This is a genomic window from Paludibacterium purpuratum (assembly GCF_004363805.1).
Taxonomy (GTDB): Bacteria; Pseudomonadota; Gammaproteobacteria; order Burkholderiales; family Chromobacteriaceae; genus Paludibacterium; species Paludibacterium purpuratum.
Genome location: NZ_SNZP01000003.1, coordinates 113516 through 169849 on the forward strand (window position 1 = coordinate 113516; position 56334 = coordinate 169849).

The window sequence follows — 56334 nt, forward strand, 5'->3', positions numbered from 1 at the left end:
TTGCACCGGACACACGAAGCGTTGGGCGTGCTCAAATCGGCTGCGGCATCGATGATGTCTTACGGGCCGGACGGTGCGCAGGCGGAAGTGCCGATCGGCGGCCGGCACTTGGGATCGGCCTGAGGCGTGATCGTCCGGTGGTAGTTGTGGTATCTTCCTATTGGGCCTGGACAACCATTCAAAAACAATGACCCTGCTATCACTGATTTTCGCACTGGGGCTCGAGCAAATCCGCCCGCTCGGCAATCGCAACCGTGTCTGGCTGCTGTTCATTCGTTACGCCAATCATCTCGAGCGCAATCTGAATGCCGGCTCCAACCGTCACGGCGTGTTCGCCTGGTTGATCGCCATCCTGCCGCCGATGCTGCTATCCGTGGCCGTCTACTACGGCCTGCGTGCTCTCAGCCCGGTGCTGGCGCTGCTATGGAATGTGTTCGTGCTGTACCTGACCATGGGGTTCCGCCATTTCTCCAGCGCGTTTTCCGAGATTTCGCTCGCCTTGGCGGAAGGGCGTGAACTGGATGCTCGTCAGGCACTGTCGCGCTGGACCGGTCAACCGAGCAGCGAACTGTCCGTCAACGAGATCGCGCGCCTTGCCATCGAGCAGGGTGTGATGGACAGCTACCGTTTCGTGTTCGGCACCATGTTCTGGTTCGTCCTGTTGCCGGGGCCGTCCGGTGCCCTGTTGTACCGGCTGAGCCAGATGTTGTATCAGAAATGGGGCAGTCGCCCGCTGACCGAAGACCGTTTCGGCCAGTTCGCCGACCGCGCGGCCACTTGGCTTGATTGGCTGCCGGTTCGTTTGACCGCTGCAAGCTTCGCCGTGATGGGCGACTTCGAAGATGCGGTGTATTGCTGGCGTTCCCAGGCGCGGGCCTGGGGCGATTACGCCAACGGCATCCTGCTGGCTTCGGCCGCCGGTGCGCTCGGCATCCGTCTGGGCGACCCGCTGAAGCAGGACTATACCGTCAAGTTCCGACCAGAGCTCGGTCTTGGCGACGAAGCCGATCCGAACTATCTGCGTAGTGCCGTCGGGTTGATTTGGCGCTCCGCCCTGTTGTGGCTGCTGGTCATCCTACTGATGAGCGTGGCCAGTCTGCTGGGCTGAACATGCGCCATCCCCCCGCGCCGCCTTGACTGGGCGGCGTCGGCATTTTTGCCCCGCGAGGGTATGTGGTACGGCGCCGCGAAGCGGCGCTGCTAAAGATTCAAAAGTGGAGATATCAAATGTCATTTTCCGAGCTTGGCCTGTCGCCGGAGTTGCTCCGCGCCATCGGCGAGCAGGGCTATAACGAGCCCACCCCGATCCAGGCCAAGGCCATCCCCCTGGTGCTGACCGGCCGCGACATGCTGGCCGCGGCCCAGACCGGTACCGGCAAAACGGCGGCTTTCATGCTGCCGATCCTCGAACGCCTGAAGAAATACGCCAACCCCAGCGCTTCGCCGGCCATGCATCCGGTGCGTGCGCTGATCTTGTCGCCGACGCGCGAACTAGCCGATCAGATCGGCGTCAACGTCAAGGCCTACACCCGCTATCTGCCCTTGCGCGCCACCACGATCTTCGGCGGCGTCAATATGGATCCGCAAGTCGCCGAACTGCGCCGTGGCGTCGAAATCCTGATCGCCACGCCGGGGCGGCTACTCGACCATGTGTCGCAAAAGACCGTGCAGCTCAATCGTGTCGACGTGCTGGTGCTCGACGAGGGCGACCGCATGCTGGATATGGGCTTCATCCAGGATATCCGCAAGATCATGGCGCTCTTGCCGCGCGAGCGGCAGACGCTGCTGTTCTCCGCGACTTTCGCCTCGGAAATCAAAAAGCTTGCCGAAGATTTCATGCGCGATCCGCAGGTGGTCGAAGTGGCGCGTCAGAACTCGACCAACGATGACGTCGAGCAATTGGTTTACGCTGCCGACGGTTGGCAGAAGCGCAAGCTGCTGTCGCACCTGATTCGCAGCCGCGACATGGGCCAGGTGATCGTGTTTTGCAAGACCAAGCTCAGCGCCGATCAATTGTCGCGCGATTTGAAGCGAGACGGGCACGCCGCCGAGGCTATCCACGGCGACAAGGCCCAGGCTGCGCGGCTGGAAACGCTGGCGGCCTTCAAGGACGGCGCGATCCGCGTGCTGGTGGCGACCGACGTGGCGGCGCGTGGACTGGATATCAGCGAATTACCCTATGTGGTCAACTTCGAATTGCCGAATGCGCCGGAAGATTATGTGCATCGTATCGGCCGTACCGGCCGGGCCGGCGCCTCGGGAGTGGCTATTTCCCTGATGTCGCAGGAAGAGAGCCGTCAGCTCGATGCGATCAACAAGCTGATTCGCAAGAACTTGGAGGCCCAGCCGGTCGACGGCTTCTGGCCGTCGTGGATGCCGCGTCCCGCTGCGCCTGTCCATCACATGCCGGCGGCCGATGCGTTGACCGGCGCGCCCGAGGGCATCAAGCAACCCAGGGCGGTTCGTCGCGGTCGCGGCAAACTGCAGCGGGAAATCCCGGCACTGCTGCTGCCGCCGCGTTACAAGGTAAGTGCGCCACCGCGCTGAGTGGGTGATTGTCAATTTAATTCTTAATTAAATATCCTCACTGCATATGAGTTTTCGCTCATGCTTGTCTTCCTGCCCCGGAAAACATGATGGAGTGAGAGCGATGTCAGTGCAGAGCTTCGACGAGTTTTACCGCGGCCATACAAATCTGTATGGCCTGGCCCCAATGGGGCAGTTGGTCCATTACATGCAAACATATAGCGTGCGCGGCCCAGGCCTCGCACTCGACCTTGGCTGTGGCCAGGGACGCAACGCGTTTCACCTCGCGCGCTGTGGCTATGATGTGACCGCGGTAGATTGCTCGGGCGTCGCCATAGCCCAACTCAGGCAACATGCTGCCGATGAGAAGCTGAGCATCCAGGGGGTGCACGGCGATATTGCACAGTTCCCGATTCAACCGTTTGCCTATCGGCTGATCGTGGCCAATACCTCGCTGGATCATCTCGCCAAGGACGATGGCCTGCGCATGGCGCAGGCCATGGTAGCGGGTTTGGCGCCTGGCGGTTATTTATACGCGGCCGTGTTTCTCGACGATGACCCCGGCTGCAGCCATCTAGGCAGCGCCAGCGAAACCGCCGGCCATATCCGGCACTACTATCGCTCGGGGGAACTGCGTGAAACATTCGAGGGTTTGACCCTGCTCTCCTATCAAGAAGAGTGGGCGTTGGATCTATCGCATGGCGAGCCGCACTATCACAGCACCGCCTTTTTATTCGCGCGGCACGATGACTAGCTGTTGTGTTTGACTGCCATAGGGCGCGAATCCGATATACTGCGCTCCATGGAACTCACCACGCATCCTTTCGCCGGGCTGACGCCCGACACCATGCTCGACGCTATCGAGTCGCTTGGCCTGCGCCCGAGCGGCAGCTTGCTGGCGCTCAACAGCTATGAAAATCGCGTCTACCAGATCGGCATGGAAGATGGCCCGCCTTTGGTGGCCAAATTCTATCGCCCCGAGCGCTGGTCGGATGACCAGATCCTCGAAGAGCACGCCTTTGTCGCCGAACTTGCCGCGCGAGAGATTCCCGTGGTCGCGGCGCTGGCGTTCGACGGGCAGACCTTGCATCGGCATGGCGATTACCGCTTCGCACTATTCCCCCGGCGCGGTGGGCGGACGCCGGAATTCGATCGTTCAGATACCCTGACCTGGATGGGGCGCTTTATGGGGCGTATTCACGCCCTGGGCGCCAGTGAACCCTATCGTAGTCGTCCCGCACTCACCATCGAGAGTTTTGGCGAGCAACCGGTCGATTGGTTGCTCGCCAACGATTGGCTGCCGAGCGAACTGATCGAGGTTTACCGAGGTGTGGCACGACAGGCGCTCGATGGCGTGCGACGCGCCTATGAGCGGGCCGGGGCGCTGAAAACGCTGCGTCTGCATGGCGACTGCCATGCGGGTAACGTACTGTGGACCGACGACGGTCCGCACTTCGTCGACTTCGACGATAGCCGCAGCGGGCCTGCGATCCAGGATTTGTGGATGCTGCTGTCCGGCGAGCGCGCCGACCAGTCGCGCCAATTGGCCGACCTGATGGCCGGCTACGAAGACTTCTACGAATTCGACTACCGCGAACTGCACCTGGTCGAAGCGCTGCGCACCTTGCGGCTGATTCACTACAGTGCTTGGCTGGCGCGGCGCTGGAGCGATCCGGCCTTTCCGGCGGCCTTTCCCTGGTTTGGCGGTCAGCGCTATTGGCAGGATCGCATTCTCGAACTGCGCGAGCAGATCGCGCTGATGGACGAACCGCCTCTGTGGCAATGCTGACACGGCCGTAAAAACACCCGGGCGCAAGGCCCGGGTGGCAGCAGGGGACTAGCGGTTATCGGTGGCGAATCCGGCAGTCGGTGGGCAGGTACATCGGGCCGCCCTGCTTGGCGTCGAACGCACTGTAGACGCCATCGGCATTGACCATCTAGTCTTGCGGGTTATCGCGCCGCTCGGTGTCTTGGGCGGACGCCACGGCTCTGGCGAGGGGGTCGAGATCTTGCCGGGTTGCGCGTCGTAGCGCCTGGACGACGCTGAGCGAGTGCAGCAGGCTTCCTTGTGTGTTGAGCGATATCAACTGGCCGATTCTCGGCGGCGCGAAGAGATCCCGTAGCTTCTTTTTATTTTCCTGGCAGTTGACGGGGTGGTCGGTTGCCTCCTGGTAGCGGAGAACCTCGCCGAGACAACCGGCGCCCATATCGGAAACCGGATTGCCGATGGCGATGCCCTGTGTCGAGGCAAGACAAGTCAACAGAACCAACGATGACCATTTCATGGAATACCTCTCTTGGTTTCTCGTAACTGTGTGTGAGCGAAGGGTACGATGCAATGAACATGCCGCGTCGGCTGTGACGGCCGGACGGGCGTAAGTATTCTGGCACGGGCGAGGCAATTCTGAAATTCAGCGCGGCACGAGCTGTCGGATAGCGCGGTTCAGACAAAAAAAACCCGGGCGCAAGGCCCGGGCAGCAACAGGAGACTAGCGGTTACCAGAGATGAATCCGATCGGCGGCGGGCTTGTACATCTTGTCGCCCTGCTTGACGTCGAAGGCACTGTAGAAGCCATCGGCATTGACCGCCGCACCTTGCGGGCGGAAGCTGGCCGGCGAGTGCGGATCGGTTACCAGCAGCTTGAGCAGCGCCTCGTCCTTGATCTTGTTGCGCCAAACCTGCGCAAAGCCGATAAAGAAGCGCTGATCGCCGGTCAGGCCATCGATCACCGCGGCGGGCTTGCCGGCCAACGACAGGTGGTAGGCCTTGTAGGCGATTTGCAGGCCGGCGTTGTCGGCGATGTTCTCGCCCAAGGTCAACTTGCCGTTGATGTGCTTGCCCGGCAGCGGTTCGTAGCTGTCGTATTGCGCCACCAGCTTGCTGGTGAGTGCTTCGAAGCGGGCGCGGTCTTCCGCGGTCCACCAATTGCGCAACTTGCCGTCGCCGTCGAACTGGCTACCCTGATCGTCGAAACCGTGGCTGATCTCATGGCCGATCACCGCGCCGATACCGCCGTAATTGACCGCATCGTCCGCCTGTGCGTTGAAGAACGGCGGCTGCAGAATGCCCGCCGGGAAGGCGATTTCGTTGAGCGACGGATCGTAATAGGCGTTCACCGTCTGCGGCGTCATCTGCCATTCGGTGCGATCCACCGGACGGCCCAGCTTGTTCAGCTTGTAGCGGTACTGGAATTCGGCGACGCGGGTCACGTTGCCGGCCAAGTCATGCGGTACGATCCACAACGAGCTGTAGTCGCGCCATTTGGCCGGATAACCGATCTTGATCTGATATTTGGACAGCTTCTCCTGGGCGGCGGCACGCGTGGTCGGCGTCATCCACTCCAGCGTATTGATGCTTTGGCGATAAGCCCCCATCAGGTTTTGCACCAGCTGGTCCATCTTCGCCTTGGCCTCGGGCGGGAAATATTTAGCCACATACAGTTTGCCCAACGCTTCGCCCATCGAAGATTCGACCAGCGCGACGCCGTCCTTCCAGCGCGGACGCTGTTCCTTGACGCCCGACAGGGCTTGTTGATGCAGTGCGAAGCTGGCATCGACGAACGGCTTGCTCAGGTAGGGGGCGTAGGCATCCAGCAGCCGGGCTCTCAGGTAGTCGCGCCACACCGGCAGCGGCGTGTCGTGCACGATCCCGCCCAAGGCCTTGCCATAGCTCGGTTGAGTCAGGTTCAACTTTTTCACCTTGCCCACTTGGGCGGCTTCGAACCAGACCTGCCAGTCGATATTCGGTACGGCCTGGTGCAATTGCGCCCGGCTCATCGGGTTGTAGGTCTTAACCGGGTCGCGGTTGGCGACGTTGTCCCATTGTGCCTGCGCGATCTTGGTTTCCAGCGCCAGTACGGCCTCGGCGCGTTTGCCGGGCTCATGCATGCCCGTCAGCGAAAACAGGCGGGTCAGATAATCCAGGTAGGCTTTTCGCGCCGCGACGAAACGGGCGTCTGCTTGCAGGTAATAGTCTCGATCCGGCAGCCCCAGCCCGGATTGATTGAGCTGCAGCAACGTCATGGTCGGGTTGCCGGCATCCGGGTCGACGCTGACGCGCAAAGGCAGATCCACCGAGGTCGCTTGCCACGAGCCCATCAGGCGGGTAAGCGACGCTTGGCTGTCGACGGTGGCAATGCGCGCCAATTGACCATACAAGGGCAGCAGACCGAGTCGATCCGCGGTCTTTGCGTCGGTGAAGCTCAAATAGAGGTCGGACAGCTTGTGTTCCTCTGCCGTGGCACTGGCTTTTTTGCCCGCTTGCTCGACCAACTGGCGGCTGCGCGTCTCGTTTTCGTCGCGCAGCATAGTGAATGCGCCGTAAGAGGCGTGATCGCCGGGAATGGGGGTGTTCTTGACCCACTGGCCGTTCACGGCGCTGAAAATATCGTCCTGAATTCGAACCGAGCGGTCGAAGCCGCTGAAGTCGATGCCGGAGACCGGTGCGCTCATGGCGGCGCCATGAGCAAACGCCAAACCAAGCAGTAATGCTAACGAAGTGCGTTTCATGGGTATCTTTCTTGTGATTTGAGCCTAATAAGGTGCTGCGGATAGATTTTGCGATATCGCAGGCAGCGATGCCACTGCCGTTGGTGGCAGTTGTCGCTCGACAGTCGTCGACGCGGCCGGAACCAAGCCTGGCATTCTGGCCGCGCCAACACATTCTCACGCGGGGTATACAGTTGAACATCCGTCAGTTAGGACAGTCGACAAATCCGTAGCGGGCGTGACGGATTGTTGCAAATGTCATAACGCCAAAACCGATGCCAAGAGATAAGGCGCCGCTACGGCCAGGGTGGGGAGGGCGCTGCGGCCGACGGACGTTTTGCCGGCCGTCCCGTTGAGGGCGGGCGTTCTTTCACCATGGTTTTCGGGCTGCGGCCGTGCAGGATATCGATGACGGTAAAACCGACATAGCTGCGCAGCGTTGGCGCATCGTTGGGATGCGTGCTCGCCGAGAGGGCGTCGTCGGGGGTGAGGTTTATCCTCGGTGTGCTGTTGGCTTCCGACTGAAGCAGGGTCAGGCCGACCACGAGGGCCAGCGGTACATTTACCATGGTTTTTCCTAGTGGATGAGGAGGAGGGGAGCAATGTTGCGTTGGTCCCGGCGGTTTAAGCCGCCGGGGGAGCGGATTAGGCTCTATTGGCGGCTGCCGGTTCCTAGGCGCCGACAGACGACGATGTCGGCGCTGGCGCCGGCGTTTCTTGCGACAAGTTGCGCTTGCCAAGAAGCAGTATCAGGCGGTCCATGGCGCCTAGGCGGAAGACACTCGCCACCTGCTGGCCGATCTGCGGTCGGGCCTGAGCGAAGTGGGTGTACTCCGAGGTTTGCCGTGCCTGCCATTGGCACCACCGCGGGCTGGCCTTGGGGCACAACCCCTTGCGGAAGTCATGCATGCTGTCGGCGAAGAGCGCTCCCCGCAAAGCGAGCTCGCTTTGCGCTGGGTCGTGCGGTTGCGTATGGGTAAAGGCGAAGCGGCTAGACGTGTTCTCGTCCGGCTGCGGCTCATACGCTTCGAGCATTTTTTGCAATGACTCGTAGGAGAAATAATCAAGCCATGCCGGTGCGGCCTGTGCGATCCCCTGGTGTAAGGCCAAACTCGTCAACAATGCAAAAGAGATGGTTTTCATGGTTTTCCTTGGTTTGGTGAGCGAAATAGCGCGGTGCAAGGAAAGCTCATACGCCAACGACGACCGTGGGTACGGTGTGCTTTGGTTTCTGGCCCTCCAGGCGGCAGTGCGGCGAACGTCGGCTGCGCATGAAGGGCACGGGCATTTTTGCATGGGCGGGACAGGCGACAATCTGGCAATACGGTAGATTGACAAACGACAACGCCCGCCGGGCGAACAGCGCGCGGCGGGGGAGGGCACGGCTAGCCGGGGGAATCAGGCTGTCGTGTTGATCAACTGGCCGGTCGTTTGCCCATTCGTGTTGACGGTGGGCTGGGCCTTGGCATTGCTGCTTTGCGTCTGCTCGCTCTGCTGCTTGTGCTTGTCGTCGACTTTGCGGTCGGCGGCCGTTTGCGCCGTGGCGGTGGACGGTGCATAGAGCTGGCTGTGGCCAGATGAAACCGGGCTGATGGACATCACGGACTCCTTTGGGCCTGTTGATGCGACCCTTGAGATTCCCATATTAGTTAATATTCGGCTATTTGCATAACAAAAATGGGTAGCCAGGAGGCGGCAATAAAATCCCGGTCGCTACGCCGTCGCGCTATCATGCCCGGATCGAATCGGAACGCCTTCATCCATGGATACCATACAAGCCCTGCAAATCATTGCCGACCATCCCGAATTTCGCCTGCTGCGCCGTGTGCCGGAACAGCTTCAGTCGCCCCCTGCCGGAGAAGGCGATACCGGACTCGCCCTGATCATCGACACCGAAACCACCGGCATGGATAAGCAGTACGACGTGATTATCGAAGTCGGCATGCTGTTGGTGCGTTACCGCCGGGCGACCGGGGAGTGGTTGGAGATCGTTGGCCAATACGATGGCCTGGAGGACCCGGGGCAGCCGTTGTCCCAGGTCGTGCAGACCGTGACGGGCCTTTCGGATGCCGATTTGGCCGGCCAGCGCATGGACGATGCCTGCGTCAACGATCTGGCGCGTCAGGCCGATCTGGTGATCGCTCATAATGCCGCTTTCGACCGGCCATTCCTGTCGCGCCGTTGGCCGATTTTCCAAGAGAAGTCCTTTGCCTGTTCGGTGAACGAGATCGACTGGATGGCGGCCGGCTTCACCAGTGCCAAGCTGGAGCTCTTGGTGTATCACTGCGGGTATTTCTACGATAGCCACCGTGCCCTCAATGACTGCTGGGCGCTGCTGTTCGTGCTCGGCCAAGTGCTGGCGCCGCGCGGCGAGACCGCGTTGTCGGCGTTGTTGCAAAGTGCCGATAAGCCATCCTTCCTATTGAATCTGCAAGTGCGTTTCGACGACAAGGACAAGCTAAAGGCCATCGGCGGTTTTCAGTGGCTGGACGGCAGCGACGCGCGCCATCTGCCCAAGAGCTGGTTGCGCCGCTGCAAGGACAAAGTCGAGTTACGCGCCGTGCTCGACAGTATCCATGCCCAGGTGTTCGGCGGTCGGTCGTTTCCCTGTCAAATCGGCAAATTGACTGCGCTGGAACGCTATGCGACCAATCCGCAGACGCTGCGCATGAAGTCTTATGAGTTCCCCGCGCCTGGCGCTTGATCCAGGCCAAATATCGGCGGCAAATCGGCGGTGTATATTAAGGCAATATCAGGTATTGTTAATTTATTCCCTGGTAATGCCGGCGCCTTTGATGACCTGCATCTCCGGGTCGCTGACGATCTTTTCAATCTTGAACACCTCGCTGGCCAGCCATTCGCTGGTCAGGGTGCGGTACTGGTCCATGTCGGCGCAGTGAATACGCACCACGTAGTCGAACTGGCCACTGACCAGCCAACAGTCCAGAACCTCGGGGCGGCTTTGCACCTCGGCCTCGAACGCTTGCTGCGCCGAGCGGCCGCTTTGGCTTGAGAAGGCGATTTTGGCGTGCAGGATGACACCTAGGCGGTGAACATCATCGTCTATGATGGCGGTGTAGCCACGGATAATGCCGGCTTGTTCCAGACGACGAACCCGCTCCTGGCAGGGACGAGGTGTCAGATAGACCATTTCGGACAGCCGTTGGTAGGAGATACGCCCGTCGTGGCGCAGAACCTCAAGGATTTTACGGTCAATGCGGTCGAGCTGACTGATCGTCTTATTTTTGTCGTCCCGTTTCATGACGAGAGCCTTGGAGAAGATTGGTTTTAAAGGTTTACAGCGGAATCTGCTGTAACACGAACGAATATAACAGAAAACGCTGTCAGCCAACATTGATTACAGCCGGAATTGTTGGGCGAATGCTCGCACAATGAGGCCCTTTCTCACCCGCCTGATTTCATTACGAGGTCATGTCATGCAAACCACGAAGCACATCCTGATGGTCCGTCCGACGCACTTCACCAGCAACCCGGACACCGCAGGCAGCAACACTTTTCAGCATTCCGATATGACGCCTGAACAGGCGCAGGAGGCTGCGGTCAAGGAATTCGACGAATACGTCGCTTTGCTGCGCGAAGCCGGCGTCGACGTCATGGTGATTCAGGATCGCCAAGTTCCGCACACGCCGGATTCGATCTTCCCGAATAACTGGATTACCACCCACGACGACGGCACGGTGATTCTGTATCCGATGGAAGCGCTCAATCGCCGGCTGGAGCGTCGCCGCGACATTCTGGAGTGCATCGGTGAGCGTTTCGACATTTCCTCGTTGATGGACTTCAGCTCCTACGAGTCGAAGGAATACTTCCTGGAAGGCACCGGCTCGATGGTGCTGGATCGCGACAATCAGATCGCTTATGTCTGCCGCTCGTCGCGCAGCCATGAAATGGTCGAAGGCGCCTTCGCCAAGGTGATGGGTTATAGCACCGTGTGGTTCACCGCGGTCGACAAGCACAACATGCCGATCTACCACACCAACGTGATGATGCACGTCGGCGACAAGATGGCCGTGGTCTGCCTGGAGTCGATCCTCAGCCCGTACGAACGCAAGGCCGTGGTGCAGTCGCTGGAAAAGAGCGGCAAGGAAATCGTCGATATCACGCTGGATCAGGTCGAGCACTTCGCCGGCAACTGTATCGAACTGAAAGGCCACAAGGATCAACCGATCCTGGCGCTGTCGCGTCAGGCCTGGGGTTCGTTGAGCAAGAGCCAGCAAGAGCAGATTCTGAAGTATGTCACCCCGGTACAAGCGCCGGTCGAAACCATCGAGCGTCTCGGTGGCGGCGGTGCCCGCTGCATGGTGGCGGAGATCCATCTGCCGCTGCGCACGCCGAGCCAGGCGATCGTGTTGCCGGAAGAGCATACCCGTCAGGACGACTCGCCGTACCTGGCCTGATCCGCGCGGACAGGGAGAGAAAACAGCAACCGCCGGCACGGGAAACCGTGCCGGCGGTTTGCTTTATGGCATATCGCTTAGTGGGCGGCGTCGGTCACCGGCGTCGGTCACCGGCGACGGGAACCGGTCGGCGCGCAGACCGTACAAGATATAACCCGCCAACATCACGATCGCACCCCAGAACACCGCATCGGTGCCAGAGGCGTAAATGCCGTACAGGCTATAAATCAACGCGACCATCACGATGATCATGTTGCGGACATAAGTGGCTTGGGCCACGCCATGCTTCTTCATGATGGCCGACAAGGCGGTCAGCGACAGGATGTAGGGCACGACGTTGGTGAACACCGCCAGATTGACCAGGGTGTTGAATTGCTGATTCAGACTAGGCGAAATGGTCATCAGCGAAATCAGCGTTTGGGCGACGGTAACGATCACCATGCCCTTGACCGGCGCATCCTTGCTGTTCACCGCACTGAATACCTTGGCGAACATGCCGTGATCGGCTGCGGCCTTGGAGACTTGGGCGATGGTGAATTGCCAGCCCAACAGCGAACCGGTGCAGGCGACGACCGCCAACAGGCTGACCAGGCTACCGAGTGCCGGCGAGAACAGCATGCTAAAGGCCAGTCCGAACGGTGCCGACGAGTTGGCCAGTTCATGGTTGGGCACGATGCCTTGCATGGCGGCGGTCGACAGAATGTAGATGACCGCGGCAATGCCGGTGCCGGCCATGACGGCGATCGGCACATTCTTCTTGGGGTTCTCTACCGCGTCGGAATTGGCGCAGGCCGATTCCATGCCGAGGAATGCCCACAAGGTGAGCGCGATACTGGAGGAGATCGCTTCGCCGAACGGCTTGTGCTGCACGTTCCAGGCGCTGGCGAACAGATGCGGGTCAAACCAGAACCAACCAAAGAATGCCAGGGTCGCCACCGGGATGATCACCCCCCACACCGTCACGCCGCTGATACGGCCGGTAATGCGCGCACCGCGGAAGTTGGCGATGGCGGTCAGCCACAACAGGGCGATGACGCCGATGCAGGTGTTGACCGGCGCAGCCGACAGCCAGGGCACGAAGGGCGACAGGTAGCCGATGGCGGTGATGGCGATCGCCACGTTGGCAATGGCCAGCGACAGGTAGTAGGTGTACGAGGCCATGAAGAAGGACGACTTGCCGTGTGCTTCTTCGGCGTAGGCCGACATGCCGCCCGAGCGGGAAACGAAGAATCCACACTGGGCGAAGGAGTAGGCCAGGGCCATCGAACCCAGCGCGGTGACGAGCCAGGACAGGAGCGAGATGGTGCCGACTTTGGCCAGGCTTGCGGGCAACATGATGATGCCCGAGCCCATCATATTGACGGCCACGATGATGGTCAGGCCGACCACCCCCATTTTGGTGCTTTTGGCAGAACTGGATGACATTGTAGATCCCGAATCAGTATTTAAAAAATTTGCGAGTACTTTGCAGCGTGCGCCACAAGGCGCGGGTATGACGAAGGTGGTGTGCCAATCGACGTCTCTCCATGGCGGGTTGAAAAAGCCGAGGCCTATCAATGACGTTGTCATTACGTGGGCGCAAGGCATCCATAGCGGCAGCCTGAGCTGCTGAAAAAAATCGAAATCCAGACAAACGCCGCGATAAAGGGCGGGCGCACGAATGGTGTGCCTGGCGGCACGCGTTTTGACCTGGTCGCGCCTGTGGCGCGAACCAGCAGAAATCACGTCATACAACCGAATCAGCGTGGGGTAGTCTGATGAGGCCGACAGCGGGATACGTATGCCGGGGGTTTATCCCGGGGATGACAAAACGATCGGACTCGCAGTAGGAGTCTAAAAAGGCGGCAGGGCCTGCGCGAAACAGGCGGTAAATCAATCGAATCTTTTATTCTATTTAATTGTTATATTCGAAAATGATTCTATAGTAATGGGCCGGCGGCAGGCAATGTAACGGGTTGATCCAAATCAACTCGGCACTGAGTTAGCCAATTTGGGTAATTGGTATGTTTTGCAAATTTCAATGCTATTGTCTTAATTTTTTTCGTGGCATCAGTATAGAAAATAAATCCAATTTATAGGCTGAATGAGATTTATTTTTGATTGTATTTGAGAATGATTGTCGATTTTGTGAAGAGAAAAATAATCATCCCATGATCGGTAGTCTAATATTTACAAGTATTTGTTTGCTGAATATCATGTAGTCCTAGTTTGTCATATTTATTTATATTTTTCGGTAAATTCCCATGGGACAAGATGTTCAGGCGCTTGCCGGCGTCGGCGAACTGTCGCGTCAGCAGGTCGCCTCGAAGAGCACGCTGGTCAGCGTGGCGACTAATATCGCGCTGACGGCGGGGCAAGTGATTGCCGGTTGGTTGTCAGACTCGCAGGGGCTGATTGCCGACGGCATTCATTCGCTGTCCGATCTGTTCGCCGATTTCGTAGTGTTGCTGGCCAACCGTCACAGCCAGAAAGAGGCCGACGACGACCATCATTACGGCCATCTGCGCTATGAGACTGCGGCGTCGCTGGTACTGGGGGTACTGCTGCTGGTGGTCGGCGTCGGCATGGTGATCAATGGCACGCGTAAGGCGCTCGACCCCAGCCTGATTGCGCAGGTGCACGGCATGGCGCTGTGGGTGGCGCTCAGCGCACTGGTCGCCAAGGAGTTGTTGTTCCGCTATATGCTGCGCGCGGCGCGTAAGGTCGGGTCTAGCATGCTGGAAGCCAATGCCTGGCATGCGCGCTCCGACGCGGCATCGTCGCTGGTTGTCGCTTTCGGCATCGGCGGCAATCTGTTGGGGTTTCATCTGCTCGACCCGCTGGCCGCGCTGGTGGTCGGTGTCATGGTCGGCAAGATGGGCTGGACGTTCTCCTGGAATGCGCTGCACGATCTGATGGACCGCGCCGCCAGCGACGAGCAGGTCGCCCGCCTGCACGAGTGCCTGCTGGCGACGCCGGGCGTGCTGGGTCTGCACGATCTGCGCACCCGCATGATGGGCGATCACATCGTGGTCGACGTGCACTTGGAAGTCGACGGTGAGCAAACTGTCCGCCAAGGGCACGCCATCACGGTGGAAGCGCGACGCCGTGTTGTGGCCGCGTTGCCGGTGCTGTATGTGACGACCCACCTGGATCCGGCCGGCGACGAACACGACGACGCGTAGGGTGGTTCGCGCAAGCAACGCACCACCCTCCCGCGGCACGGCGAATCCATCCTATGCCGCGATGTCCACCTGGCTGATCCGTCCTGCCTGGCCGTCCTCGGTCAGGTAGACCCCGCTTCTTTTCACTTCGCCTTGCTCGCGGTTGCCGCCGTCGCGCAGGCTGAACGGCGTCGCGACGCTGGGCAGCAGGATGGCGCCGATGTGCAGCGACGACAGCGTCGCCAATTGGGCATTGCCTTTGGCGTCGACACCGGTCCAGACCTTGAGGTCGGCATAGGCGGCGTCGCTGCTGTCGATGACCCCATCGTGATTGCTGTCCAGCTGTGCCAGGTCGCCGAAACCATTGCCGCTTTGCGGGCCGAACAGCTGGCTGCCGTCGCTGACCTTGCCATCGTGCCGCTTATCCCAGACCAGCCAGCCGCCGCCCGAGACAAAGGGTAGCGATACTTGGCTACCGTTATTTTGCAGATCGAAAGACACACTGGCGCCACTGAAGCGGCCATTGCCATCCGGCAGCGTAATCATCAACGGATCGACCGAACCGCTCGCGCCGACCTGGCGCGTGACGGTACTGGATGTCTGGTAGTCGCGCTGTAATCGGCTATCCAGCTGGAACGAAATAGTCTGCCCATCCGCCGTGGTGATGCTGCCGTTGGCACTGAAGTCCGTTTGTTCTTGTTCGCGGTATTGGCTGCTGGTCGTCTGGGTGCCGCTCTTGTCGGCCGCAGGCGCCGGTGTGCCGGCGGACGTGCTCGGCGCCGAGCTGCCGTCGTCCGGCACCAGTTTGCCGTTGTAGAGGGTGAAATGAATGCCGAGTACTTTTTCCAGGATTTGTTTGGCCAGGCTCAGTAGCGGCGGCAGATCCTGCTCGCTCAGCGGCTGAGCGGTGGCTGCCGGCTCGTTGGCGCTGACTGTGCGACCAGGCTTGGGCAGGTTGACGGCGCCGGTCTGCGATTCGGTTTGGCTGTGGCTGAGTGTCCGGGTGGCCGTATGCAGGGCGGCCTGCCCGGTGGCGCTATTCAGGTCGAGGGTGTCGGTAGCGGACTGCAGGTCGACCGTGTCGGTCTGCCGGTCGGTGGCCGCCGCGGTCGATGTCCTCGGCGTGAATTGTGTCCGGCTGCTTTGCTGTTGCCGAAGCAGATGGCTCGAACCCATGTCGAGCGTAAAAGAACGAATCTGCATACCACTACTCCATCGATCATTAGCCGGCGGCCGTCACCTGCTTGTTCTGAGCGGTTTGCGGTGTATCGCTGTCAGCCGAGGTTTGCGAACTTGGCGTGGCTGTGCCGTTCGCCTGGTGGCCGGCGCCATGCGCGTGACGGCCGTGCTTGCGATGCATGAGCGCGCTGACTTGCTGCTGTTGCGGCGTCTGCTTGTCGTCCGTCTTTTCCGGCGTCAGCTTCAGGGTGGCCAGTGCGCTGGTGATTGCCTGGCCGATGGTGGCCGCCGAGGTCGCAGCCGAATCGTCCGTCTTGGCCGCCTTGTCATCGCCCGTCGGATTGCTCTTCTGCAGATTCTGGCTATCGAAGTTGACGTTGGCGCCGCTAAACAGACCCGCTTGTTGACCAAGCTGCAGGCTTTGCGGCGCGGTGTTCTGACTGCTCGGGCCGAACACCCCCGACTGGCTGCTGGTAATCGACACACTGGCTTGCAGTTCGACTTGTAGCGAGAACTGGAAGGTCTGGCCGGATGCGGTGGTAAGTTTACCGCTGGCGCTGAATTGATAACTTTCGCTTTCCTGTACCGACACCAGGCTCTGGTAGCTACCCGAGGCGCCATGGGCGGCGGCATCCGATACCATGCCGTTCATGGCTGACTGATTTTGCGCCGACAGGTTGTTGAACAACGACATGGCGTCGTTCTCGACCGACTTGCCCATGGCGCCGAGCGCCGACAACAGGCTGTCCTGGTTGCCGCCGCTTTGGGCCGCGTGGCTGCCGTTGTCGCCCTGCAATGCCGACAGGATCGACGAAGTCAGTTGATCCAGCGGCGAGGAGGGGGCGTTTTGGCTGCCGCTGCTTTGGCCGGCTTTGTCCGCCGCGCTGGGATGCGAGGTGGCTGCCACGGTCGAAAGCGTCGTGCCGAGCACCTGCTGCAGAATGTTCTCCATCATGCCGAGCAGCGAGGCCATCTGGTCGTTCTGCCCGTTGGCTCGGCCCATGGTCAATGCGCCGGGGCTCAGACTCACTTGGTCGGCGGGGGTGTTCGGTTTGCCCGTCGAAGTCGAGCCGTCGAGCGCTTGTAGCTGGAATTGCGTTTGCGCCATCAGCGTTTCGCTGAAGCCATAAGCCGCATCGCTGCGCTGAGTCTGGTTGGAAATCTGCATGGCCGTACTCCGGGGGGACGTGACCTAAATATCGACCAGTCCGAGGCGAACTTGATGGTCCTTTTGGGCAGTAGGATACGATGGCCGATATGGAATTTGGTTGACAATGTCATGGAGTGTGCGTAAATGACGCGATTCCCCTCAGGAGACCGCCATGCTTGTTGCTTCCGCCGCCCAGGCTCAAAGCCTGTTACGCGATACCGCTCATTTCCAGTGGATCGTGCTGCCGATGTTTCTGCTGGTGCTGTATGTCTATAACGAGCAGATCGCCGAGCGACGTTGGAGCGTGGTTCTGGGCGGCGTGGCGTTTTGGCTCATGGATTGGGTCAACGAAATCTGGAATGGCCTGCTGGCCCATTTTTCCGGCTTCGCGCCGGTATGGGGTACACCCAATGGCTCGTCCTCGCTGGTGTTGTTGATCGGATTGAATATCGAAATCTCGCTGATGTTCGCGGTCATGGGCCTGATGGCGGTGCGCATGCTGCCGCCGCGGCGCGACTTGGTGTTTCTCGGCATCAACAACCGCCTCTGGCTTGCACTCGCCAATTCGGCTTTGTGCGTGATCGTAGAGTGCTGGTTGAACCATATCGGCGTGCTGACCTGGGAATGGCCCGCCTGGAATCTGCATGCGCCCTGGCTGATTTTCCTGGTCGGTTATCTGCCGTTCTTTCTGGTTGCCTACTGGGTACACGATATGCCGTCGATGGTACGCAAACTCAAAGTGGTGGCGGGCTTGGCCTCTGTTGTCGTGTTGTCGCTGCTGGTCTTCGGCAATCTAGGATGGATCTAGCCCCATTCTGTTAAAATGGCGCCCATTAAAGTCAAAGGATGCTTTCATGGGCGACAAATCCGCCGCAACCCTCCACCCGCGCAATCGCCATCAAGGGCGCTATGACCTGGATGCGCTGTGCGCGCTGCAGCCGGACTTGGCGCCGTTTGTCCATCCCAATCCAGTTGGCGAGGCAACGATCGATTTTGCCGATCCGCAGGCGGTGCGTTTGCTCAATGGCGCGCTATTGCGGCAGCAGTACGGTATTCAATTCTGGGATCTGCCGGAAGGCTATCTGTGCCCGCCGATTCCCGGCCGTGCCGACTATTTGCATTACCTGGCCGACCTGTTGGCCAGCGATCGCGGCGGCGAGATTCCACGCGGCGGTTCGGTGCGGGTGCTGGATGTGGGGGTCGGCGCCAACTGCATCTATCCGCTGATCGGGCACGCAGAGTACGGCTGGCGTTTCGTCGGCAGCGATATCGACCCGCTGGCGGTGCAGACCGCCCGCGTCATCGTTCAGGCCAATCGGCTCGACAAGCAAATCGAGCTGCGCCAGCAGCCCGTTGCCCAAGCCATCTTTCATCATGTGCTGCATGCCGACGAACACTTCGACCTGACGCTGTGCAATCCGCCGTTTCATTCCTCGGCGGACGAGGCCCGCGCCGGTTCCGCGCGCAAATGGCGCAATCTGGGGCGTGCGCGTCCCGGCCAGCCGGTGCTGAATTTCGGCGGCCAGAGCAACGAGTTGTGGTGCCCGGGCGGCGAAATGGCTTTTCTGCGGCGTATGGTCGACGAGAGCCGCGATATGGCCGAGCAGTGCGTCTGGTTCACGAGCCTGGTGTCGCGCGCCGAAACCATCACGGCCATGCGACCGTTCCTGAGCCAGGTCGGCGCTGTCGAGGTGCGCACCGTCGCCATGGCCCAGGGCCAGAAGCAAAGCCGTTTTCTCGCCTGGACCTTCCACTCGGCCGAGGCGCGCTCGGGCGGCGCCTAAGCCGTCGGCGCGGTCTTCTTCCTTTTCGGTTTGACCGCCGGCTCGCCCTTTTGCAGGTGTGCCAGCCGGCGGCGGATATCGTCCGTATCCATCCAGATATCCTCGCCGCGCAAAATACGGTCGACTTCCTCGTCGCTCAGGAACGGCCGGCACACATGACGCATCACCTTGCCGAACCACTTGCTGACGGCGCCTACCTGCGCCTTCTGCTCGTTGCCCTTGCCGATCAGCGCCGACGAGTAGTTGTGGAACATCAATTGGCAGGTGTCGTGCACGATCAGTTCGTCGCCGGCCAGAAAAATCATCGCGCCCATCGAGTAGGCGCGCGCCTCCAGCACGGTTAGCACGCGCGCATCGCTGGCGGCGATATTGTTGATGATCTGCAATCCGGTATCGAAATTACCGCCCGGCGTGTTCAGGTGCAGCAGGATCAGGTCGGTGTTGCTGGCGCTGCGCAGCGTATAGAGCAGGTCGGTGTAGTGAATCGGATCGCCGATCTCGCCGGATAAGTAGAACGAAATCTGCCGCGCCGTCGCTTGGCTTTCGTAGCGTTTGAACAGCGGCAGGCTTTCGATCTCCGGTTCGTCGTCGCGTGCGTCGGCCCGCACCGTCGCGGTATTCGGGGACTTCCCTATGGCAGTCATGTTGTTTTTCCTCCTGACTTCAGCATAGGCTGCCCGCGCGCAAGGGACTAGCCGATGGCCCGCACCTGAACCCCATCGGCACCATCCTCGACAGTGAAACCGCGTGTGGCGAGTTCGTTGCGCAAAGCGTCGGCCTCGGCCCACTGCTTGGCCTGCCGCGCCGCCTGGCGCGCGTCGACCAGCGCCTGAATGTCGGCCGGAATGGCTTGTCGGCAGGGGCGCCAATGTTCGAGCCCCAGTCCGAGTACGCGATCACAGTGGCGCAGCGTGGCTTTCTTGTCGGCATCGGCCAGGGGTTGCTTGACGAGGCCCCAAACCAGCGCCAAGGCGCGCGCGGTATTCAAGTCCTGATTGATTTCGCGCGTGAAGGCGTCGACGAAATCTTGATCGATTCGTCCACCGTCCGGCCAGGACGCATAGGCGGTGCGCAAGCGGGAGAGCGCCTGCGCCGCACCATCGAGCGCAGCCCAGCCGAAGGTCATTTGCTTGCGGTAGTGGGCGGCCAGACACAGATAACGATAGGCGAGCGGATCGTAGCCACGATCGATCAGGGTCCGCAGGCGTAGAAAGTCGCCGCTCGATTTCGACATCTTGGCATCGTCCAGCTGCAGGAAATAGCCGTGCATCCAGAAATTGGCCGCGCGCGTGCCGTGGCATGCCTAGCTTTGCGCAATCTCGTTACTGTGATGCACGGCGATGTGATCCTCGCCGCCGCAGTGGATGTCGAACCACGGCGACAGATATTTGGCCGACATGGCCGAGCACTCGATATGCCAGCCGGGGAAGCCGCGTCCCCAGGGGCTGTCCCATTCCATTTGCCGTTTCGCATCGCGCGGGCTGAATTTCCACAACGCAAAGTCGGTGGCATGGCGCTTCTGGCCTTGTTCGACGCGGATGCCGGCTTGTAGGCCGTCGCGGTCGAGCCGCGCCAGGTAGCCGTAGTCGTCCTGACGGCTGGTGTCGAAGTAGATGCCGTCGTCGGTGCGATAGGTGAAGTCCTTTGCCGCCAAGGCGGCGATGAAATCGATCTGCTCGGGAATGTGATCGGTGGCGCGGCACCACAGTGTCGGGGCCAGCATGCCCAAGGCATCCATATCGTCTTGGAAGGCACGGGTAAACCGTTCCGCCAGCGTCCAGGCCGAAGCGCCGCCTGCGCGCCGGCTGCCTTTTTCCATTTTGTCCTCGCCGTCGTCGCCATCGGATACCAAGTGGCCGACGTCGGTGATGTTGACGACATGCCGCACGGTATGTCCGTTGAATTCCAACACTCGCCGCAGTACGTCCTCGAACAGGTAGCTACGCAGATTGCCGATATGGGCGTAGTCGTAGACGGTGGGACCGCAGCAATACAGGCCGACATGCTCCGCGCGCAAGGGTTCGAAGAGGCGCAAGTCGCGTTGCCAGGTGTCGTACAGATAGAGCTGCATGGCTTTCTCCAAAAGAAAAAGCCGCCGGTTGAAGCAACGCGGCGGCCGTGGGCGAGCTGAACGTGTGCGCTAGGCGCGCGACGACCCCGGCCGTGCGGGACAACACGGCAGCAGGCGGGCGATCAGGTTCGGCTGGTTCGATTTCATATTATCGATACTATCGGCGGCGTGGCGGCGGGTCAACCGTCAGGCCACCTCGTCCTCGACATCGTCGTGGTGCAGATTCTCTTCAATGATCGCGTTGATCACCGCCAACGAAACGGCAAGCGGCAGGCCGAGCATCCAGGCGAAATACCACATGAAGGGCTCCTTTCAGTAAGCGGTTTTCGAGTTCTTGCGCACGGACTCGACCGTGACCGGGCCACGCATGACGCGGTAGCACCAACTGGTGTAGAGCACGATCAACGGTGTGAAGATCACGGCCACCCAGAACATGACCGACAGCGTCAGGTGGCTGGATGTGGCATCCCAAACGGTCAGGCTGGCATTGGGGTTGAGGCTCGACGGCAGCAGGAAGGGGAACATGCTGATGCCCGCCGTGCCGATGATGCCGGCTTGGGTGAAGCTGGAGGCGATGAAGGCCAAGCCGCCGCGGCCGGCCCGCGCCAGTCGGCTGCCGGCCAGCGCCGCAAGTACGCCGATAGTCGGCACCAGCCATAGCCATGGCCATTGATGGTAATTGGCCATCCAGGCACCGGGCTGGATCGCCACCACCTTGGCCAGCGGATTGGACTCGGCCGACGGCAGTGCGCCTGCCAGAATCCGGTAGCCGGGCAATTGGCTGGCCCATACCCCGGCGGCGACGAACAACAAGGCGGCGGCAAGCCCGGTCAACTCGGCGGCGCGCCGAGCGCGTTGGCGCGGGGCGCCTTCCGTCTTGATGATCAGGAAGGTGGCGCCTTGGAAGGTGATCATTGCGCTGGCGACCAGGCCGCACAATAAGGCGAACGGATTAAGCAGCGCCCAGAACGAGCCGGTGTAGCTGGCACGCAAGGTATCGTCGAAAGTGAACGGTACGCCTAGCAGCAGGTTGCCGAACGCCACGCCGAAGATGAGCGGCGGCACAAAGCCACTGAGGAACAGTGCGCCGTCCCAGGCCCGACGCCAGCCGGCGTAGGGGAGTTTGCTGCGATAGTCGAAGCCGACCGGGCGCAGGAACAGCGTCCATAGCACCGCCAGCATTGCCCAATAGAAGCCCGAGAAGGCGGTGGCGTAGATGAATGGCCAGGCGGCGAACATGGCGCCGCCGCCGGTGATGAACCACACTTGGTTGCCGTCCCAGTGCGGGCCGACCGTGTTGAGCAGTACGCGGCGCTCATCGTCGTCGCGGCCGACCCAGGGCAGTAGCGTGCCGACGCCCAGGTCGTGGCCGTCCATGATGGCGAAACCGATCAACAGCAAGCCGATCAACAGCCACCAGATGATGCGTAAGGTTGGGTAGTCCAGCATCAGCGTGCTCCCTCGGTGATGGTGCTGCGCGTCTGCGACTCATGATGGTAGCGGCCGGTGCCAAGGCTGGAGGGGCCGAGGCGGGCGTACTTGATCATCAGGAACAGCTCGACCACCAGCAAAACGGTATAGAACAGGACGAAACCCGCCAGCGAGCCGGCCACCGCGCCCACGCTGAGTTGCGAGGTCGAAAGATGGGTCGGCAGCAGGCCGTAGATGGTCCAGGGCTGGCGACCGTACTCGGCCACGAACCAGCCGAGTTCGCAGGCGAGCCACGGCATTGGAATCCAGCACAGCGCCCAGCGCAACAGCCACTTCTGCTGGGCGAAAGTGTTCTTTAGCGAGCAGAACAGCGCAGCGCTGAACAGTAGCAGGAAACTCATACCCAGCCCGACCATGGCGCGGAAACCCCAGAACAGCGGCGCCACGCGCGGGATCGTACTCCAGGCCGCCTGATCGATGATGGCCGGGGTGGCCTCGCGCACGTCGGCGACATATTTCTTCAGCAGCAGCCCGAAGCCAAGATTGGCCTCATGCTGCTCGAAGGCGGCGCGCAAAGCCGGGTCGTCCGGTGCTTTGCGCAGCGCTTCGAGCGCGATCACAGCCTCTTGGCCATCGACGATGCGCGCGCGGTTCTTGGCCACGATCTGGTTGATGCCGGGGATTTCTTTGGTGGTGGAGCGCGTGCCGATCAATCCCATCAGGTAGGGAATCTGCAGTTGGTAGTGGTTGGTGCGCGCCGTTTGGTCGGGCAGGGCGAACACGGTCAGGCCGGCCGGCGCCGGTTCTGTGTCCCAAATGGCTTCGATGGCGGCCATCTTGGTTTGCTGCGATTCGCTGACGGTGTAGCCGGATTCGTCGCCCAGCACGATCACCGACAAGGCGGCGGCGAAGCCGAAGGCGGCGGCGATGCGGAAGCTGCGGCGCGCAAAGGCGATGTCGCGCCCCCGCAGCAGATACCAACTTGAGATGCCCAGTACGAAACAGGCCGCGGTGACGTAGCCGGCGCTCACGGTATGGACGAACTTGGCCTGAGCGGTCGGGTTGAACACGATTTCCCAGAAGCTGGACAACTCCATGCGCATGGTGCGGTAGTTGAAGTGCGCGCCGACCGGATCCTGCATCCAGCCGTTGGCGATCAGAATCCACAGCGCCGACAGGTTGGAGCCGATGGCCATCAGCATGGTGACCATCAGGTGCTTGATGCGCGACAGTCGTTCCCAGCCGAAGAAGAACAGGCCGATGAAGGTCGACTCCAGGAAGAAGGCCATCATGCCTTCGATGGCCAGCGGTGCGCCGAAGATGTCGCCGACGTAGTGCGAGTAGTAGGCCCAGTTGGTACCGAACTGGAACTCCATGGTGATGCCGGTGGTGACGCCGAGCGCGAAGTTGATGCCGAAAAGCTTGCCCCAGAACCGGGTCATGTCATGGTAGATCTGCTGCTTGGTGATCACATAGACCGACTCCATGATCACCAGCATGATGCTCAGACCGAGGGTCAGGGGGACGAAAAGAAAGTGATACAGCGCCGTGACGGCGAACTGTAGGCGGGAAAGGTCGACCAGTGTTTCTGTCATGGATGCTCCTTCGAGCCGCCCGCGACGGACGCGGTCGCACTGGGCGACAGCAGTCGGTCGGCAACGGTTTGACTGGAGACCTCTTGTCGGTCGGAGAACCAGATCATTTTGATGATGAGAATCAATATGATCTTGATCGCCAGCACGGCAATGATTTCATGTCGGTAACGGCTCATCATGGCTTTTGTTGTTTAGTTTGGATTGTGCAGCACAGTTTGCATGATAGGGGGTGGGGGTATCGATGGGGATGCGACAAATCGTCGCAGTGCCACTCGTTCAACCACGGTTTTGCGTCCACAAACGATAAATGCCCGGCGTGACGCCGAGCGCTTCGCGGAAGTGACGCGTCAGATGACTGGCGTGACTGAAACCCGACCGATGAGCCACGACCGTCAGCGGTAGATCGCCCCGGGACAGCAGATCGCGTGCGCGAGCCAGACGGCGGCGCATGATCCAGCGGTGCGGCGCTTCGCCGACCGACTCGCGGAACATGCGGGCGAAATGGTATTCGGATAGCGAGAGCGCCTGGGCCAGCTCGCCCACGGTCAATTCGCCGTCGAGCCGATGGTCGATCAGCTCGAGCGCGCGCCGGCGTAAGGTGGGCGCCAGACCGCCGCGCACGGGCAGGCCGCGCTGCCGGTCGCTGTGGTTGAGCAGCAGATAGGCCAGCATCTCGTGGCCGATGGCGTTGGCGTTGAGCCGGCTCTCGCTGTCCTGCCAGTGTTGGGCGGCCAATTGCCGGCCCAAGCCGGCCAGCCGGTCGTCTTCCCAGTAGATGTTCTGACGTAAAGCCAAGAGACGCGGCTCGCGATCGAGCATGCGCACGGCCAACTCGCCAAACTGTTCCTGGGTGAAATAGAAATGCACGAAGCGGATGCGGCCATTAATGCGCCAGTACGACTCGTGCTCGGCCGGCAGCAGGCAGAGCTTGCCCGGGCCGCCGCGCCGTGACGGCTGGCCGTTTAGATACACGTCGTAGCCGTCCTCCAGGTAGAGCGACAGCGTGTGATGGGTCGGCCGGTCATAGATCGTGTCCTCCAACTGCTCGCGCCGCCATAATGCCGCGCGCAGGCCGTCGCCCAGCAAGGCCTCGCGTTCCAGATCGGCGCGGGACTGGCTGAGGACTTCGTAGACCGGGCTGGCCGGTTGTGGGCGGTGGATCGGCGTTTCCATACTGATCAGTTTAGCGCGGGCATAGGCGTTGGCGCGAAATCGACTGCAGAAATCCGCAGGAATGTGCAATGCCGGCTTGCCGTCGCGGCGCATGCTGAAGCGAATAAAAGGATGCCGGAAGGAGCCGACCATGAATGCCGTGTTGTATCTACTGACCGTATTAATCTGGGGAACCACCTGGATCGCCATCAAATGGGAACTGGGCGTGACGCCGATCCCGTTGTCGATCGCACTGCGCTTTGCCATCGCCGCTTTGGTGTTGTTCGCCATCCTGGCTTGGAAACGCCGCTTGGCGCCGCCGCGCGGCGAAGCGGCGCGCCTGGTGCTGGCGCAGGGGCTCTGTCTGTTCTGCTGTAACTTCCTGTGTTTCTACAATGCCACGCGCTGGGTGCCCAGCGGCCTGGTCGCCGTGGTGTTCTCCATGGCGACGCTGCTCAACGCCTTCAATGCCCGGCTGTTCTTTAAACAGCGGATCGCACCGCAAGTACTGGTTGGCGGTGCCTTCGGCCTGGCCGGTGTGATGGCGCTCTCTTGGCAACAGTTGGCCGGCGAATCGTTTTCATGGTCGAGCCTGCTCGGCCTGGGCCTGGCGTTTGCCGGGACACTGTGCTTCTCTTTCGGCAACCTGTTGTCGAGCCGCTTGCAGAAGCAGGGCTATACGCCGCTGCAGACCAATGCCTGGGCGATGTTGACCGGCACGACGGTGCTGGTGGTCGGCAGCCTGATTGCCGGTGTGCCGCTGCGGGTCGACGGCGATCCGCGCTTCTGGGGCGCCATGCTGTACTTGGCGGTGCCGGGCTCGGTCATCGGTTTTACCGCCTATCTGATGCTGGTCGGTCGCATGGGCGCTGCGCGTGCGGCCTATTGCACGGTCTTGTTTCCCCTGGTGGCGTTGAACGTCTCGGCGATTTTCGAGGGCTATCGCTGGGCGCCGTCGGCCCTGGTCGGTATCGTGCTGGTGTTGGTCGGCAATGTGCTGGTGTTCAGAAAGCCGACCGCCAGGCTAGCCGGTGCCACTGACGCTCGTCGGCCACAACGGCCAGCCGCGCATCGGGGTTGACGACGTGCGCCCGATCGACCGCCGCCAACAGCGGCACGTCGTTGATCGAATCGCTGTAGCCGTGGCTGCCGTCGAGCGTTTCGCCGTGTGCGGCCAACCATTCGTTCAGCCGGATGACCTTGCCCTGCTGGTAGGTCAGCGTGTCGACGGTCTGGCCGGTGTAGCGGCCGTCGGCGCTGGCCAGCCTAATGGCCAGGACATCGGCGACGCCGAGCGCGGCGGCGATCGGCCGCACCAGGTGTTCGCCGGTGGCCGAGATGATGACGATGCGCCAGCCCGCGTCGCGGTAGTGTGCCAAGGCGGCATGGGCCTGGGGAAACACGCGCGGCAGAATGCGTTCGCGCAAAAAGACTTCGGCCCAGTGCGCCACCTGCTCGGTGGCGCACTGTTGCAGCGGCTGCAGAGTGAAACGCATGTATTCATCCATGGCCAGCCGACCGGCGCGGTAATCGTCCATCATGGCGGCCTCGCGCGCAGGCATGTCGGCATCCGCCTGGCCAATCTCCACCAGGAAGCGCAAAAACAGCGACGAGCTGTCGCCGTCGATCAGGGTGTCGTCTAGGTCGAAAATAGCGAGCGGCATCAGGCAAGCAACTCCAGGCAATAAGGTTTGTCGTGGTCGAGCCCCAGCAACTGCGCCATGCTGCCGCACAGTGCCGTTTGGGCGATGGCGAGGCCGGGGCGATGGCTGAAGCCATCGCCCAGCACAAATAGCGGGACCTCGCGTTCTTCGGGCAGGCTGCCGCCGTGCGTGTGGTCGGCATTCATACCGTGATCGCTGGTGATCAGGATCTGGTAGCCCTGCTCGCGCCAAGTCGGTAGAAACGCCGACAGGAGCGTATCGATGCGCCGCGCCGCGTTGCGGTAAGCGGCCGAGTCCAGGCCGTGACGATGGCCGGTGTCATCCACGTTCATCGGGTGGATCAGCAGGAAATCCGGGTCATGGCGTTGCCGTAGCATTTCGGCGTCCAGCAACAGATGGTCGTCCGGGTAGTCGTCGCGATGGTAGAACATGCCGTGCTGAATCGGTAAGGCGGGATCGTCTGTCAGACGGTCGCGGCTCGCCAAGTACGGCGAGCGGTTATACAGTTCGCTGAACCAGTGGTAGGCCGCGGCGGCGGTCGTCAAGCCGGCCGATCGCGCCAGGTGGAATAGGCTTTGCTGATTCGACAGGCGGTTCACGTCGTTGTGGACGATGCCGCTGTCGACCGGCGCCACACCGGTGAGAATGCACTCGTACAAAGGGCGGGACAGCGAGGGGAGTGCGGCGCGTAGCGAATAGCCGGTGGCGCGCTGCGCTTCGCATAGCCCCAATAGATAACCCAGGCTGTCGCGCGCCACCTGCCAGGCCAACCCATCGATCAATACCAGAATCACTTTCTTGCGCATACGGTTTCCTGTGGCTCGTCTCGGCGGTATCGTGTGCCCCGCGCAGGTATGGGCCGGCTTGGACTAGGTCAGCCGTTGGCCAGCGATCATAGCCAGGGAAAATGACAAACATATGACTAATGCGCGGCGGTTGCCGGCGAGGCGAGTCCCGATGAGGTGCTATCATCTTTTTGCAATATCGGGCGGGTAGGGTGGCGAAATTTATCGCCTTGCGATTCAATCGTTCCAAAAAGATGATGGACTAGTCCAAGATGAGCCACCCCCCCCGCTCCCAAGCGGCTCAAATCCGCGAATCCCTGGGTGCACAGATGGATAGCGGTTTGTTGCCGCCCGGCGCCAAGCTGCCTTCGGAGCGCGAACTGTCCGAATTGTTCTCCACCACTCGCATCACCATCAAGGACGCGCTGCTGGCGCTGGAGGCCGAAGGCCGCATTTATCGGGAAGATCGGCGTGGCTGGTTCGTGTCGCCGCCGCGGCTGGTCTACAATCCGCAGTACCGCTCGCATTTCCATGAGATGGTCACGCGCCAGCAGCGGCAGGTGGAGACCCGCGTGCTATCCGCCGGCATGGTGTTGGCCACGCCGGCGTTGAGCCAGGCGCTGGAACTGGGGCCGCTGGCACAACTTTGCCGGATACGGCGCACACGCTCTATCGACGGCCGGGTGGTGATGTATGTCGAGCATCACCTCAAGCCGTCCTTCTTTCCCGACATCCTGGCGCGAGACCTGTCGCAGTCTCTGACCCTGATCTACCAACGCGAATATGGCATCCGTTACGGGCGCTCGCGCTTCGATATTTACCCAAGCGCCGCACGCGGCGACGTGGCGCAGGCCTTGACCCTGGCCGAAGGCAGCCCGATATTGTTGGTATTTCGTATCAACTATGACCAGCACGGCCGAATTATCGACTGCGATCACGAGTATTGGCGCCACGACGCCATCCGTATCACCGTCGACAGTCAAACCGCCGAACGTGACTGAACGGAGATTTCATGCGTATCGAACTCGCCCAGCTTCCTTGCGAAGACGGGAATCTGCAGGCCAACCTGAAAACCGCGCTGGCCGCCATCGCCAGGACCCGCTCGGACTCCGACCTGATCGTTTTTCCGGAAACCTTCCTCAGCGGATTCCCCACCCCCGAGAACGTGGCGAGCCTGGCTCAGCCGCTCGATGGTCACGCCGTATCGCTGCTTTTGGGGGCTGCGCGCGAGCATAAGCTGTCGATCGCCATCGGCCTGGCCGAAGCGTGCGACGGGCGCTTCTTCAATACCACGGTGCTGCTGACACCGAGCGGACTGGCAATGTCGTATCGCAAGGTGCACATGTGGGCGTCGGATCAGGGCGTGTTCGCCCCGGGCGAGCGCATCGAATGCTGCGAGTGGCGTGGTCTGCAGGTCGGCACGCTGATTTGCTACGACATCGAATTTCCCGAGTCGGCACGTGCGCAGGCGATACTCGGTACCGAATTATTGCTGGTCACCGACGGCAATATGGATCCGTTCGGCCCGGTGCATCGGCGCGCCATCGTGGCCCGGGCGATGGAAAATCAAATGTTCGCCGTGCTAGTCAACCGCTGTGACCGCAATAGCAGCGGTACCGGACTCCAGTTTCCGGGCGAAAGCGTGGTGGTCGACCCGTTCGGCGAGATCGTCGCCGAGTGTGGCGCCGGCCCGGAACAGCGGGTGGTGGAGCTCGATCTGACGGTGCTGACGCGCGCTCGGGCGCAGTACGATTACCGCAAGGAACGCCGTATCGGCCTGGGCGGCGCCGTTCATCAAGACAAGAACGGCCGGCGTTGGTTTAGCGTCGAGCCTGAGAATACGCCGCCGTCTGCCTGAAGGGCGGAGATCGTCAATCCTCGCGCAGGATGATCGACAGCGAGCGCTTGCTGAGGCCGGGGGGCAGGTTGTGCAGGTAGCCTAGCTCGATGGCCTTGTCGATCAGTTCGCTTTTGCTCAAAGCGGCGAATTTCTCCTTGAGCATGACCAGATGCCACTCGACGGTGCGGGTGGCAATGCCGAGCGCCCGGCCGATCAGCCGGGCGGAACGTCCGCGTAGCAGCAAGAACAGAATCTCCTGCTGCCGTTGAGTGAGTTTGGGACCTAGACCCGGGTGGCCGATGATGTAGCTGGTGCGGGAGGTGAGCAGGTTGTTGCCGCTCATGGGGCCATCGGCGGTTTTACCCAGTAGCACCCCGAGTTCCAGCAGCCAGCGGCTGTCGAGCTCTTGCGATTGGCAAATCGTACCGACGATGTTTTGCGCCGGGTCGCGCCACGGTGTTTTGTAGGCGATTAATGTACGCCACTGATTGCCGGCATAGCGGTGGATATCGAGAATGCGCAATGGCTGCCCAGTGCGGATGACCTCGCGATCCTGCGCCCGGAACAAGTGCGCGCTCTCCACTGCGCCGCAGGGTAGATCCAGGTCGGTCATGCCGACGGCCTCTTCTTTGTATCGCAGTCCAATCAGATCCGCCGATTGTTGATTGGTGTAAAGGTGAGTGGACTGCAAATCTTTGCAGGTCACAAAGCCGGATAGAGTGTCGATCATCTGTTGCAGTTGTGGGGTGATGGGCGAATCCATTCGCTGTCTCCTTTGGATGGAATAGCTTCATGCGGTCATGGTGGGGATCGGACTTCGAAAGCGCTGCGGCTCGGGGTTTGTCGGTCGAGCGGCGGACATTGGTTTAGCTTTCAGCCTGAGAAAGGGCGGAGATCGTCAATCTTCGCGCAGGATGATCGACAGCGAGCGCTTGCTGAGGCCGGGCGGCAGGTTGTGCAGGTAGCCTAGCTCGATGGCCTTGTCGATCAGTTCGCTTTTGCTCAAAGCGGCGAATTTCTCCTTGAGTATGACCAGATGCCATTCGACGGTGCGGATGGCAATGCCGAGCGCCCGGCCGATCAGCCGGGCGGAACGCCCGCGTAGCAGCAAGAACAGAATTTCCTCCTGCCGCTGGCTGAGTTTGGGGCCATGAGTCGGGCTGCCGATGATGTAGCTGGTGCGGGAGGTGAGCAGGTAGTTGCCGCTCATGGGGCTATAGGCGATCTTTCCCAGCAGCGCACCGAGCGCCACGAGTTCGCGGTTGTCCAGCTCTTGTCCATGGCCAATGGTGCCGACGATGTTCTGCGCCGGATCGCGTAACGGCACCTTGCAGAGGAGCAGTGAGCGCCACTGGCTACCGCCATAGCAGTGGATATCCAGAATGCGCACTGGCTGCCCCGTGCGGATGACCTCGCGATCCTGCGCCCGGAACAAGTGCGCGCTCTCCACTGCGCCGCAGGGGAGATCCAGGTCGGTCATGCCGACGGCCTCTTCTTTGTATCGCAGTCCAACCAGATTCGCCGCCTGTTGATTGGCGTAAAGGTAGTTGGACTGCAAATCCTTGGCGACACAATAATTGGGCAGGGTGTCGATCAACTGTTGCTGGTGTGGCGTGATGAGGGAATCCATTCGCAGTCTCCTTGGCGTGGAATAGCTTGATGCGGCGCACGGGGGCTTTGGACTTCGAAAGCGCGAGCGACCCGGGGTTTGTCGGCCGAGCGGCGGACGTTATGGCAATGAGTTAGAAAAACATCTCATGTTAGAAATGGTTCGCCGCATCTCCAGCTCCCCACGTATTTGCCTGGCTGTGTGGGCATCCCGGTTCACGCTCTGTTTTGCAAGAAACTCGAAATAAGCCGCTTTTTGTGCGTTCATCGGGAGTGTGCAGTTTTCCCATTGATTCGTGCCAATCCGATCCTGATGCGGTGTGGGCGCAAGATTGTTAAGCCTTACCGGAGAGGTGATCGCTTCGAGAGCTGGTGGCGTCGGCTCTTTATAGCTGCTGCTTTGTGTAGTAAACGCCTTCTCGGTTTGATGGTCTTCCAATTCGATTGAAATCAGTGGCCATTCCCACGCTTTTTCGGTCGCGATTTTTTCGATTGGCGGAAAATTCACTTCGCTGGCGAACGTATTCGGCGGATAGCCTATTGAGGTCAACAAAAACAGCATGGGGTTTATTTGCATGTTGTACCGTCCATTTAAGAAGGATGTCTTCATCCTGTTTTTGGGATCTCCGAGGGGCGGTATAAGGATGGGTATGCCGCAGCCCTAACGGTCATGACGCGCTGGCGAAGTAAATCGATAGCGGGTGTTTAGGCTCTCATACGGTGTAACGAGCGTATGTCGGTTGCTGCCTTGGAAAATGAGGGAATTTATTGCTGTATTCGGCCAGTCGATACGGGGCTATTGGGTAGGATTTATCTTGCAAAGGACGATGGGGCTCCCCAAGTCGCGTCTGTGACCTGACGAGCAGACCGGCGTGATGTTGCGTGTCGAATAAACAATCGCCACACGTGTGGATATTTGTCGGACAAAACTATTGCCAAACGTCATGAAGCCATTTACATTGCTACGCATGAATACCGCACACGCACATCTCGCCGACTCCCTCGCCCACCTGGGCGCGGCGTCAGTGCGTGCGTTCGCCAAAGCCAAAAAACAGCAGCTCATCTGACCGGAGCGCGCTGTTCCGTCAGATGAGCGACGGAACAACGGCCCTGGTCTCGCGCCTCCTCCAGCCTTGCCTTCCGATCGCTCTGCCCTGACGGATACCGAAATACGGTCTCGAAAGGAGAAGGGTGTCAACATGGATTTTTCAGGTATTTGGATTCCGCTGGTCACGCCATTTCGCGATGGCGCAGTCGATTATGTCGCCTTGCGCTCGCTGACCGAGCATTATTGTCGAGCCGGGGTTGCCGGCATCGTGGCGCTGGGCACTACCGGCGAAGCCGCTGCGCTGGATGACGACGAGCAACTGGCGGTGGTCGATAGCGTCCTGGCGGCCGCCGACGGCCTGCCGGTGGTGGTTGGCCTGGCAGGCAATCACCTCGGCCATCTGCAGGCGCGCCTGGGCGCTTTTTGTCAGCGACCGATCGCCGGTCTGCTGACCCCCGCACCTTATTACATTCGGCCTTCGCAGCAGGGGTTGGTCGATTATTTCACTGGGCTTGCCGATGCCAGCAGCGTGCCGCTGGTGCTGTACGACATTCCCTTCCGCACTGGAGTGCGGCTCGAATTGGATTCGTTGCTGGCGCTGGCGGGGCACGAGAATATCCACGCCATCAAGGATTGTGCCGGCTCGATCGATACCACCCAGGCGCTGATCGCCGACGGTCGGCTGCAGGTGCTGGCGGGCGAGGATATGAACATCCTCTATACCTTGTGCATGGGGGGGGGCGGTGCGATTGCCGCCTCGGCGCATATTCGCCCGGATCTGTTCGTGGCCTTGCAGCGGGCGGTGGCGGCCAGCGATCTGCCGTTGGCGCGTGCGATCTTCCATGTGCTGGCGCCGCTCATACGGCTGATGTTTGCCGAGGCCAATCCCGGCCCGGTCAAGGCCGCCCTGGCTTTGCAGGGACATATTCATAACGAATTACGCGCGCCGATGAGCGTGGTGTCGCAAGGGTTGGAGATTCGACTGGGGCAGGCGCTGACCACCTTGGATCAGCGTGCGCGCGGGCTGGTGGACTAAGATCGGCTTAAGACGGTGCGGATAGACTGCTTGGCGGCTCCCCGATCAGGGGAATAAGATTCACCGCTTTTGTCGTTCGCTACTGAAATAATGGAATCACTCAACCACACTTTGTTTTTATGGCTCAATGCCGCGCCGGACGCCGGCCTGGTTCCGGTCGCCCTGGCGATGTTCGGCGGCGAGATGTTGATCTGGGCGCTGCCGCTGATGTTGCTGGCCGGTTGGCTGCGCGGCGGCGCGGCAACCCGTCGCGTCATGCTGGAAGTTTTTGCGGCAGCCCTGCTGGCCCTGGCCGTCAATCAACTGATCGGTGCGATCTGGCCGCATCCGCGGCCATTCATGATCGGGTTGGGGCATACCTTGATCGCGCATGCGGCCGATCCGTCTTTTCCCAGCGATCACATGACGTTGATGTCGGTCACTGCGGCCAGTCTATGGCTGCAAGGCTGGCGCCGCGCCGCCCGGCTGTGGGCGGTCATGGCGCTGGCCACGGCCTGGGGGCGGATCTATCTCGGGGTGCATTTCCCATTCGATATGCTGGGCGCCATCGTCGTCGCCTACGCGGTGGCATGGTTCTGCCGCCGGTACGGCGCCATGCTGCTCGACCCGGCGCATCGCCTGCTAGAGTCGATCTGGCCGCGCCGATTCAGACCTTGAGACCCTATGCCGGCGTCCAGGCCGGTTGATGCGCGCGGTCGCGTTCGAAGTCGCCCTTCGGTACTGGCGGGCTGAATAGGTAACCTTGGCCGATGTCGCAACCTTCCCGCAGCAGGAAGTGCCATTGGTCGTCGGTTTCCACGCCTTCGGCCACCACTTTCAACCCCAAGCTGTGCCCCATGTTGATGATGGCGCGCACAATGGCCGCATCGTTGGGGTCGGTCAGGATATCGCGGACAAAGGAGCGGTCGATCTTCAACTGTTCCAGCGGCAAGGTTTTCAGGTAGGACAGCGATGAGTAGCCGGTGCCGAAGTCGTCCAAGCTGAACTTCACGCCCATGGCACGCAGCGTGCCCATCTTGGCGGCGGCTTCGTCCATGTCGTGCAGCAGCAGGCTTTCGGTCAACTCAAGCTTCAGTCGCGCCGGGTCGATGGCGAAGCGTGTCAACAGATCGCGGATTTGCGGTACGAATTCGCGATGGCGGAACTGCCTGGCGCTGACATTGACCGCCATGGTGATCCGACTCATGGTCGGACATTCTCGCCAGATCGCCAGTTGCCCACAGGCGATTTCCAATACCCGCAGGCCGAGCTGGTGTACCAGCCCGCACTCTTCGGCCAAGCCGATGAATTGTGCCGGCGGGATCAAGCCGCGCTCCGGGTGTAACCAACGTACCAGCGCCTCGGCGCCGATGATGCTGCCGTTGCGGTCGATCTGCGGTTGGTAGTACAGCACCAAATGGTCGCGGCGTAGCGCGTTGCGCAGCTCGCCCTCCAGCGTACTGCGGGTCTCGAGCTCCGCCTGGGTGACCGGGTCGAAGAAGCACAGCGTGTTGCGGCCGGCGGCCTTGGCCTGGTACATCGCCAGGTCGGCATGCTTGAGTTGCTCTTCGACCGAGGTGTTCTCCTGGTCGTTGAACATGGCGATGCCGATGCTCGGGGTGTTGTGATATTCCAGTTGGGCAAGCGGGTAGGGCTGGCCCAGCGCTTCCATGATCATGCCGGCGACGGCGCGGATCTGGGTCGCGGCCCGCTCGCGCCGTTCGTCCAACTCTTCCAGCAGGATGACAAATTCGTCGCCTCCCAGGCGCGCGACCGTGTCCTTGCCGCGTACGCAGGCCTTGAGCCGTTTGGCCACCATCACCAGCAGGCGGTCGCCCATGTCGTGTCCCAGGGTGTCGTTGAGCAGTTTGAAGTTGTCCAGGTCGATGAACAGCAGCGCGCCATGCCGGCGCGAGCGTTTGCAGGTTTCCAACGCTTGCTGCAGTCGGTCGATCAATAACTGACGGTTGGGCAGCTTGGTGAGCGAGTCGTAGAACGCCAGCCGGCGGATTTCATCCTCGTTGCGTTTGCGCTCGGTGATGTCGCGCACAAAAGCATAGATGCGGTCGCCGCTGCCGCCGACGCAACTGGCCGATATCTCCGCCGGCCAATGCGTGCCGTTTTTGCGGCGCATGCGGCATTCGAAACGTTCGTTGCCTTTGTGGACGATACGATGAATCCGCGCCGCGATATCCTCGGCGCTGGCATCCAGTTCGAGATCGGCGGCCGACATGCCGAGCAGCGTCTCTGGTTCGTAGCCGCAAAGCTTGACGAACACATCGTTGGTTTCCAGCAACTGGCCGCGGCTGTCGATGGCGAAAAAGCCGTCGACCATGTTTTCCACCACCTGGCGGTACTGCAGATCGAGACGCGACTTCTCAAGCTCGGCGTCCATCGCCTGCTTCATCAAATAGGCCGCCTGGCGATAAGGCGTGATGTCCTTGGCTAGCAGCATCAAGTAGCGCACGCCTTGTACGACCGGCAGGGTGAACTCGCATTCCACTTCCATCCGCTTGCCGAAGCTGGACACCATTTGCAACTCGTAGCGTTGCGGCAGCCCGCTTTCAAGCGTGCGCAGCGCCACGGTCAACAGGCCGGAGTCGCGCCAGGTTTGGACGTGGCGGAAATTCTGCTTCAACAGTTGCTCGCGGCTTGCTCCGGCAAGCTCAGCCAAGGCCTGATTGGCCATGATGCACTGACCATCGCTGTGATAGAGCGAAATGCCGACCGGCGCCGCTTCGAACAATTGCCGGAAGCGACCTTCCGATTCGCGCAGCGCCGCTTCGGCGTTGCGGATCGGGGTGAAATCCAGGATCAGGGCGAACAGACCATGAACTTGCTCGCCCTCCAGGTCGGGGATCAGGTGGATCTGCGCCTGCCAGGATTCGCCGCTGCCGGGGCGGTCGATGCGATATTCGAAAATCTGCGTCTCGCCGCTGAGCGCTTGGCGAATGCGCGGCAGCACCCGGGCCAATTGCCCTGCCGGCAGCAGTTCGGCCAGCGGCAGGCCGGCCAGTTGCGTCGAATCGATGCCATACCAGTCGCAATAACCCTGGTTGCCGAAACGGTGGCGCAAATCGGTATCGTAGTAGCTGATCAGCGCCGGCATGTTGTCGAGGATGGTGTGCAGTTCCTGTTCGCGCTGGCGCAAGAGCGCGGTCTTTTCCGCGACCTGCCGAGCCATTTCGGCCTGATGGCGCTGCGATTCGGTGATGTCGATCAGCGAGCCGATGATGGCCGGGCGGTTGTCGTGCATGAAGCGCCGGCCATGCACCTCCACGATGAAGGGGCTGCCGTCGCGCCGCAAGGCGTTGAAGTGGTAACGTAGCGAGTCGGTATCGCCGCGCAGGCGCCGCAGTACATTGCGCACGACACGCTGTCTGTCTTGCGGCGCCACCAGCTTGATCGGCACTTGTTCGAGTGCCTCTTGCGGCGAGCCGTAACCGAAAATGTCGGCGAAGGCCTGGTTGGCGTAGATAACCTGCCGGTCCTGCACGATGTAGACCCCGGTGATCGCTTGTTCGACCAGGGCGCGGAACTTGGCTTCGACCTCGGCCTTTTCTTGTTCGGCGCGTTTTTTGTGGGTAATGTCGCGCGAGATGCGCGATATCCCGATCGGCCAGCCCTGGCGATCCAATATCGTCGAGACCGTGGTGGAAATATCCACCAAATGACCTGCTTTGTGGATGCGCTGGGTTTCATAGGCCGGCACATGTTCCCCCTTGCGGACGCGTGCCAGCACCGACAGCTCGTGTGCGACCAGCCATTTGGGAACCAGGATTTCCGCCGATTGGCCGATCATTTCATCGGCGCTGTAGCCGAACAATTGTTCCGCACCGCGGTTCCAGTGGGTGACGAGGGCGCCATCGCGCGAGGCGACGACCGAGTCGTCGGTCGAGTCGATCAACTGGGCGAAGGCCATCAGTTTGCCCTCCACCCGCGCGCGCAAGCGTAGCGCCGACAGCGAGCGCTGGCTGAGCACGCTGACTGTCAAGCCGCCGCCAATGAAGGTCAACAACGCGCCCGCGGACTGCGACATGGCTGGATTCGCCTCGCCGGCCAGCCAAGCGCCAAGCAGCGTGGCAACTAGGCCGGGTAGCAAGCCGCCCAGGTAACCGCTGACGATGACGGGCAACATCCAGAGCAGTAACGGAGAGTGTGTGCCCCAAAGCGTCGGCCACTGCGAGTGGGCGGCAAAGGGCAGCAGAGTCAGTAGGGCAGCCAGCAGGCATTGCAGGCTTTGCGGCCAGTGCCGCAACGGATCGTCGCAAAGAACCAGCTTCCACTTCACGTGATTTTCATCCTCCGGACGGTACGGAAATTTCATGATCTTGTCATGGTCAAGTGTACCCGAACGGGGAGAGGGCGCAACTATGCTTTAAGCTTAAATTTTTCGCAGTTACCAATGTTTCATCGCAAGCAAACATAGCTATAAATGAACGAACAACAATGAGGGATAAACAGTGAGAAACAACCAACCCGTTACCCAGCAGGAATACATTATCCCGCAAGGTGTATTCATCTACTCCCGTACCGACACCAGGGGCATGATCACCGAAGTCAATCCCGCCTTCGCCGAAATCAGCGGTTATGCGCCGGACGAGATGGTCGGTCAGCCGCACAACATGATCCGCCATCCAGATATGCCATCCGATGCTTTCGAGGATTTGTGGCGCGACCTGAAGGCCGGTAGGCCGTGGAAGGGGATGGTGAAAAACCGCCGCAAAAACGGCGATTTCTACTGGGTGGTGGCCAATGCCTCGCCGGTACGCGAGCGCGGCAACATCATCGGTTATCAGTCGGTGCGCACCAGCCCGACGCGCGAGCAGGTCGCGGCGGCCGAGGCGGCCTATCGCCGACTCAATCAAGGCGACAAGTCGATCCACGTTCAACACGGGCGGGTGGTCAGAAACCGTTCGCCTTTCATGGAAAAGCTAATCTCGTTCGAAGCGCGATTGTACGGTTTCATTCTGTTTGCCGTGCTGACGCTGCTGTGCGGCACGGTGGTCAGCGAAGGCTGGCTGCCGTCGCTCGGGGTGGTGTATCACGGGCTGACGCTGGCGTTGCTGCTGGCCGCGCTCTACATGGGGTGCTTCTATCTGCCGCGTGCGATGGGCCGATTGCAGCGGATTGGCGACTATCTCGAACGCACCTTGAGCGCCGGCGACCTGACCGACACGCTGGTGCCGCAGCAAAACGATGTGATCGGCCGGATCGGCGGTCGCCTCGACACCCAGCTGTCCGCCATGCGCGCCACTTTGCAGGTGATCGCCGATGCCTCGCGCGAAGTCGGCGATTCGAGCGGCGCCCTGCAGAACACGGTGACGCAGCTCGCCGCCGCAGCCGAAAAACAATCGGGCTCATCGGCCTCGGCCGCTGCCGGTGTCGAGCAGGTCTCGGTGTCGATCAACGAAGTGGCGCAGCATGCGGCCTCCACCCGCACCGTGGCCGAAGAGGCCAGAGAGCTGGCCGAGGACGGCGCGCGTCTATCCGGCAAAGCCACGGATACGATCCTGGCGTTGGCCGAAACGGTGACGCAGTCGGCGGGTACGGTCCAACAGCTGGGTCAGCGCACCGAGGAAGTCGGCAAAGTGGCCGGGGTGATCAAGGATATTGCCGATCAGACCAACCTGCTGGCGCTCAACGCCGCGATCGAGGCTGCGCGCGCCGGCGAGCAGGGGCGCGGTTTCGCCGTGGTGGCCGACGAAGTGCGCAAGCTGGCCGAGCGCACCTCGCGCGCCACCCAGGAGATCGACCAAATGATCGTGCGCATTCAACAAGAAACCGACAATGCGGTCGGTAGCATGCGCCAAAGCGCCGACCAAGTCGGCGTCAGTGTCGATTTGGTGCGCGAGGCGGAGCGCTCGTTGCAACGCATCAACGAGGAGATGCGCCGCACCCTGGAAATGGTTTCGCATATTTCCCATTCGTCCGGCGAGCAAAGCAGCGCGATGCAGGTCATGGCCCAGGGGGTCGAGCAAGTGGCCCAACTGACCGATGCAAACCTCGCCGTGGCGCATCAGACCGAAGGCATCGCCGGTCAATTGCAGAACAGCATCGAAAAAATGCGTAAAGCAGTGACCCAGTACCGCGTCTGAAGGAGCGGTCTAGTGTCCCCGTGCCATTCTGGCTCTTTGCGGCACGGGAGACCGACGTTACAGTGCCCGCTCGATTTTTTTGCGAGTACTGCGAATGACTGCCTGGCAATCGCTGCGCTAGCCTCCTCGATCGAAGGCGTGATGGTCGCGCGTCTGCTACAGGCGCCTGTCTTTGCGCCGATGCTGGGCGGGCGGATCGAAACCCATGCCGGTTGTTTTGCGCTTTCGGTGCTCGGCTACCTGGTCGGCGCCCGCCCTCTCAATCCGGCGGCCAGCCTGCCGCTGTTGGCCTGCGGCTGGCGCTGGCCGGTGTGTTGACCAATCTGGTTTGGCACGGTTTGCGCCCCGCACGCTTGGGAAAAAGCATTCGGGCGGCCAGTGAACTAGAATCGTAGAGACTTGCCCTCCCACCCTTCCTTCCGGGCAAGTCATCGAACCGGAAAGGGGCACGATGGGGCAACGCACACTGACTGATCGACAAAAATGTCTATGCATTGCCTTGTTGTTTCCTCTGTTGGCTTGTGTGCTGCAGTGGTGGCTATGGCCCTATGTCCGGCCGCTGATCTGGCTGTGCTTCTATCCCGCGGTCTTCTTTGCCGCCAGCCTGACCGATGTGGCCGGCGGATTGATGGCGGTCGCGGTGTCCACCCTATTGGGGGTGACCTTTTTCGCATCCTCGCAGGATTTTTCCTCCTGGCCTGCCATCAGGGCATCTTTGCTGCGGGTGATGGTATTCGTACTGGCGGGCACGCTGTACAGCGTGGTGTTCGCGCGCTTGCGCGCACGCCTGGTCGTCAGCGCCCAATCCCGTAGCGACGCCAAGTTGCGGCGCATGTTGGATAACATCGCCGATGCCGTTTTGGTCTTCGACCGTACCGGTCGCTACCGCTATATCAATCAGCAGGCCGTGCAACTGTTGGGCTACAGCGAGACAACGTTGTTGACGATGGGCTTGCCCGATTTGTCGCCGCCGCAGGAAATCCCCCGGGTGCAGGCATTGCTCGCCGAGTTGTATCAGACCGGCCATGTCCGGGCGGAGCTACGCTTGTGCAAGGCGGATGGCGCGCAAGTGCCGGTCGAGGTCAACGCCATCTTGCAATCGGATGGCTCCGCCTACGGCGCTTGCCGGGACATCACCGAGCGATTGCGGGCCGAGTGGGCATTGCATGAAAGCGAGCAACGGCTGAACTTGTTCATCGAACATGCGCCGGCCGCCTTGGCCATGTTCGACCGCGGCATGCGTTATCTCGCCGTCAGCCGTCGCTGGCTCGAAGATTACGGACTGGTCGGCAAAACCGTGCTGGGCGCCTGCCACTACGACTTGTTTCCGGCCCTGCCCGACAGTTGGCGCGAGGCGCATGACCGCGGTCTGGCCGGCGAAGTGGTGCGGAAGGAGGAAGAACCCTATCAACGTCCCAGTGGCACGAGCCAATGGCTGCGCTGGGAGGTCCGACCCTGGCGTACCATGGATGGCTCGGTGGGCGGTATCGTGATCTTTACCGAGGACATCAGCGGCCGAAAGCAAGCCGAACAGGCATTGAATGCCGAGCGGCAACTGTTGCGCACCTTAGTGGATACTTCGCCGGATCTGATCTGGCTGAAGGACGCCGAGGGCATCTATCTGTCTTGTAATCGGCGCTTCGCCGAGTTCTTCGGTATGGAGGAGGCCGATATCATCGGCAAGAACGATTACGATCTGGTCGACCGCAACCATGCGGAGGTTTTTTTGGCGACCGACCGGCGCGTGCTTCAGAGTGAAGCGCTGGTGAAGCAGGAGGCGGTATCGGTCTGCGCATTCGACGGCCAAAGCAAGGTGGTGGAAACCATCAAGGTACCGATGTATGACGAGGCGCATCAATTGATCGGTGTGCTGGGGGTGGGGCGCGACATCTCCGAACGCCAGCAGGCCGAGCAGGAGCGGCTGCGAAACGAGGCGCGCTATCGAGATCTGTTCGAAGCCAATCCGCAACCGATGTGGATTTTCGACCCGGAAACCTTGGCGTTTCTCGCCGTCAACGACGCGGCGGTTCAGCATTATGGTTACAGCCGCGAGGCTTTCCAGTCGATGACCATCAACGATATCCGGCCGGAGGAAGACCGGACACACCTTGCCGCGCACCTCGCCACGGTGCGATCCGGTGCGACCGATGAGGGCGTCTGGCGCCACCTGTGCCAGGATGGCCGCTTGATCCAGGTGGAGATCACCGCGCACCCCATCCAGTATGCCGGCCGCGCGGCGGTGGTGATCCAGGCCAACGACATCACACAGCGCCTGCAGGTCGAGCAATCGTTGCGTAAGTTGTCGCTGGCGGTGGAGCAAAGCCCGGAGAGCGTCATCATCACCGACCTTAAGGAGCAGGTCGAGTTCGTCAACGAGGCCTTCGAACGCAATACCGGATATCGACGCGAAGAGGTGATCGGGCGCCATACCCGCATGCTGCAGTCCGGCCATACGCCGCCCGAGACGTTCCAGTCGCTGCGCGAGGCTTTGCAGCAGGGCGAGAGCTGGCGTGGCGAGTTTTACAATCGGCGTAAGGACGGTAGCGAGTACATCGATTTCGCCATCGTTTCGCCGATTCGCCAGGCCGATGGCGCAATCACCCATTACGTTGCGGTGCAGGAAGACATCAGCGAGAAAAAGCGCCTCGGCCAGGAGCTCGACCAGCATCGCCACCACTTGGAGGAGCTGGTCGCCCAGCGTACCGAGGAATTAACGATCGCCAAGGCGGCGGCCGAGGCCGCCAATGTCGCCAAGAGTGCCTTCCTCGCCAATATGAGCCACGAAATCCGTACGCCGATGAACGCCATCATCGGCTTTGCCTTGCTGTTGCGGCGCAGTGAGCTGAGCACCGAGCAGCTGGATCAAGTGGAAAAGATCAATACGGCGGGCAAACACCTGCTGTCGATCATCAACGACATCCTGGATCTGTCCAAGATCGAAGCGGGCAAGTTGGATCTGGAGTACTGCGATTTCGCCCTTAGCGCAGTGCTGGATCATGTCGGCTCGTTGATCGCGCCGGCAGCGCAAGCCAAAGGCATTCAGGTTCATATCGAGTACAACGACGTGCCGCACGGCCTGCGCGGCGATCCGACCCGCCTGCGTCAGGCCTTGCTCAATTTCGCCGGCAATGCGGTCAAGTTCACCGCCAGCGGCGACATCCACTTGCGCTGTCGGGTGGTACAGCGCGAGGGGGAGATGCTGCTGGTGCGTTTCGAGGTTGTCGATACCGGGGTCGGCATTCCGGCATCGCACCAGTCCCAACTGTTCCAGGCCTTCGTGCAGGGCGACGCCTCGACCACGCGCCGTTTCGGCGGCACCGGGTTGGGACTGGCCATTACCCGGCATCTGGCCGAATTGATGGGGGGCGAGGTCGGCGTCAGCTCGCGCGAAGGCCAAGGCAGCACCTTCTGGTTTACCGCGCAGCTGCGCCTCGGTCATTTGCCGGCGATGTCGCAAGAGGTGGCGCCCTGGGAAGAGGCCGAGCGGCTGGTGTCCGAATCGTTTGCCGGCAGTCGGATACTGTTGGTCGAGGACGATGAGATCAATCTGCAGGTGACCTTGGCCATGCTGGATCACACCGATTTAGCGGTGGATATCGCCGGTAATGGCCGCAAGGCGGTCGACATGGTCGCGCAGACCGACTATGCGCTGGTCCTGATGGACGTGCAGATGCCGGATATGGACGGCATGTCGGCGACGCGGTTGATCCGCGCCATGCCGACACGGCGAACCACGCCGATCTTGGCCATGACCGCCAATGTATTCAGCGAGGATCGCGAGCAATGCCGGGCTGCCGGCATGGATGATTTTGTGCCAAAGCCTGTCGAACCGGAAATGCTGCTGGCGGCGTTGCTGCGCTGGCTGCCCGTGCGCCGGGCGCTGCAGGAGGCGGCGCCCGAGCCCGAGCCCACGCCTCGGCCCGAACCCGCGGCGCCGGATCCCAACGATATGCGACGTTTGCGGCAAGGATTGCTGGCGTTGCCCGGTGTGGCCGCCGATGAAGGTTTGCGGGCGCTGGGCGGCGATGTGGCATTCTATTGGCGCATGCTGGGGTTGCTGCAGGCGCATTATCAGTCGATCCCCGACGAGCCCGATATCTATTGGACGCATTCGCTGAAAGGTTCGGCCGGCAATCTGCGTTTGACCGAATTGCAAGCGCGTGCGGCGGCGCTGGAGTCGGCGCTGAACGCCGGCGAGGCTGGGCAAGAGGCCCTGGCGGCGGTGAAAGAGGAGATGGCGCGGCTGTTCGCGGCCTTCGATACTCTGGCGGCGCCGGTTGTGGCCTTGCCGCCCGCCGATGTGCCGCAGGCCATGGCGCTGTTGCGCGACATACTCGGTTGGCTGGCCCAGTCCGATTTTCAGGCCTGCAAGCTGTACGAGCACCATAAGCCCTTGCTGTCCGCCAGTTGCGACCAGGCGGCGATGGCCGTATTGGATCAGGCCATGCAGAACTACGACTTCACCAGCGCCCAGGCGGCGGTCGAGGGGCTGTTGGCGATATCTTCTTCCGACGAGGGGTGTTTGCGATGAATGCCAAGAGTCCGTCCATCGAAGCGCCGCCGGTGCTGTTGGTGGTCGACGATCAACCCGATAACCTTAGCCTGCTCGGCGAGTTGCTGACGCTGCTTTATCGCGTGCGCATCGCCAATTCCGGCGAACGGGCACTGGCGCTGGTGCGCACGCCGCCGAAGCCGGATCTCATCTTGCTGGACGTCATGATGCCGGGCATGGATGGCTATGCGGTACTCGATGCCTTGCGGCGCGATATCTCTCTGGCGGAAGTGCCGGTCATCTTCCTGACCGCGCTGGATGGTTCGGTGGACGAGGAGAAGGGACTGGCGCTGGGCGCGATCGATTACATCGCCAAGCCGATCCGTCCCGCGGTGGTGCTGGCGCGCGTCAAGACCCATCTGACGCTCAAGCAGATGCGCGACGCGCTGGTGGGGCGCAACAGCCTGCTGGAAGAAGAGGTCGAGCGCCGCATGCAGGAGAACCAGCGGATCCAGGATGTCAGCATCCTGGCGCTGGCCCACCTGGCCGAGACCCGCGACAGCGCAACGGGTAACCATCTGCGGCGCACCAAGGAATATATCGCCATTCTCGCCAACCACCTCTTGGCCCATGGCTATGCCGACGATACCTTGACGCCGCATTCCGTGCGGCTGTTGGTCAAGTCCGCCGTGCTGCACGATATCGGCAAGGTGGGGGTGCCGGATTACATCCTGCTCAAACCGGGAAGGCTGGACGCCGACGAGTGGAAAATCATGCAGCGCCACGCCCAGCTAGGGGCCGAGGCCATCGAGCTTGCCGAGCGCGAGGCGGAGCAGCCGGTGGCTTTCCTGGCGCTGGCCAAGCAGATTGCGCGCTGGCATCACGAGCGTTGGGACGGCACCGGCTATCCGGATGGCCTCAAGGGGCGGGATATCCCGCTGGCTGCGCGCTTGATGGCGTTAGCCGACGTCTTCGACGCGCTGATTTCGCACCGGGTCTACAAGATGGCCATTCCCGCCGCCGAGGCGCGCGTCATGATCCTGGCCGCGAGCGGCAGCCATTTCGACCCGGACATCGTCGACGCCTTCGATCGCAACTTCGACCATTTCGTGGCCGTCGCCGAGCGTTACGGCGACGATTCAGGCCAGGTGGAAACGCCAGAGCATCGATAACGCCGTGCCGAACATCACCATGGCCACCCCGCCGTCCAGCCAGCGCCAGCTGGCCGGGCGCGCAAACCACGGCGCAAGCCGGGTGGATAAGCCGCCGATCAGGCAGAACCACAAGACCGATGCGAACAGGGCGCCGGCATAGAAAGAGGGGCGCGCCTCGGGCTGGCAACTGGCGGACACCCCACCGATCAGTACCACGGTATCGAACCAGGCATAGGGATTGAGCAGCGTGACGGCCAAAATCGTGCGGATCGCGGCGCGGCGCTCGGCTGCCACTTTGGTCGTGGGTATGCCCGAGCCCGGCCGCAGCGCGGCTCGCAACGCACGTAGTCCCAGGTAAGCCACCAACAGCGCCGAGGCCAGCAGCGTCAAACCGAAGAACCCCGGAATGGCGTTGAGCAGCTTGCCCATGCCCATGACCCCCAGCCCGATGAGCAGTACATCGCACAGGATGCAGATGGCGACGATCGGCACGATATGCTGTCGCGCCAGGCCCTGGCGAATAACGAAAGCGTTTTGCGGCCCGATGCTGACGATCTGCGATGCCGCCAGAGCGGCCGCGGAGAAGAATACGGCGGGCGCGAAATTCATGCGTCTTCCTGCGGGTGGGCGGCATCGAGCCTGAATGCGTGGATACGCTGGGCGGCGCCGGCCAGTTTCCGGGCCAGCCACGTCATGCCGTCTTGCGGATCGGGTAATTGCGGCACCGGCCGTTCACTGACGAATACCACGTCGCACGTGCGTTCGGTGATCTTGTGCCGATCCGATTCCAGCCAGTTAAGTGCCCGGCACACCACTTGATCTTCGCCGTCCAGCCAGACGACCTCGCCGTTGCCCGGCCGCTGCAGCTCGTCCGGCCGCCCCAGCGGCACGAAGCCTTCCTGCCCATGCGCCAGCGTCAGGGTGAGCGCACCTTGCAAGCGGGCGATGTCTTCGCCGCCGAACGGGCAGAGACTGCCGAGCGAGGCCTGGTTGTACAGATCGACCAGCGGATGGATACGTCGCAGGCGCTCGGTCGCGGCGGCCTTGACCAGCCAGGCGATCGAACAGCGAGCGTGCTTATCGGCGGACAGGGTCTTGTGCAGTGCTTTCCAATGCGCGACCACTTCCTCGGCGCGTCCCGTCTCCGGCGTCGGCCAGCCGTCGAAAGACAGCGCATCGACCGCCGCAGCATCCACCCCGCGTACCACCAGCCCGCAGACCTGCATGTCGGGATAACGCGCCAGTACCTTGGCGTCGAGCGTGATGAGCATGTTTTTCTCCTGGGATTCAATTGGTTATGGCTGGATTGTGATGTGTGCGGTTGATTTGGTGAACAAAATTCAGCATATTTCAGATAGGATAAATTTTTCTTAATATACGGGGCGGCGATGCAATTCGATTGGCGCAAAGGCGAGGCCTTGCTTGCCGTGCTGGCAACCGGCAGCTTCGAGCGCGCGGCGGCACAGCTGCATCTGACCGCATCGGCGATATCCCAGCGTGTGCGTGCGCTGGAAGACGAGATCGGCCAACCGCTGATTGTGCGCACGCGGCCCTGCCTGCCGACGCCGGCCGGCCGCAAGATTCTGCTGTACCTGCAGCGTAGTCGTTTGCTGGAGCAGGAGTGGCGAGCGGAAATGGCGCGCGAGGACGAGGGCTGGTTGTCGGTGCCGTTGGCGGTCAATCACGATTCGATGGCGACATGGCTATTGCCGGCGCTGGGCGATTGTCTGCAGCGAGAGCGCATCCTGCTCGATATCACGCTGGACGATCAGTCCCACACCCAGGCGTTGATGGAGGCCGGCCGCGCGGTGGCCGGCATTGCCAGCCAGCCCGATACCCTGCGCGGTTGCCGTGCCGAATGGCTGGGTGCCATGCGCTATCGACTGGCGGCCAGTCCGGCCTTCATGGCGCGCTGGTTTGCCGACGGCTTCACGCGCCAAGCCGCGCAACGCGCGCCGCTGGCGGTCTTCGACCGCAAGGATTTGCTGCAGTGGCAAATCCTGCAGCAAGTGTTCGCGCTGACGCCCGAGTCGTTGTCGTGCCATTATTTGCCATCGAGCGAAGCGTTCATGCGCGCGATCGAACAGGGGCTGTGCTATGGCTTGCTGCCCGAACTGCAAGCGGCCGACGCGTTTGCGCAAGGCCGACTCATCGATCTGCTGCCCGGGCGGCCATTGGATGTGCCGCTGTGGTGGCATTGCTGGAATTTGCAAACGCCGCGGCTTGAGCGGTTGACGCAGGCTGTCTGCACGGGCGCGCGCGCCTGCCTGCTGCCGTAGGCTGGCAACCTCTCTTATCGCGGGCCATTTTGTTAGGGGATGACATTGGAGCAGACACTTTCTTTCGACGACCAGCCGTTTCCCGCTGCGGCGCGCGCGGCGGTCTATCAAGCCATCTTCAGCCGGCGCGATGTGCGCGGACAATTCCTGCCCGAGCCGATCGACGACGCGGTGTTGGCTCGACTGTTGATGGCGGCACACCACGCGCCGTCGGTGGGGTTCATGCAGCCGTGGAATTTTCTATTGATACGTGACGCCGCGACGCGCCGGCGCGTGCACGATCTGTTCGACACGGCCAATCAGGAGGCGCACGCGCAATTCAGCGGCGAACGGCGCGAGCTGTACAGCCGTTTCAAGCTGGAGGGCATCCTGGAGGCGCCATTCAATCTGTGCATTACCTGCGACCGTGAGCGCACCGGGCCGGTAGTGATCGGGCGCACCCACATCAAGACCATGGATTTGTACAGCTGTGTTTGCGCGGTGCAGAACCTGTGGCTGGCGGCGCGCGCCGAAGGCTTGGGCGTCGGCTGGGTCAGTATTTTCGACCAGGAGCGGTTACAGGCGGCGCTGGGCATTCCGGCGCATATCGTGCCGATTGCCTATCTCTGCGTTGGCAAGGTCAGCCACTTTCATGACAAGCCGGAGTTGGAGAAGGCCGGCTGGTTACCGCGCCTGCCGGTGGAGGAGCTGGTGTATCTGGATCGTTGGGGGCAGGCGACGGCCGATGACGATTCGTTGCGCCTGACGTTGCAAGCCATGCGCCAGGATGCCGCCGAGGGGCGCTGGCCCGCGTAGACCGATACGGAAGGAAAACCATGCATCCGGATAAAGTCAATCGTGCCGCCGTGCGGCAGCTGACCGATTTGCCGAATATCGGCCCGGCCGGGGCGCGCGATTTGCAGTTGTTGGGGATTTCGCGCCCGCAGGAGCTGGCCGGGCGCGACCCGTTGGCGCTTTACTGGCAGTTGTGCGATCTGACTGGCGAACGGCACGATCCATGCGTGCTCGATACGCTGATCTCGGTGGTGCGCTTTGCCGATGGCGCCGAACCGCGCCCTTGGTGGCACTACACCGCCGAACGCAAGGCGCTGATGGCGAACTGGGCGGCGCAAGGCCGCCCGCCGGGCTAGTAGTTCGGCCAAATGGCTTGCAGCAGTTGCGCCAACCGTGCACCGCCCTTGACGAGCTGTGCGTTTTGTATCTGCTGGCGTGTCTTGATATAGCTGCGGCGATTGTCGAACTCGACCGGCCAGCTCTTGCCTTCGCGCGCGCCGAATTGCAGGTTGTCGAACGCTTTGCCGGCGACTAGCACCGACTCGCTCGCCCAGACGGTCGGCCAGGTGCCGACCTGGCCCGCGGTGACGGGCACTTTGCGGCTTTGCGAAACCAAAGCGTGCGGATCCAGCGAGCTGGGAACGCTGTCCCACTCCCCATGCAGCTCGCCAGTGCCCACCGTCAGTAGATTGCCGCCTTGGGTGGATGTTTGGCTGAGGTCGTCGCCCGGCTGCGGGTTCAGCGGCTGGCCGTTCTGATCGAGATAAATGGCGCCGACATGCAGCGGCTGATGCTCGTCGCCGACCAGATGGGCCAGCAGTCGCAACGCTTCCGTTTGGCCCGCGCGGCCCTCGGCGAAGTTGAAGCCCTCCGGCGCCGGATGCCCCTGCAGCACCTGCACTGCCGCATTCATGGCATGGACGATGTCATGCGCGTCGGCGCCGGCGAAGTGCTCATCGTAGCGCTTCTGCTGAATCGGGATGTCGGTGAAATGGTAGCTTTTGTGACAGTTCTGATCTTTGCCGCCGTACAGGCAGTTGCTGTTGTTGCGCTCGACGTAGTCCTGCATGGCCTGGATGCCGGCCTGGGTATTGTCGAAGAATTGGCATTGATGGTCGTAATACTTGCTCTTGATGTAAGCGAAATTCTGGGTCGGATCGACCGACTTGGCACAGTCCGCCCAGATGGCGGCTTCGCGCAAGCCCTCGCCCGGCCCGAGAATCTGCTTCACATGATCTGCCGCTGGCGTGCCGGCGATCAATTCGTCGGCAATGGCGCCGATCGCCATATGCCCGGTCGATCCCCAGCCCCATGCCGCGGTCGATATCAGTAGGCCGAGTACGCAAATAGCGCGCCGGTAAAACGGTTTGATACTCATAGGGATAGAATTTCCTCTCTCGGTTGAGTACGGCCGACAGCCGGCCGCGCATAATGTTCTATAGTGAGACATATCAACATTTCTCCTTTCTTACACGGCATGGGCAACTGTCCTTTTGTTCGGTGCGGGTGCGCTTGCAAACTACTCGGCGGGTGACGGGAATGAAAAAACCGACGATTCTCGCCATTGACGATCAGCTCATCAATTTGAAACTGCTAGGCAAACTCATGTCGCAGGAGTTCGAGCTGATTACCGCCGTTTCCGGGTTCGAGGGTCTCCAGCTTTTAAAAAACGGCGCATTTCCCGACTTGATTCTGCTCGACGTCATGATGCCGGAGCTCGACGGGTTTCGCGTGCTGGAGATTCTGCGCAAAAGCCCTGTCTGGAACGATATTCCAGTTATTTTGCTGACGTCGCTGGATAGCGAGCACGACGAGGAGCTGGGATTCGCCTGCGGCGCCAACGACTTTGTCAGCAAGCCCTTCAAGCCCGCGGTCTTGCTGGCCCGGGTCAGAAACCACCTCCAGGCCAAGAGAGCGCGCGACCTGCTTCGGCTCAACAGCAACGTGCTGTCGGAGGAGGTGTTGCGCGAATCGGCCGAAAACCGTGCCATCCAGAAAGCTTGTATTCACGCCTTGGCGCATTTGGCCGAGTTTCGCGATGAAAACACCGGCGGTCATTTGATGCGAACCCAACATTACGTGCGCATCCTGTGCGAGTTGTTGGTTGACAATGACCTCTATAGCGAGGTACTGGTTCCCGATTATGTGGATTGGCTGGTGCTGTCGGCGCCGTTGCACGATATCGGCAAAGTGGGGATTCCAGATGCCATACTGCAAAAACCGGGTCCCTTGACGGTGGAGGAACGTCGTATCATGCAAACGCACTCGGCGCGCGGCCGTGAAGCGATCGAGCGCGCCGAGACCGATATTGGCCAGCCATTGACGTTCTTGGCCGTGGCCAAGGATATCGCCAAATGGCACCACGAACGTTGGGATGGTTCGGGCTATCCCGACCACCTAAAAGGCGAGGAGATTCCCTTGTCGGCCAGAATCATGGCGATAGCCGATGTTTTCGACGCGATGACGACCAGGCGCATTTATAAAACCGCCATTTCGGCGCAGGATGCCAAACGCTATATTTGCGGCGCCAGCGGTCATTATTTCGATCCGGCCTTGGCGGAGGTATTCGAATCGGGCTTCCAACGCTTCGATTTGGTCTTGTCGGGCTTCTTGTGAGTGATATATGAGGGCGGGGGGAGGTTATGCGCTTTACGTGGAGCAATGAGTTTGCCACCGGTATTCAAACCATTGACTTGCAGCATCAAGCTTTGTTCTCGACCATTAATGCTCTGCATGATTGCTATGAGAATGGCGGTACCCACGAGCAACTGCAGCCGATATTGCTGCGCTTGACTCATTACATTCTCTTTCATTTTCGGACCGAGGAGGGGCTGATGAGCCAGGCGACGCTGCCGCCGGACTGGTATGCCGAACACCTGGCGGCACACCATGAATTTACCGTGAAAATCAACGATTACGCCGATCGGTTGCCGCAGTTGACGCCAGCCGAGGTCGAGGACTTGTTGAACTATCTGGTGGAGTGGCTGAAAGACCACATCCTGGTAACCGATAAGTCGTTGGCCAGTTACCTGGCGCGTTCCGCGCCCGGGGGCGCTTTCGACGATCGGCGCTAAATGGTAATTTGCTATGAAATATAGTATTCATTCATAATTCAAAATGCCATTTGTTTGGTGCAATACCGAACGATGGACATAAGCGAAATCAATCTGTCACAGGTGGAGCGCTCATGGGCGTCGATTTATCTACTGTCAAAGTCCTGGTCGTCGACGATCAGCTGCTGGTGAGAACGTTGATCAGCCAGGTGCTGCGCAATTTCGGCGTGAAATCGGAAGCGGTTTTTCAGGCGACCGACGGCAATAACGCGCTGCACGTCTTGGCCGCCAGGCAAGTCGACATCATTCTTTGCGATATGCAGATGGCGCCGGTCAACGGCATGGATTTGCTGAAGGAAATCCGCTGCGCGCGCACCCCCAATCCGCCGAACCTACCATTCGTGTTCTTATCCGGGCACCCGGAGCGCAACAATATTTTGCTGGCGTCGAAGTTGCACGCCGACGGTTTCGTGATCAAGCCGCCCAAGCCCAACGACATCGAGAAGAATTTGCTCACCGCCCTGGAGCGCCCGCGGCCGGCCATCGATCCTTTCGGCTATCTGGCGATCGCCACCGGCTCCGAATACGACACGCGTAATTTCGAGTTGCCGTTGGCGCCGAAGCAGAGCCACGATCTGGATCTGCTGCTGGATCGTTTCCACGTCGACAAGGAAATCAAGGCGGTGGTGCCGGGCGATATCATGTCCAAGGATTTGCTGGATCAGAACGGACGCGTGCTGTTGCCGCGCGGTGTCAAGATCCAGAAGGTGCAATTGGCCATTTTGGCCAAGTACCAAGCGTTGTACGGGGTGCATACCCTGGCGGTGGCGGAGCTGCCGCATGACCAGATGATCATGTATCAGGACTATTACGGCATTAATCCCGAGTAGGGGTAGACGATGACCGAGGTGAATACCAACGCGTCACAAATCGAGTTGATCCGGCGCAGTCTGATCTTTATCGTGATCGTGATCAGCGTGTTTCAACTCATCAGTTACGGCTTGCTCATCGGCCAGGCGGTGCACGAATACCGTAATGCACAGAGCTTGGCCGAGGCCGACCGCGTCAGCCGGGCGCTGTTTTCAGCCACCGATGCGCTGGCCCGCGAGCGTAACATTTACCAGTCGATTCTGGCCGGTACGCGCCCGCAGACCCCCCAAGAGCGTCAGGCGCTGGCGCAGCTGCAAAGCCGCGCCGACCGCGGCTTCTCGCTGGCGTTCGCCACACTGGACGCGTCGCGGCTGATCGTCGACGATAAGATCGTCAGCTCGATGCGGAATCGCTGGGATCACTTCCAGACAGTGCGCGCCGCGCTCGATAACAGGCTGGCGACGGGCGGGGCGACCGACGAAACGCTGTCGTTCGAGCTATCGCTTTCTATCGACGACCTGTTCGAACGCACCTCGCTGGTGTCCCACGAGTTGACTCGCCGGCTTTCCAGTGCGCCCGACGACGCCATCGGCCGGCTGGCGGAAGTCAGCTACCTGCTATGGCAGATTCGCAACCAGGTGGCGACCGACGGCACGGCGATGATTCAGCGCGCCCAGCTCGGCCACTTGCTGAATTCCTCCACCGAGGCGGAGCTCGACTCCCAACGCAGTCTGGCGGCCAATGCCATGAACCAGATGCAGATCGGCATCCGCTTTTTGCCCGACGTTCAAGGCGGTTGGCATGGCGCGGAGCTGGGCGAGCGTCTGACGGATTTCCAGGCCTTGAGTTCGGCGCAGACCGCCAGCCTGGCGCAGCGTCAGAGTTCGCCTTACAACGCCGACCAGTACCGGCAGCGCACCGAGAGCCTGCAGGATGTGGTGATTCAGCGTTTCCGTCTGTTTTCGCTATTCCTGCGCGACCGGGTCGAACAAGATACCCGTGCTGCGCTGGGCCAGTTGGTGCAGAACACGCTGTTCCTCTGTCTGGCCATCCTGTTGAACTTGGCCTTGGTCTTCTGGCTACAGCGGCGGGTGCTGCGGCCGTTGCTGCTGCTCAACAAGGTTCAGGACGCCGCGCGCGAAGCGATTTTGCTGACCAATACCCAGGGCCGCATCTTCATGGCCAACCGCGGCGCGGAAGGGCTATTCGCGCTGTCGGCCCATCAACTGGCCGCCCTCAATATCAACGAGTTGCTTCTCGATGCCGGGTTGGATCGCACCCGGCTGGAAGAGCTGGCCGTCACCGGCCAGGAACTACAAACCCAGCTCACGCGCAAAGGAGAAGCGCCGTTCCATGTCAGCGTGATCGCCAGTCCTTTGCTGGTTCACAACGATCAGAAAGGCATTTTGCTGATCGTGCGCGACGACCAGGAGCGCTTCAACGCCGAGTTGGCGCGGCGTCACAGCCTGGAGGTGATGTCGGATATTTCCCGTATTCAGAACCTGCTGTTTACGCCGATCCTGCGCCAAGTGGTGTTCGACGACCTGTTGGAAATCCTGCTGCAGCATGCCGGCGGGCAAGCGGGGTTGTTGTTGGAGTCGAAAGGCGGCTTGTCGGGCGAGACCTACCGCTGCCGGGCCCGGCTGGGCGACGTCGAACCGTTGATCGCCTGTGACCAGACCGGCGATTTGACCGATCTGCGGCAGGCGCTGATCAAGGATCCGCGCTGGATCCTGTTCCCGGTGTCGTTGCAAGAGGGGTTGAGCGGGCTGGTCGCCATTTGGCGCGAGCGTCGCGATCAGGTGCCGGAGAGCTTCGGCCCGCTATTGGCCTTGTTCGCCAGTGTGTTGGGCTTCGTGTCCGAAGAGGAGTCGCGCAAGCAATCCTCATTGAGGCTGAGCGAGGTGCTGCGCGAGCAGGAGGCGATCTTCAAGGCGTCGCCGGTCGGTCTGCTGCTGATCGACGACACCGACCGGATTTTGAAGGTCAACCACCTGGTGAGCCGCATCTTCGGCATCGATGAGTCGTCGCTGGCGTTGAGCAAACTGGAAAAATTGCTCAACGCGCCGGAGGCCTGGGCGCTGTTATCCAAGCAAATGAGCCGGGTGAAGCAGGGTAAGCAGGCCACCTCGCTGGAAGTGGCGTGCAAGACCCGAGCCGGGGCCGATATCTGGCTGTTGTTCGAAACCAACGCGCTGCACGAAGGGCTGCCGAACGAAGGATTGATTCTCTCCTGCATCGACATCACCAGCCTGAAACGCACCGAGATGGCACTGCGGGATGCCCGCGATAGCGCCGCGGAGTCGCGCAGCCGGCTGGGGGCGGCCATCGAGGCCATTCCGGAAGCCTTCGGCTTCTACGACATCGAAGATCACATGGTGATCTGTAACCAGCATTACGCCAATCTGTTCTTCTCCGGCATCTCCGCCGAGCAGGTGGTCGGAGAGAGCTTCGAGTCGCTGGTGCGCTTGTCGTTGCTGAGCGGGAAGGAAGTCATCGAGGAAGGCTTCTCGCCCGAGGAGTGGGTTGGCGAGCGCGTGCGCCGACATTTGCTGGAACAGTCCTCTTTTGTCTTGCAGGTCGGCGAGCGCTGGTACCTGGCCAGCGATCAAAAGATTCCCGGGCTGGGTACGGTCTGCCTGCGTGCCAATATTACCGACTTGAAGGCCAAGGAGCAGGAGCTGCTGCTGGCCAAGAGTAAGGCGGATGACGCCAACAAGGCCAAGAGCGCCTTCCTGGCTTCCATCAGCCACGAAATCCGCACGCCACTCAACGGCATACTGGGATTGCTGGAGCTATTGCGCATCGCGATTCAGGATCGTCAACAACAGGATACGCTGGCGTCGATTCAGGAGTCGGCCAATACCTTGTTGCGGCTCATCGACGACATTCTGGACTTTTCCAAGATCGAGGCCGGCAAGCTGCAGATCACGCCGGAGCCGGTCGCCTTGGAGGGGGTGCTGCGTAGTGTGCATGGTCTGTATCAGGAGACGGCCCGTAACAAGAACATCCGTTTCGAGCTGGTCGTCGCCGATGGCCTGGCGCCGGCGCATTTGGCCGACCCTTTGCGCCTACGGCAGATCCTGCAGAATTTTGTCAGCAATGCGTTGAAATTCACCGAGACCGGCAAGGTCGAGTTGCAGGTGCGAGTACTGTCGAGCACGCCCGAAGCGCAAACGTTGCAATTCGCCTGCATCGACAGCGGCATCGGTATCGCGCAGGAAAATCTGGAAAAGCTGTTCCAGCCCTTTACCCAAGCGGAGTCGAGTACCACGCGCCGCTTTGGCGGCACGGGCCTGGGGCTGGCAATCTGCCGTCGCCTGGCCGACTTGATGGGCGGCCACATCGACATGATCAGCCAGCTTGGCGAAGGCACGACCGTGCACTTCGAGGTGACCCTGCCGCTCGCCGATGAGAGCCGGGTGGTCCGGCGCGACGAGCAGCCGGTCGTGCCGGAAGGCATTGCCTTCGCGCTCGATGCGCCGATCCTGTTCGTCGAGGACAATCCGATCAACCGCAAGTTGACGACCATGCAGTTGAACAAGCTGGGTGTGCCTTTCCAGGTGGCGGAGAATGGCAAGGAAGCACTGGACTACTGGATGGAAAACCCTGTGTCGCTGATTCTGACCGACTGCCATATGCCGGTCATGGATGGCCATCAGTTGGCGCGGGAGGTGCGCCAGATCGAACAGCTGATGCCTGGGCGCGAGCCGGTGCCGATTCTGGCCTGCACCGCCAATGTCGCAAGCGACGAGGCCGCGCATGCCAAGGAGGCCGGCATGAACGAGGTGTTGACCAAGCCGCTCAACCTGCTCGCCCTACAAAGCGCGTTGTCGCGCTGGCTGCCGCAGCACGGCGATCAGGCGGAGCAGCCTGCGCAGACTGCCGGCGCAGGGGCCGATACCGACGCGATCGATCGCAGCGCGCTTGAAATCTACAGCCAAGGCGATATCGCCGTCGAACTCAGCCTGATCCAGGAATTCCTGGCCTCGGAACGGGAGGATCTGGCCGGCGCCCAGGCGGCGGTCGCCGCGCAGGATTACGAGCAGGCGCGGTGGTTCACCCATCGCATCAAAGGCGCCGGGCGCATGATCGGCGCCATGCAACTGGGCGATGCGGCCGAGGCCCTGGAGCGCTGCGCCAAACAGCAAGGTGAAATGGGCGGGGCGTTCGAACAGTTGGATGCCGCTTTCCGCGAGGTCGATCACTGGGTTGCCCGGCACCAACCTGGCGAGGTTTGACGCGCCATTCGACCGGCAAGACCAAAAATGCCCACTGTGAAAACGGTGGGCATTTTTTTTGGCGCCGACCTCGTCCTCCGGGGCACGCCTTGGCCCACACCTCACGTCAGCCCGGCTGTCGGCCCGTAGATCCCCACATCCCTTCCCGCGCAACGCCGCGGACCTTGCTAGATACCTGGTTTTCTCCGTTGTTTTTCAGACTATTCCTTTTAGGTTTTGCGCTATGACGTCTGCAACTGCAGGCAATTTCGGCCAAGAAGGGAGAGTATGACTTGATCTCATCGGCATACGTCAGATGGCTTATGAATTTGGGATAGATTATCCAGGCGCGGCTGTGGTGCTTGAGCGGGCCACGGCGTCTTTGCCTGATGTTGTTTCCATTCAGGCCCGGGAGGAACCGCTCTATACCCTAAGGAGAAAAAAATGAACCATTCCGTCATGACGCTTCATCGTACTAAGCCTTTCCACCATGCGCC

The 56334-nt window shown here is 61.1% G+C and carries 52 protein-coding genes and 1 pseudogene (2 of these 53 only partly in view); 27 read left to right on the forward strand and 26 right to left on the reverse strand.

The genetic code is table 11. From position 1 onward, the window contains the following. From DFP86_RS04560 to DFP86_RS04580, 5 genes are all read left to right on the forward strand, one after another. Positions 1–123, forward strand: the 3' portion of a protein-coding gene (locus DFP86_RS04560; protein ID WP_133678832.1) for a flagella synthesis protein FlgN. The gene continues 342 nt to the left of window position 1, outside the view; only the last 123 of its 465 coding nucleotides appear in the window; the start codon falls outside the window, past its left edge; the stop codon is at positions 121–123. 64 nt (positions 124–187) lie between these two features. Next, the gene (locus DFP86_RS04565) at positions 188–1108 is read left to right on the forward strand and encodes a CobD/CbiB family protein (protein WP_133678833.1); all 921 of its coding nucleotides are present in this window, start codon (positions 188–190) and stop codon (positions 1106–1108) included. Positions 1109–1227: 119 nt separating this feature from the next. After that, positions 1228–2547, forward strand: a complete 1320-nt coding sequence (locus DFP86_RS04570; RefSeq protein ID WP_133678834.1) for a DEAD/DEAH box helicase — start codon at positions 1228–1230, stop codon at positions 2545–2547. A 103-nt stretch (positions 2548–2650) separates the two neighbouring features. Continuing rightward, positions 2651–3280, forward strand: a complete 630-nt coding sequence (locus DFP86_RS04575; protein ID WP_166642151.1) for a class I SAM-dependent methyltransferase — start codon at positions 2651–2653, stop codon at positions 3278–3280. 48 nt (positions 3281–3328) lie between these two features. After that, positions 3329–4315: a serine/threonine protein kinase gene (locus tag DFP86_RS04580; RefSeq protein ID WP_133678836.1), complete on the forward strand. Its 987-nt coding sequence runs from the start codon at positions 3329–3331 to the stop codon at positions 4313–4315. 148 nt (positions 4316–4463) lie between these two features. Here the strand turns inward: DFP86_RS04580 and DFP86_RS04585 are convergent, their stop codons facing one another. From DFP86_RS04585 to DFP86_RS04605, 5 genes are all read right to left on the reverse strand, one after another. Beyond that, on the reverse strand, positions 4464–4811 hold the full coding sequence (locus DFP86_RS04585) for a hypothetical protein (RefSeq protein ID WP_133678837.1): 348 nt from the start codon (positions 4809–4811) through the stop codon (positions 4464–4466). Positions 4812–5022: 211 nt separating this feature from the next. After that, positions 5023–7035: a M13 family metallopeptidase gene (locus DFP86_RS04590; RefSeq protein ID WP_133678838.1), complete on the reverse strand. Its 2013-nt coding sequence runs from the start codon at positions 7033–7035 to the stop codon at positions 5023–5025. A gap of 275 nt (positions 7036–7310) precedes the next feature. Continuing rightward, positions 7311–7583, reverse strand: a complete 273-nt coding sequence (locus DFP86_RS04595) for a hypothetical protein (protein ID WP_133678839.1) — start codon at positions 7581–7583, stop codon at positions 7311–7313. A 103-nt stretch (positions 7584–7686) separates the two neighbouring features. Further along, on the reverse strand, positions 7687–8157 hold the full coding sequence (locus DFP86_RS04600) for a hypothetical protein (RefSeq protein WP_133678840.1): 471 nt from the start codon (positions 8155–8157) through the stop codon (positions 7687–7689). 255 nt (positions 8158–8412) lie between these two features. Beyond that, the gene (locus DFP86_RS04605; protein WP_133678841.1) at positions 8413–8613 is read right to left on the reverse strand and encodes a hypothetical protein; all 201 of its coding nucleotides are present in this window, start codon (positions 8611–8613) and stop codon (positions 8413–8415) included. 163 nt (positions 8614–8776) lie between these two features. Between DFP86_RS04605 and DFP86_RS04610 the strand changes: the two genes are divergently transcribed. Next, positions 8777–9718, forward strand: coding sequence for a 3'-5' exonuclease (locus tag DFP86_RS04610; RefSeq protein ID WP_133678842.1), 942 nt, complete (start codon positions 8777–8779; stop codon positions 9716–9718). A gap of 63 nt (positions 9719–9781) precedes the next feature. On the opposite strand, the gene DFP86_RS04615 is transcribed toward DFP86_RS04610, so the two are convergent. Beyond that, complete coding sequence (locus DFP86_RS04615; RefSeq protein WP_133678843.1) at positions 9782–10276, reverse strand: Lrp/AsnC family transcriptional regulator; 495 nt, start codon at positions 10274–10276, stop codon at positions 9782–9784. Positions 10277–10451: 175 nt separating this feature from the next. Here DFP86_RS04615 and ctlX point away from each other — a divergent pair, with 175 nt between their 5' ends. Next, the gene (ctlX, locus tag DFP86_RS04620; RefSeq protein ID WP_133678844.1) at positions 10452–11432 is read left to right on the forward strand and encodes a citrulline utilization hydrolase CtlX; all 981 of its coding nucleotides are present in this window, start codon (positions 10452–10454) and stop codon (positions 11430–11432) included. A gap of 63 nt (positions 11433–11495) precedes the next feature. Here the strand turns inward: ctlX and potE are convergent, their stop codons facing one another. Next, a complete protein-coding gene (gene potE, locus DFP86_RS04625) occupies positions 11496–12857 on the reverse strand; it encodes a putrescine-ornithine antiporter (RefSeq protein ID WP_133678845.1) in 1362 nt (453 codons plus the stop codon). Between the two features lie 818 nt (positions 12858–13675). Between potE and DFP86_RS04630 the strand changes: the two genes are divergently transcribed. Continuing rightward, positions 13676–14596, forward strand: coding sequence for a cation diffusion facilitator family transporter (locus DFP86_RS04630; protein WP_133678846.1), 921 nt, complete (start codon positions 13676–13678; stop codon positions 14594–14596). Between the two features lie 51 nt (positions 14597–14647). Here DFP86_RS04630 and DFP86_RS04635 read toward each other — a convergent pair whose 3' ends face one another. Together DFP86_RS04635 and DFP86_RS04640 are read right to left on the reverse strand one after the other, a co-directional pair. After that, positions 14648–15778 carry a hypothetical protein gene (locus tag DFP86_RS04635; RefSeq protein WP_133678847.1) on the reverse strand — a complete coding sequence of 377 codons (1131 nt, stop codon included), beginning with the start codon at positions 15776–15778 and terminating at the stop codon, positions 14648–14650. Between the two features lie 19 nt (positions 15779–15797). After that, the gene (locus tag DFP86_RS04640) at positions 15798–16922 is read right to left on the reverse strand and encodes a hypothetical protein (RefSeq protein ID WP_133678848.1); all 1125 of its coding nucleotides are present in this window, start codon (positions 16920–16922) and stop codon (positions 15798–15800) included. A gap of 154 nt (positions 16923–17076) precedes the next feature. Between DFP86_RS04640 and DFP86_RS04645 the strand changes: the two genes are divergently transcribed. After that, entirely contained in the window at positions 17077–17712 is a 636-nt protein-coding gene (locus tag DFP86_RS04645) for a hypothetical protein (RefSeq protein ID WP_133678849.1), read from the forward strand. Between the two features lie 46 nt (positions 17713–17758). Continuing rightward, positions 17759–18688, forward strand: coding sequence for a 23S rRNA (adenine(1618)-N(6))-methyltransferase RlmF (gene rlmF, locus DFP86_RS04650; protein WP_133678850.1), 930 nt, complete (start codon positions 17759–17761; stop codon positions 18686–18688). On the opposite strand, the gene DFP86_RS04655 is transcribed toward rlmF, so the two are convergent. From DFP86_RS04655 to DFP86_RS04685, 8 genes and pseudogenes are all read right to left on the reverse strand, one after another. Further along, positions 18685–19332 (reverse strand): Clp protease ClpP, encoded by a 648-nt coding sequence (locus tag DFP86_RS04655; protein ID WP_133678851.1) that lies wholly within the window; start codon positions 19330–19332, stop codon positions 18685–18687. The two genes, rlmF and DFP86_RS04655, sit on opposite strands and share 4 nt — an antisense overlap. A gap of 47 nt (positions 19333–19379) precedes the next feature. Continuing rightward, positions 19380–19814, reverse strand: a complete 435-nt coding sequence (locus tag DFP86_RS19810) for a CysS/YqeB C-terminal domain-containing protein (RefSeq protein WP_424991621.1) — start codon at positions 19812–19814, stop codon at positions 19380–19382. Beyond that, positions 19800–20759, reverse strand: a pseudogene (gene cysS / locus DFP86_RS19540) (cysteine--tRNA ligase); the annotation flags it as partial. The pseudogene cysS and the gene DFP86_RS19810, both read right to left, overlap by 15 nt. Before the next feature lie 186 nt (positions 20760–20945). Then, positions 20946–21059: a cytochrome bd-I oxidase subunit CydX gene (cydX, locus tag DFP86_RS04665; protein WP_133678852.1), complete on the reverse strand. Its 114-nt coding sequence runs from the start codon at positions 21057–21059 to the stop codon at positions 20946–20948. Between the two features lie 12 nt (positions 21060–21071). Beyond that, a complete protein-coding gene (gene cydB, locus DFP86_RS04670) occupies positions 21072–22208 on the reverse strand; it encodes a cytochrome d ubiquinol oxidase subunit II (RefSeq protein WP_208108227.1) in 1137 nt (378 codons plus the stop codon). Then, the gene (locus DFP86_RS04675; RefSeq protein ID WP_133678854.1) at positions 22208–23785 is read right to left on the reverse strand and encodes a cytochrome ubiquinol oxidase subunit I; all 1578 of its coding nucleotides are present in this window, start codon (positions 23783–23785) and stop codon (positions 22208–22210) included. Before DFP86_RS04675 ends, cydB begins: the two co-directional genes overlap by 1 nt. Then, positions 23782–23964 (reverse strand): cytochrome oxidase putative small subunit CydP, encoded by a 183-nt coding sequence (gene cydP / locus DFP86_RS04680; protein ID WP_133678855.1) that lies wholly within the window; start codon positions 23962–23964, stop codon positions 23782–23784. The genes DFP86_RS04675 and cydP overlap by 4 nt, the downstream gene beginning before the upstream one ends. Positions 23965–24061: 97 nt before the next feature. Next, positions 24062–25090 (reverse strand): helix-turn-helix domain-containing protein, encoded by a 1029-nt coding sequence (locus DFP86_RS04685; RefSeq protein ID WP_243729304.1) that lies wholly within the window; start codon positions 25088–25090, stop codon positions 24062–24064. On the opposite strand from DFP86_RS04685, the gene DFP86_RS04690 reads away from it, so the two are divergent. Further along, complete coding sequence (locus DFP86_RS04690; protein ID WP_133678856.1) at positions 25089–26018, forward strand: DMT family transporter; 930 nt, start codon at positions 25089–25091, stop codon at positions 26016–26018. The genes DFP86_RS04685 and DFP86_RS04690 overlap by 2 nt on opposite strands. On the opposite strand, the gene DFP86_RS04695 is transcribed toward DFP86_RS04690, so the two are convergent. Next, positions 25942–26601: an HAD family hydrolase gene (locus DFP86_RS04695; RefSeq protein ID WP_133678857.1), complete on the reverse strand. Its 660-nt coding sequence runs from the start codon at positions 26599–26601 to the stop codon at positions 25942–25944. The two genes, DFP86_RS04690 and DFP86_RS04695, sit on opposite strands and share 77 nt — an antisense overlap. Next, positions 26601–27407, reverse strand: coding sequence for an alkaline phosphatase family protein (locus tag DFP86_RS04700; RefSeq protein ID WP_133678858.1), 807 nt, complete (start codon positions 27405–27407; stop codon positions 26601–26603). Before DFP86_RS04700 ends, DFP86_RS04695 begins: the two co-directional genes overlap by 1 nt. 251 nt (positions 27408–27658) lie before the next feature. Here DFP86_RS04700 and DFP86_RS04705 point away from each other — a divergent pair, with 251 nt between their 5' ends. After that, on the forward strand, positions 27659–28387 hold the full coding sequence (locus tag DFP86_RS04705; protein WP_133678859.1) for a UTRA domain-containing protein: 729 nt from the start codon (positions 27659–27661) through the stop codon (positions 28385–28387). Between the two features lie 11 nt (positions 28388–28398). Continuing rightward, positions 28399–29244: a carbon-nitrogen hydrolase family protein gene (locus tag DFP86_RS04710; protein ID WP_133678860.1), complete on the forward strand. Its 846-nt coding sequence runs from the start codon at positions 28399–28401 to the stop codon at positions 29242–29244. Positions 29245–29257: 13 nt separating this feature from the next. On the opposite strand, the gene DFP86_RS04715 is transcribed toward DFP86_RS04710, so the two are convergent. The 3 genes from DFP86_RS04715 to DFP86_RS04725 form a co-directional block, all read right to left on the reverse strand. Next, positions 29258–29989, reverse strand: a complete 732-nt coding sequence (locus DFP86_RS04715; protein ID WP_133678861.1) for a helix-turn-helix transcriptional regulator — start codon at positions 29987–29989, stop codon at positions 29258–29260. Between the two features lie 135 nt (positions 29990–30124). Further along, on the reverse strand, positions 30125–30856 hold the full coding sequence (locus DFP86_RS04720) for a helix-turn-helix transcriptional regulator (RefSeq protein ID WP_133678862.1): 732 nt from the start codon (positions 30854–30856) through the stop codon (positions 30125–30127). Positions 30857–30955: 99 nt separating this feature from the next. Continuing rightward, a complete protein-coding gene (locus DFP86_RS04725) occupies positions 30956–31411 on the reverse strand; it encodes a hypothetical protein (RefSeq protein ID WP_133678863.1) in 456 nt (151 codons plus the stop codon). A gap of 622 nt (positions 31412–32033) precedes the next feature. Between DFP86_RS04725 and dapA the strand changes: the two genes are divergently transcribed. Together dapA and DFP86_RS04735 are read left to right on the forward strand one after the other, a co-directional pair. Next, entirely contained in the window at positions 32034–32918 is an 885-nt protein-coding gene (gene dapA / locus DFP86_RS04730; RefSeq protein WP_133678864.1) for a 4-hydroxy-tetrahydrodipicolinate synthase, read from the forward strand. Between the two features lie 90 nt (positions 32919–33008). Beyond that, entirely contained in the window at positions 33009–33575 is a 567-nt protein-coding gene (locus DFP86_RS04735; RefSeq protein WP_133678865.1) for an undecaprenyl-diphosphatase, read from the forward strand. A 4-nt stretch (positions 33576–33579) separates the two neighbouring features. Here the strand turns inward: DFP86_RS04735 and DFP86_RS04740 are convergent, their stop codons facing one another. Then, positions 33580–37224 carry a sensor domain-containing protein gene (locus DFP86_RS04740; protein WP_133678866.1) on the reverse strand — a complete coding sequence of 1215 codons (3645 nt, stop codon included), beginning with the start codon at positions 37222–37224 and terminating at the stop codon, positions 33580–33582. Between the two features lie 136 nt (positions 37225–37360). Between DFP86_RS04740 and DFP86_RS04745 the strand changes: the two genes are divergently transcribed. From DFP86_RS04745 to DFP86_RS04755, 4 genes are all read left to right on the forward strand, one after another. Beyond that, on the forward strand, positions 37361–38995 hold the full coding sequence (locus DFP86_RS04745; protein WP_133678867.1) for a methyl-accepting chemotaxis protein: 1635 nt from the start codon (positions 37361–37363) through the stop codon (positions 38993–38995). A 141-nt stretch (positions 38996–39136) separates the two neighbouring features. After that, the gene (locus tag DFP86_RS19245) at positions 39137–39313 is read left to right on the forward strand and encodes a hypothetical protein (RefSeq protein ID WP_166642153.1); all 177 of its coding nucleotides are present in this window, start codon (positions 39137–39139) and stop codon (positions 39311–39313) included. Positions 39314–39446: 133 nt separating this feature from the next. Next, positions 39447–43526 (forward strand): PAS domain S-box protein, encoded by a 4080-nt coding sequence (locus tag DFP86_RS04750; protein WP_133678868.1) that lies wholly within the window; start codon positions 39447–39449, stop codon positions 43524–43526. After that, positions 43523–44659, forward strand: coding sequence for an HD-GYP domain-containing protein (locus DFP86_RS04755; RefSeq protein WP_133678869.1), 1137 nt, complete (start codon positions 43523–43525; stop codon positions 44657–44659). The genes DFP86_RS04750 and DFP86_RS04755 overlap by 4 nt, the downstream gene beginning before the upstream one ends. On the opposite strand, the gene DFP86_RS04760 is transcribed toward DFP86_RS04755, so the two are convergent. Both DFP86_RS04760 and DFP86_RS04765 read right to left on the reverse strand, forming a co-directional pair. Then, entirely contained in the window at positions 44627–45250 is a 624-nt protein-coding gene (locus DFP86_RS04760; RefSeq protein ID WP_133678870.1) for a LysE/ArgO family amino acid transporter, read from the reverse strand. The two genes, DFP86_RS04755 and DFP86_RS04760, sit on opposite strands and share 33 nt — an antisense overlap. Further along, positions 45247–45912, reverse strand: coding sequence for a B3/B4 domain-containing protein (locus DFP86_RS04765; protein WP_133678871.1), 666 nt, complete (start codon positions 45910–45912; stop codon positions 45247–45249). The genes DFP86_RS04760 and DFP86_RS04765 overlap by 4 nt, the downstream gene beginning before the upstream one ends. A 117-nt stretch (positions 45913–46029) precedes the next feature. Between DFP86_RS04765 and DFP86_RS04770 the strand changes: the two genes are divergently transcribed. From DFP86_RS04770 to DFP86_RS04780, 3 genes are read left to right on the forward strand one after another with little or no spacing between them, the layout of a single operon-like run. Continuing rightward, positions 46030–46920, forward strand: coding sequence for a LysR family transcriptional regulator ArgP (locus DFP86_RS04770; RefSeq protein WP_133678872.1), 891 nt, complete (start codon positions 46030–46032; stop codon positions 46918–46920). A 45-nt stretch (positions 46921–46965) separates the two neighbouring features. Further along, positions 46966–47715, forward strand: coding sequence for a 5,6-dimethylbenzimidazole synthase (bluB, locus tag DFP86_RS04775; protein ID WP_243729305.1), 750 nt, complete (start codon positions 46966–46968; stop codon positions 47713–47715). Positions 47716–47735: 20 nt separating this feature from the next. Beyond that, positions 47736–48050, forward strand: a complete 315-nt coding sequence (locus tag DFP86_RS04780; RefSeq protein ID WP_133678874.1) for a helix-hairpin-helix domain-containing protein — start codon at positions 47736–47738, stop codon at positions 48048–48050. On the opposite strand, the gene DFP86_RS04785 is transcribed toward DFP86_RS04780, so the two are convergent. Beyond that, a complete protein-coding gene (locus tag DFP86_RS04785) occupies positions 48047–49072 on the reverse strand; it encodes a S1/P1 nuclease (RefSeq protein ID WP_166642154.1) in 1026 nt (341 codons plus the stop codon). The two genes, DFP86_RS04780 and DFP86_RS04785, sit on opposite strands and share 4 nt — an antisense overlap. A 161-nt stretch (positions 49073–49233) precedes the next feature. Here DFP86_RS04785 and DFP86_RS04790 point away from each other — a divergent pair, with 161 nt between their 5' ends. The 5 genes from DFP86_RS04790 to cqsA form a co-directional block, all read left to right on the forward strand. Continuing rightward, positions 49234–50310, forward strand: coding sequence for an HD-GYP domain-containing protein (locus DFP86_RS04790; RefSeq protein ID WP_133678876.1), 1077 nt, complete (start codon positions 49234–49236; stop codon positions 50308–50310). 26 nt (positions 50311–50336) lie between these two features. Continuing rightward, positions 50337–50768 (forward strand): bacteriohemerythrin, encoded by a 432-nt coding sequence (locus DFP86_RS04795; RefSeq protein ID WP_133678877.1) that lies wholly within the window; start codon positions 50337–50339, stop codon positions 50766–50768. A 113-nt stretch (positions 50769–50881) separates the two neighbouring features. Then, the gene (locus tag DFP86_RS04800) at positions 50882–51637 is read left to right on the forward strand and encodes a response regulator (protein ID WP_133678878.1); all 756 of its coding nucleotides are present in this window, start codon (positions 50882–50884) and stop codon (positions 51635–51637) included. A 9-nt stretch (positions 51638–51646) separates the two neighbouring features. Beyond that, positions 51647–55858: an ATP-binding protein gene (locus DFP86_RS04805; RefSeq protein ID WP_133678879.1), complete on the forward strand. Its 4212-nt coding sequence runs from the start codon at positions 51647–51649 to the stop codon at positions 55856–55858. A gap of 423 nt (positions 55859–56281) precedes the next feature. Continuing rightward, positions 56282–56334, forward strand: partial view of an alpha-hydroxyketone-type quorum-sensing autoinducer synthase gene (gene cqsA, locus DFP86_RS04810; RefSeq protein ID WP_133678880.1) — the start only. 1228 nt of this gene lie beyond the right edge of the window; 53 of the gene's 1281 nt are visible here — the first part of the coding sequence; the start codon lies at positions 56282–56284; its stop codon lies beyond the right edge, outside the window.

What these genes read in the sequence shown, in the direction of transcription:
- DFP86_RS04570 (WP_133678834.1), top strand. Translation starts at nt 1,228, where the DNA reads ATGTCATTTTCCGAGCTTGGCCTGTCGCCGGAGTTGCTCCGCGCCATC.
- DFP86_RS04605 (WP_133678841.1), bottom strand. Translation starts at nt 8,613, where the DNA reads ATGTCCATCAGCCCGGTTTCATCTGGCCACAGCCAGCTCTATGCACCG.
- DFP86_RS04760 (WP_133678870.1), bottom strand. Translation starts at nt 45,250, where the DNA reads ATGAATTTCGCGCCCGCCGTATTCTTCTCCGCGGCCGCTCTGGCGGCA.
- DFP86_RS04710 (WP_133678860.1), top strand. Translation starts at nt 28,399, where the DNA reads ATGCGTATCGAACTCGCCCAGCTTCCTTGCGAAGACGGGAATCTGCAG.
- DFP86_RS04595 (WP_133678839.1), bottom strand. Translation starts at nt 7,583, where the DNA reads ATGGTAAATGTACCGCTGGCCCTCGTGGTCGGCCTGACCCTGCTTCAG.
- DFP86_RS04640 (WP_133678848.1), bottom strand. Translation starts at nt 16,922, where the DNA reads ATGCAGATTTCCAACCAGACTCAGCGCAGCGATGCGGCTTATGGCTTC.
- DFP86_RS04780 (WP_133678874.1), top strand. Translation starts at nt 47,736, where the DNA reads ATGCATCCGGATAAAGTCAATCGTGCCGCCGTGCGGCAGCTGACCGAT.
- DFP86_RS04645 (WP_133678849.1), top strand. Translation starts at nt 17,077, where the DNA reads ATGCTTGTTGCTTCCGCCGCCCAGGCTCAAAGCCTGTTACGCGATACC.
- DFP86_RS04615 (WP_133678843.1), bottom strand. Translation starts at nt 10,276, where the DNA reads ATGAAACGGGACGACAAAAATAAGACGATCAGTCAGCTCGACCGCATT.
- dapA (WP_133678864.1), top strand. Translation starts at nt 32,034, where the DNA reads ATGGATTTTTCAGGTATTTGGATTCCGCTGGTCACGCCATTTCGCGAT.
- DFP86_RS04770 (WP_133678872.1), top strand. Translation starts at nt 46,030, where the DNA reads ATGCAATTCGATTGGCGCAAAGGCGAGGCCTTGCTTGCCGTGCTGGCA.
- potE (WP_133678845.1), bottom strand. Translation starts at nt 12,857, where the DNA reads ATGTCATCCAGTTCTGCCAAAAGCACCAAAATGGGGGTGGTCGGCCTG.
- DFP86_RS04790 (WP_133678876.1), top strand. Translation starts at nt 49,234, where the DNA reads ATGAAAAAACCGACGATTCTCGCCATTGACGATCAGCTCATCAATTTG.
- DFP86_RS04725 (WP_133678863.1), bottom strand. Translation starts at nt 31,411, where the DNA reads ATGCAAATAAACCCCATGCTGTTTTTGTTGACCTCAATAGGCTATCCG.
- DFP86_RS19245 (WP_166642153.1), top strand. Translation starts at nt 39,137, where the DNA reads ATGGTCGCGCGTCTGCTACAGGCGCCTGTCTTTGCGCCGATGCTGGGC.
- DFP86_RS04785 (WP_166642154.1), bottom strand. Translation starts at nt 49,072, where the DNA reads ATGAGTATCAAACCGTTTTACCGGCGCGCTATTTGCGTACTCGGCCTA.
- DFP86_RS04740 (WP_133678866.1), bottom strand. Translation starts at nt 37,224, where the DNA reads ATGAAATTTCCGTACCGTCCGGAGGATGAAAATCACGTGAAGTGGAAG.
- DFP86_RS04735 (WP_133678865.1), top strand. Translation starts at nt 33,009, where the DNA reads ATGGAATCACTCAACCACACTTTGTTTTTATGGCTCAATGCCGCGCCG.
- DFP86_RS04690 (WP_133678856.1), top strand. Translation starts at nt 25,089, where the DNA reads ATGAATGCCGTGTTGTATCTACTGACCGTATTAATCTGGGGAACCACC.
- cydX (WP_133678852.1), bottom strand. Translation starts at nt 21,059, where the DNA reads ATGTGGTATTTCGCCTGGATGCTCGGCCTGCCGCTTGCCGTTTCGTTG.
- DFP86_RS04565 (WP_133678833.1), top strand. Translation starts at nt 188, where the DNA reads ATGACCCTGCTATCACTGATTTTCGCACTGGGGCTCGAGCAAATCCGC.
- DFP86_RS04590 (WP_133678838.1), bottom strand. Translation starts at nt 7,035, where the DNA reads ATGAAACGCACTTCGTTAGCATTACTGCTTGGTTTGGCGTTTGCTCAT.
- rlmF (WP_133678850.1), top strand. Translation starts at nt 17,759, where the DNA reads ATGGGCGACAAATCCGCCGCAACCCTCCACCCGCGCAATCGCCATCAA.
- DFP86_RS04805 (WP_133678879.1), top strand. Translation starts at nt 51,647, where the DNA reads ATGACCGAGGTGAATACCAACGCGTCACAAATCGAGTTGATCCGGCGC.
- DFP86_RS04800 (WP_133678878.1), top strand. Translation starts at nt 50,882, where the DNA reads ATGGGCGTCGATTTATCTACTGTCAAAGTCCTGGTCGTCGACGATCAG.
- DFP86_RS04755 (WP_133678869.1), top strand. Translation starts at nt 43,523, where the DNA reads ATGAATGCCAAGAGTCCGTCCATCGAAGCGCCGCCGGTGCTGTTGGTG.
- cydP (WP_133678855.1), bottom strand. Translation starts at nt 23,964, where the DNA reads ATGATGAGCCGTTACCGACATGAAATCATTGCCGTGCTGGCGATCAAG.
- DFP86_RS04675 (WP_133678854.1), bottom strand. Translation starts at nt 23,785, where the DNA reads ATGACAGAAACACTGGTCGACCTTTCCCGCCTACAGTTCGCCGTCACG.
- DFP86_RS04635 (WP_133678847.1), bottom strand. Translation starts at nt 15,778, where the DNA reads ATGCAGATTCGTTCTTTTACGCTCGACATGGGTTCGAGCCATCTGCTT.
- DFP86_RS04765 (WP_133678871.1), bottom strand. Translation starts at nt 45,912, where the DNA reads ATGCTCATCACGCTCGACGCCAAGGTACTGGCGCGTTATCCCGACATG.
- DFP86_RS04575 (WP_166642151.1), top strand. Translation starts at nt 2,651, where the DNA reads ATGTCAGTGCAGAGCTTCGACGAGTTTTACCGCGGCCATACAAATCTG.
- DFP86_RS04700 (WP_133678858.1), bottom strand. Translation starts at nt 27,407, where the DNA reads ATGCGCAAGAAAGTGATTCTGGTATTGATCGATGGGTTGGCCTGGCAG.
- DFP86_RS04610 (WP_133678842.1), top strand. Translation starts at nt 8,777, where the DNA reads ATGGATACCATACAAGCCCTGCAAATCATTGCCGACCATCCCGAATTT.
- DFP86_RS04600 (WP_133678840.1), bottom strand. Translation starts at nt 8,157, where the DNA reads ATGAAAACCATCTCTTTTGCATTGTTGACGAGTTTGGCCTTACACCAG.
- DFP86_RS04630 (WP_133678846.1), top strand. Translation starts at nt 13,676, where the DNA reads ATGGGACAAGATGTTCAGGCGCTTGCCGGCGTCGGCGAACTGTCGCGT.
- DFP86_RS19810 (WP_424991621.1), bottom strand. Translation starts at nt 19,814, where the DNA reads ATGACCTTCGGCTGGGCTGCGCTCGATGGTGCGGCGCAGGCGCTCTCC.
- ctlX (WP_133678844.1), top strand. Translation starts at nt 10,452, where the DNA reads ATGCAAACCACGAAGCACATCCTGATGGTCCGTCCGACGCACTTCACC.
- cydB (WP_208108227.1), bottom strand. Translation starts at nt 22,208, where the DNA reads ATGCTGGACTACCCAACCTTACGCATCATCTGGTGGCTGTTGATCGGC.
- DFP86_RS04655 (WP_133678851.1), bottom strand. Translation starts at nt 19,332, where the DNA reads ATGACTGCCATAGGGAAGTCCCCGAATACCGCGACGGTGCGGGCCGAC.
- DFP86_RS04720 (WP_133678862.1), bottom strand. Translation starts at nt 30,856, where the DNA reads ATGGATTCCCTCATCACGCCACACCAGCAACAGTTGATCGACACCCTG.
- DFP86_RS04795 (WP_133678877.1), top strand. Translation starts at nt 50,337, where the DNA reads ATGCGCTTTACGTGGAGCAATGAGTTTGCCACCGGTATTCAAACCATT.
- DFP86_RS04580 (WP_133678836.1), top strand. Translation starts at nt 3,329, where the DNA reads ATGGAACTCACCACGCATCCTTTCGCCGGGCTGACGCCCGACACCATG.
- DFP86_RS04705 (WP_133678859.1), top strand. Translation starts at nt 27,659, where the DNA reads ATGAGCCACCCCCCCCGCTCCCAAGCGGCTCAAATCCGCGAATCCCTG.
- DFP86_RS04695 (WP_133678857.1), bottom strand. Translation starts at nt 26,601, where the DNA reads ATGCCGCTCGCTATTTTCGACCTAGACGACACCCTGATCGACGGCGAC.
- DFP86_RS04715 (WP_133678861.1), bottom strand. Translation starts at nt 29,989, where the DNA reads ATGGATTCGCCCATCACCCCACAACTGCAACAGATGATCGACACTCTA.
- DFP86_RS04585 (WP_133678837.1), bottom strand. Translation starts at nt 4,811, where the DNA reads ATGAAATGGTCATCGTTGGTTCTGTTGACTTGTCTTGCCTCGACACAG.
- DFP86_RS04750 (WP_133678868.1), top strand. Translation starts at nt 39,447, where the DNA reads ATGGGGCAACGCACACTGACTGATCGACAAAAATGTCTATGCATTGCC.
- DFP86_RS04685 (WP_243729304.1), bottom strand. Translation starts at nt 25,090, where the DNA reads ATGGTCGGCTCCTTCCGGCATCCTTTTATTCGCTTCAGCATGCGCCGC.